61 protein-coding genes and 2 pseudogenes (2 of these 63 only partly in view) are annotated in these 57,671 nt (G+C 39.1%); 27 read left to right on the top strand and 36 right to left on the bottom strand.

Features of this window, described 5'->3' with window-relative positions:
* The 18 genes and pseudogenes from ACM44_RS05615 to mobA all read right to left on the bottom strand — a co-directional run.
* Positions 1-347: the beginning of a DUF1259 domain-containing protein gene (locus ACM44_RS05615; protein ID WP_053215438.1), read on the bottom strand. The gene continues 622 nt to the left of window position 1, outside the view; 347 of the gene's 969 nt are visible here — the first part of the coding sequence; the start codon lies at positions 345-347; its stop codon lies beyond the left edge, outside the window.
* 28 nt (positions 348-375) lie between these two features.
* Positions 376-1,494 (bottom strand): efflux RND transporter periplasmic adaptor subunit, encoded by a 1,119-nt coding sequence (locus ACM44_RS05610; RefSeq protein ID WP_048499051.1) that lies wholly within the window; start codon positions 1,492-1,494, stop codon positions 376-378.
* Entirely contained in the window at positions 1,478-4,624 is a 3,147-nt protein-coding gene (locus ACM44_RS05605; protein WP_048499050.1) for an efflux RND transporter permease subunit, read from the bottom strand. Before ACM44_RS05605 ends, ACM44_RS05610 begins: the two co-directional genes overlap by 17 nt.
* A 5-nt stretch (positions 4,625-4,629) precedes the next feature.
* Positions 4,630-6,012, bottom strand: coding sequence for a TolC family protein (locus tag ACM44_RS05600; protein ID WP_048499049.1), 1,383 nt, complete (start codon positions 6,010-6,012; stop codon positions 4,630-4,632).
* Positions 6,013-6,089: 77 nt separating this feature from the next.
* On the bottom strand, positions 6,090-7,355 hold the full coding sequence (locus ACM44_RS05595; RefSeq protein WP_048499048.1) for a sensor histidine kinase: 1,266 nt from the start codon (positions 7,353-7,355) through the stop codon (positions 6,090-6,092).
* Positions 7,352-8,026, bottom strand: coding sequence for a response regulator transcription factor (locus tag ACM44_RS05590; RefSeq protein ID WP_048499047.1), 675 nt, complete (start codon positions 8,024-8,026; stop codon positions 7,352-7,354). Before ACM44_RS05590 ends, ACM44_RS05595 begins: the two co-directional genes overlap by 4 nt.
* 248 nt (positions 8,027-8,274) lie before the next feature.
* Positions 8,275-9,459: a TolC family protein gene (locus tag ACM44_RS15715; RefSeq protein ID WP_048499046.1), complete on the bottom strand. Its 1,185-nt coding sequence runs from the start codon at positions 9,457-9,459 to the stop codon at positions 8,275-8,277.
* Positions 9,456-10,289, bottom strand: a complete 834-nt coding sequence (locus tag ACM44_RS15710; protein ID WP_241477149.1) for an efflux RND transporter permease subunit — start codon at positions 10,287-10,289, stop codon at positions 9,456-9,458. Before ACM44_RS15710 ends, ACM44_RS15715 begins: the two co-directional genes overlap by 4 nt.
* A gap of 35 nt (positions 10,290-10,324) precedes the next feature.
* Positions 10,325-11,515: pseudogene (locus ACM44_RS15705) on the bottom strand (efflux RND transporter permease subunit); the annotation flags it as partial.
* A 150-nt stretch (positions 11,516-11,665) separates the two neighbouring features.
* Positions 11,666-11,992 (bottom strand): DUF6660 family protein, encoded by a 327-nt coding sequence (locus ACM44_RS15940; protein ID WP_371131589.1) that lies wholly within the window; start codon positions 11,990-11,992, stop codon positions 11,666-11,668.
* Positions 11,993-12,047: 55 nt separating this feature from the next.
* Positions 12,048-12,458, bottom strand: coding sequence for a Fur family transcriptional regulator (locus ACM44_RS05570; RefSeq protein ID WP_048499044.1), 411 nt, complete (start codon positions 12,456-12,458; stop codon positions 12,048-12,050).
* Positions 12,459-12,464: 6 nt separating this feature from the next.
* Positions 12,465-12,803 carry a hypothetical protein gene (locus ACM44_RS05565; RefSeq protein WP_024566615.1) on the bottom strand — a complete coding sequence of 113 codons (339 nt, stop codon included), beginning with the start codon at positions 12,801-12,803 and terminating at the stop codon, positions 12,465-12,467.
* Positions 12,804-12,872: 69 nt separating this feature from the next.
* Positions 12,873-13,082 (bottom strand): GDCCVxC domain-containing (seleno)protein, encoded by a 210-nt coding sequence (locus ACM44_RS15700; protein WP_078679374.1) that lies wholly within the window; start codon positions 13,080-13,082, stop codon positions 12,873-12,875.
* Positions 13,082-13,684, bottom strand: a complete 603-nt coding sequence (merTP, locus tag ACM44_RS05560; protein WP_024566614.1) for a mercuric transport protein MerTP — start codon at positions 13,682-13,684, stop codon at positions 13,082-13,084. The genes ACM44_RS15700 and merTP overlap by 1 nt, the downstream gene beginning before the upstream one ends.
* Complete coding sequence (locus ACM44_RS05555) at positions 13,678-14,055, bottom strand: ArsR/SmtB family transcription factor (protein ID WP_024566613.1); 378 nt, start codon at positions 14,053-14,055, stop codon at positions 13,678-13,680. Before ACM44_RS05555 ends, merTP begins: the two co-directional genes overlap by 7 nt.
* 149 nt (positions 14,056-14,204) lie before the next feature.
* Positions 14,205-16,205 (bottom strand): conjugal transfer protein MobC, encoded by a 2,001-nt coding sequence (gene mobC, locus ACM44_RS05550; RefSeq protein WP_048499043.1) that lies wholly within the window; start codon positions 16,203-16,205, stop codon positions 14,205-14,207.
* A 101-nt stretch (positions 16,206-16,306) separates the two neighbouring features.
* Positions 16,307-17,593, bottom strand: a complete 1,287-nt coding sequence (gene mobB / locus ACM44_RS05545; protein ID WP_048499042.1) for a conjugal transfer protein MobB — start codon at positions 17,591-17,593, stop codon at positions 16,307-16,309.
* Between the two features lie 8 nt (positions 17,594-17,601).
* Complete coding sequence (gene mobA, locus ACM44_RS05540; protein WP_048499041.1) at positions 17,602-18,033, bottom strand: conjugal transfer protein MobA; 432 nt, start codon at positions 18,031-18,033, stop codon at positions 17,602-17,604.
* A 732-nt stretch (positions 18,034-18,765) separates the two neighbouring features.
* On the opposite strand from mobA, the gene ACM44_RS05530 reads away from it, so the two are divergent.
* The 3 genes from ACM44_RS05530 to ACM44_RS05520 are packed head-to-tail and all read left to right on the top strand — an operon-like array spanning position 18,766 to position 20,625.
* A complete protein-coding gene (locus ACM44_RS05530; RefSeq protein ID WP_002978474.1) occupies positions 18,766-19,533 on the top strand; it encodes a ParA family protein in 768 nt (255 codons plus the stop codon).
* Positions 19,534-19,537: 4 nt separating this feature from the next.
* Positions 19,538-19,978, top strand: a complete 441-nt coding sequence (locus ACM44_RS05525; RefSeq protein ID WP_002978475.1) for a DUF3408 domain-containing protein — start codon at positions 19,538-19,540, stop codon at positions 19,976-19,978.
* 11 nt (positions 19,979-19,989) lie between these two features.
* Positions 19,990-20,625, top strand: coding sequence for a hypothetical protein (locus ACM44_RS05520; RefSeq protein WP_048499040.1), 636 nt, complete (start codon positions 19,990-19,992; stop codon positions 20,623-20,625).
* A 78-nt stretch (positions 20,626-20,703) separates the two neighbouring features.
* Here ACM44_RS05520 and ACM44_RS05515 read toward each other — a convergent pair whose 3' ends face one another.
* Genes ACM44_RS05515 through ACM44_RS05490 form a run of 6 tightly spaced genes read right to left on the bottom strand, consistent with a single transcriptional unit; the run spans position 20,704 to position 25,941 of the window.
* On the bottom strand, positions 20,704-21,723 hold the full coding sequence (locus ACM44_RS05515; protein WP_002978479.1) for a Kiwa anti-phage protein KwaB-like domain-containing protein: 1,020 nt from the start codon (positions 21,721-21,723) through the stop codon (positions 20,704-20,706).
* On the bottom strand, positions 21,716-22,306 hold the full coding sequence (locus ACM44_RS05510; RefSeq protein WP_002978481.1) for a hypothetical protein: 591 nt from the start codon (positions 22,304-22,306) through the stop codon (positions 21,716-21,718). Before ACM44_RS05510 ends, ACM44_RS05515 begins: the two co-directional genes overlap by 8 nt.
* Before the next feature lie 30 nt (positions 22,307-22,336).
* Positions 22,337-23,098, bottom strand: a complete 762-nt coding sequence (locus ACM44_RS05505; protein ID WP_002978482.1) for a DNA methyltransferase — start codon at positions 23,096-23,098, stop codon at positions 22,337-22,339.
* 8 nt (positions 23,099-23,106) lie between these two features.
* On the bottom strand, positions 23,107-24,555 hold the full coding sequence (locus tag ACM44_RS05500; RefSeq protein ID WP_002978484.1) for a hypothetical protein: 1,449 nt from the start codon (positions 24,553-24,555) through the stop codon (positions 23,107-23,109).
* Position 24,556: 1 nt separating this feature from the next.
* A complete protein-coding gene (gene dcm, locus ACM44_RS05495; protein WP_002978486.1) occupies positions 24,557-25,612 on the bottom strand; it encodes a DNA (cytosine-5-)-methyltransferase in 1,056 nt (351 codons plus the stop codon).
* Between the two features lie 2 nt (positions 25,613-25,614).
* Positions 25,615-25,941, bottom strand: a complete 327-nt coding sequence (locus ACM44_RS05490; RefSeq protein ID WP_002978487.1) for a helix-turn-helix domain-containing protein — start codon at positions 25,939-25,941, stop codon at positions 25,615-25,617.
* Positions 25,942-26,284: 343 nt separating this feature from the next.
* Here ACM44_RS05490 and ACM44_RS05485 point away from each other — a divergent pair, with 343 nt between their 5' ends.
* The 17 genes from ACM44_RS05485 to ACM44_RS05405 all read left to right on the top strand — a co-directional run bounded on the left by ACM44_RS05485 (position 26,285) and on the right by ACM44_RS05405 (position 40,298).
* On the top strand, positions 26,285-26,590 hold the full coding sequence (locus ACM44_RS05485; protein WP_002978490.1) for a DUF4134 domain-containing protein: 306 nt from the start codon (positions 26,285-26,287) through the stop codon (positions 26,588-26,590).
* 11 nt (positions 26,591-26,601) lie between these two features.
* Entirely contained in the window at positions 26,602-26,931 is a 330-nt protein-coding gene (locus ACM44_RS05480) for a DUF4133 domain-containing protein (RefSeq protein ID WP_048499039.1), read from the top strand.
* Positions 26,928-29,432 carry a TraG family conjugative transposon ATPase gene (locus ACM44_RS05475; protein ID WP_048499038.1) on the top strand — a complete coding sequence of 835 codons (2,505 nt, stop codon included), beginning with the start codon at positions 26,928-26,930 and terminating at the stop codon, positions 29,430-29,432. Before ACM44_RS05480 ends, ACM44_RS05475 begins: the two co-directional genes overlap by 4 nt.
* Positions 29,433-29,460: 28 nt before the next feature.
* Positions 29,461-30,093 (top strand): DUF4141 domain-containing protein, encoded by a 633-nt coding sequence (locus ACM44_RS05470; protein ID WP_048499037.1) that lies wholly within the window; start codon positions 29,461-29,463, stop codon positions 30,091-30,093.
* Positions 30,094-30,096: 3 nt separating this feature from the next.
* Positions 30,097-31,092, top strand: coding sequence for a conjugative transposon protein TraJ (gene traJ / locus ACM44_RS05465; RefSeq protein ID WP_048499036.1), 996 nt, complete (start codon positions 30,097-30,099; stop codon positions 31,090-31,092).
* Positions 31,093-31,111: 19 nt separating this feature from the next.
* Positions 31,112-31,735 (top strand): conjugative transposon protein TraK, encoded by a 624-nt coding sequence (gene traK / locus ACM44_RS05460; protein ID WP_024566594.1) that lies wholly within the window; start codon positions 31,112-31,114, stop codon positions 31,733-31,735.
* Between the two features lie 12 nt (positions 31,736-31,747).
* Complete coding sequence (locus ACM44_RS05455; RefSeq protein WP_048499035.1) at positions 31,748-32,176, top strand: hypothetical protein; 429 nt, start codon at positions 31,748-31,750, stop codon at positions 32,174-32,176.
* Positions 32,177-32,194: 18 nt separating this feature from the next.
* Positions 32,195-32,479, top strand: coding sequence for a hypothetical protein (locus ACM44_RS05450; RefSeq protein WP_024566592.1), 285 nt, complete (start codon positions 32,195-32,197; stop codon positions 32,477-32,479).
* Positions 32,466-33,806, top strand: coding sequence for a conjugative transposon protein TraM (gene traM, locus ACM44_RS05445; RefSeq protein WP_048499034.1), 1,341 nt, complete (start codon positions 32,466-32,468; stop codon positions 33,804-33,806). The genes ACM44_RS05450 and traM overlap by 14 nt, the downstream gene beginning before the upstream one ends.
* A 24-nt stretch (positions 33,807-33,830) precedes the next feature.
* Complete coding sequence (gene traN, locus ACM44_RS05440; protein ID WP_024566590.1) at positions 33,831-34,730, top strand: conjugative transposon protein TraN; 900 nt, start codon at positions 33,831-33,833, stop codon at positions 34,728-34,730.
* Between the two features lie 20 nt (positions 34,731-34,750).
* Entirely contained in the window at positions 34,751-35,311 is a 561-nt protein-coding gene (locus ACM44_RS05435) for a conjugal transfer protein TraO (protein ID WP_048499033.1), read from the top strand.
* 13 nt (positions 35,312-35,324) lie between these two features.
* The gene (locus ACM44_RS05430) at positions 35,325-35,774 is read left to right on the top strand and encodes a DUF3872 domain-containing protein (RefSeq protein WP_024566588.1); all 450 of its coding nucleotides are present in this window, start codon (positions 35,325-35,327) and stop codon (positions 35,772-35,774) included.
* 130 nt (positions 35,775-35,904) lie between these two features.
* On the top strand, positions 35,905-36,198 hold the full coding sequence (locus tag ACM44_RS05425) for a hypothetical protein (protein ID WP_024566587.1): 294 nt from the start codon (positions 35,905-35,907) through the stop codon (positions 36,196-36,198).
* A gap of 81 nt (positions 36,199-36,279) precedes the next feature.
* Complete coding sequence (locus ACM44_RS05420; protein ID WP_048499032.1) at positions 36,280-38,871, top strand: AAA family ATPase; 2,592 nt, start codon at positions 36,280-36,282, stop codon at positions 38,869-38,871.
* 173 nt (positions 38,872-39,044) lie between these two features.
* Positions 39,045-39,356, top strand: a complete 312-nt coding sequence (locus ACM44_RS05415; RefSeq protein ID WP_024566585.1) for a helix-turn-helix domain-containing protein — start codon at positions 39,045-39,047, stop codon at positions 39,354-39,356.
* Positions 39,357-39,384: 28 nt separating this feature from the next.
* Positions 39,385-39,636: a helix-turn-helix domain-containing protein gene (locus tag ACM44_RS05410; RefSeq protein ID WP_436835750.1), complete on the top strand. Its 252-nt coding sequence runs from the start codon at positions 39,385-39,387 to the stop codon at positions 39,634-39,636.
* A gap of 272 nt (positions 39,637-39,908) precedes the next feature.
* Complete coding sequence (locus ACM44_RS05405) at positions 39,909-40,298, top strand: response regulator (RefSeq protein WP_024566583.1); 390 nt, start codon at positions 39,909-39,911, stop codon at positions 40,296-40,298.
* A gap of 45 nt (positions 40,299-40,343) precedes the next feature.
* Here the strand turns inward: ACM44_RS05405 and ACM44_RS05400 are convergent, their stop codons facing one another.
* The 8 genes from ACM44_RS05400 to ACM44_RS05370 form a co-directional block, all read right to left on the bottom strand.
* The gene (locus ACM44_RS05400) at positions 40,344-41,090 is read right to left on the bottom strand and encodes a hypothetical protein (RefSeq protein WP_209390110.1); all 747 of its coding nucleotides are present in this window, start codon (positions 41,088-41,090) and stop codon (positions 40,344-40,346) included.
* Positions 41,090-41,335 carry a hypothetical protein gene (locus ACM44_RS15695; protein WP_241477145.1) on the bottom strand — a complete coding sequence of 82 codons (246 nt, stop codon included), beginning with the start codon at positions 41,333-41,335 and terminating at the stop codon, positions 41,090-41,092. Before ACM44_RS15695 ends, ACM44_RS05400 begins: the two co-directional genes overlap by 1 nt.
* Before the next feature lie 351 nt (positions 41,336-41,686).
* Positions 41,687-41,881: a hypothetical protein gene (locus ACM44_RS05395; protein ID WP_024566581.1), complete on the bottom strand. Its 195-nt coding sequence runs from the start codon at positions 41,879-41,881 to the stop codon at positions 41,687-41,689.
* Between the two features lie 18 nt (positions 41,882-41,899).
* Positions 41,900-42,337 (bottom strand): hypothetical protein, encoded by a 438-nt coding sequence (locus ACM44_RS05390; protein ID WP_024566580.1) that lies wholly within the window; start codon positions 42,335-42,337, stop codon positions 41,900-41,902.
* 4 nt (positions 42,338-42,341) lie between these two features.
* Complete coding sequence (locus ACM44_RS05385; RefSeq protein WP_048499031.1) at positions 42,342-42,836, bottom strand: DUF1281 family ferredoxin-like fold protein; 495 nt, start codon at positions 42,834-42,836, stop codon at positions 42,342-42,344.
* 2 nt (positions 42,837-42,838) lie between these two features.
* Positions 42,839-43,246 carry a hypothetical protein gene (locus ACM44_RS05380; RefSeq protein ID WP_048499030.1) on the bottom strand — a complete coding sequence of 136 codons (408 nt, stop codon included), beginning with the start codon at positions 43,244-43,246 and terminating at the stop codon, positions 42,839-42,841.
* A gap of 51 nt (positions 43,247-43,297) precedes the next feature.
* On the bottom strand, positions 43,298-44,371 hold the full coding sequence (locus tag ACM44_RS05375) for a DUF932 domain-containing protein (protein ID WP_048499029.1): 1,074 nt from the start codon (positions 44,369-44,371) through the stop codon (positions 43,298-43,300).
* A 544-nt stretch (positions 44,372-44,915) separates the two neighbouring features.
* Positions 44,916-46,166: a site-specific integrase gene (locus ACM44_RS05370; RefSeq protein ID WP_048499028.1), complete on the bottom strand. Its 1,251-nt coding sequence runs from the start codon at positions 46,164-46,166 to the stop codon at positions 44,916-44,918.
* Between the two features lie 533 nt (positions 46,167-46,699).
* Here ACM44_RS05370 and ACM44_RS05365 point away from each other — a divergent pair.
* From ACM44_RS05365 to ACM44_RS05345, 5 genes are all read left to right on the top strand, one after another.
* A complete protein-coding gene (locus ACM44_RS05365; RefSeq protein WP_048499027.1) occupies positions 46,700-48,910 on the top strand; it encodes a TonB-dependent receptor domain-containing protein in 2,211 nt (736 codons plus the stop codon).
* Positions 48,911-49,055: 145 nt separating this feature from the next.
* Positions 49,056-49,610 carry a crossover junction endodeoxyribonuclease RuvC gene (gene ruvC / locus ACM44_RS05360; protein ID WP_048499026.1) on the top strand — a complete coding sequence of 185 codons (555 nt, stop codon included), beginning with the start codon at positions 49,056-49,058 and terminating at the stop codon, positions 49,608-49,610.
* Positions 49,611-49,752: 142 nt separating this feature from the next.
* Positions 49,753-50,823: a DUF4407 domain-containing protein gene (locus ACM44_RS05355; protein WP_048499180.1), complete on the top strand. Its 1,071-nt coding sequence runs from the start codon at positions 49,753-49,755 to the stop codon at positions 50,821-50,823.
* A 272-nt stretch (positions 50,824-51,095) separates the two neighbouring features.
* Positions 51,096-51,686: a phage tail protein gene (locus ACM44_RS05350; protein ID WP_083993651.1), complete on the top strand. Its 591-nt coding sequence runs from the start codon at positions 51,096-51,098 to the stop codon at positions 51,684-51,686.
* 4 nt (positions 51,687-51,690) lie between these two features.
* A complete protein-coding gene (locus ACM44_RS05345; protein WP_048499025.1) occupies positions 51,691-52,377 on the top strand; it encodes a T9SS type A sorting domain-containing protein in 687 nt (228 codons plus the stop codon).
* A gap of 63 nt (positions 52,378-52,440) precedes the next feature.
* Here the strand turns inward: ACM44_RS05345 and ACM44_RS05340 are convergent, their stop codons facing one another.
* From ACM44_RS05340 to nirK, 3 genes and pseudogenes are all read right to left on the bottom strand, one after another.
* A complete protein-coding gene (locus tag ACM44_RS05340; RefSeq protein ID WP_048499178.1) occupies positions 52,441-53,013 on the bottom strand; it encodes an SCO family protein in 573 nt (190 codons plus the stop codon).
* A 106-nt stretch (positions 53,014-53,119) separates the two neighbouring features.
* Entirely contained in the window at positions 53,120-53,956 is an 837-nt protein-coding gene (locus tag ACM44_RS05335; protein ID WP_053215437.1) for a formylglycine-generating enzyme family protein, read from the bottom strand.
* Between the two features lie 53 nt (positions 53,957-54,009).
* Positions 54,010-55,023, bottom strand: a pseudogene (gene nirK / locus ACM44_RS05330) (copper-containing nitrite reductase); the annotation flags it as partial.
* Between the two features lie 343 nt (positions 55,024-55,366).
* On the opposite strand from nirK, the gene ACM44_RS05325 reads away from it, so the two are divergent.
* Positions 55,367-56,596, top strand: a complete 1,230-nt coding sequence (locus tag ACM44_RS05325) for an MFS transporter (protein ID WP_048499023.1) — start codon at positions 55,367-55,369, stop codon at positions 56,594-56,596.
* A 2-nt stretch (positions 56,597-56,598) separates the two neighbouring features.
* Here ACM44_RS05325 and ACM44_RS05320 read toward each other — a convergent pair whose 3' ends face one another.
* Positions 56,599-57,045, bottom strand: coding sequence for a DUF6759 domain-containing protein (locus tag ACM44_RS05320; RefSeq protein ID WP_048499022.1), 447 nt, complete (start codon positions 57,043-57,045; stop codon positions 56,599-56,601).
* A 200-nt stretch (positions 57,046-57,245) separates the two neighbouring features.
* On the opposite strand from ACM44_RS05320, the gene ACM44_RS05315 reads away from it, so the two are divergent.
* A protein-coding gene (locus ACM44_RS05315) for a T9SS type A sorting domain-containing protein (protein ID WP_048499021.1) crosses the window boundary here: on the top strand, positions 57,246-57,671 show its 5' portion. It continues 474 nt past the right edge of the window; 426 of the gene's 900 nt are visible here — the first part of the coding sequence; it begins with the start codon at positions 57,246-57,248; the stop codon falls past the right edge of the window.

Below are 57,671 nucleotides of genomic sequence, written 5' to 3'. Positions count from 1 at the left end.
TGTTTCAGATCAGTTTCTGTAATTACGATATCACCCATGATCATTGCACCATCGGTACTTGGCGTAAATGCTATCCACGTACCCAAACCCATTGGCGGTATGATTTTAAATCCGTCAACCTCTATATCCAAATCATTCTGAGGCACCGTTATTTTAAACTCTCCATTGTTTTCGACGCCTTTCATTTCCAAAATAGCCTCTATTTTTGCTATATCTAATTTTTTTACTGAGGCGTTATGCATCATTTTAACTTGCCCCTTCTTCTGTGCATAAATAGAATTGCTACAAGCAAGCGTAATAATTGTTGAAAATGCGACCAACTTAATAATACTAATTGTCTTTTTCATAACTTTAATTTATTTAAAATTTATACTACTATTTTTTAATTAACGGGATTATCCGTGTATCTGTTTTCAGTTCTTCCGATCCTTTTAACACCAAAGTATCTCCTTTTTGGACATCACCAAAAATTTCAGTTCTATCTCCCATATTAAATCCAGGGCGAACATCGATCCAATGCGTTACTCCATTTGACACTTTAATTACAAACTTTTTCTCCAAGGTAGTAACCACCGCTGATGCCGGAACTACAATTCCTTCCTGTTGTCTTAAAAATGATAATTTTGCATCCGCATAACTGCCTGGCTTTAATTTATTATCCGTATTACCAATTTCAAATTCCCAAATCTCGCTTCGACTATCATGATCTATTCGTCCTGCTTTCCGTACCAGTTTTGCCTCAAATTTCTTATCAGGCAATGACCTTGTAGACACTTCAGCAACACCATTAGATAAAACAGCATCCGTGTATATTTCTGGAACTGAAACCTGCAAACGCAGAACACTATTATCTGATATTTCAAATAACGGCTTATCATTGGGAGACCCCACAAAAGAACCTGTTACAATATTTCTTTTTGTAATAACTCCACTATACGGAGCAACAATAGCAAGATAGTTGCCAATTTGTTTAGCCGATGCAACAGATGACTGATTAGCCTTATACTCAAGGCTATCGGCCATCATTTGATTTTTCACACGCTGCAATTCGCCAGTAGCAATCACACCGTCAGTTCGAGAAGCAGAATAAATCCGTTCAAAATAATCTTTACTGGATAAGTAACGTGCCCGTGAAGCATTAGCTTTATCGTTCAGCTCTTGGATACGTGTATTTAATTCCGGCGCCTCAATCAAAGCCAAAACCTGTCCTTTGCTAACCTTAGAACCAATATCCACCAGCATTTTACGTACATAGCCCGGCACCTTTGCCCTTATTTGGGCATCTTCTAGTGGAAGCAGCTCCGCAGGAAGAGCAAGTATTTTTTTAACCGTATCGGTTTCAATTGTAAATACATTGACCGAGTCAATTTTATTTTCATTAACATCACTATTTTTTTCCTGACCATTTTGAGTGCAGGCAGCAACGAATAGCAGAAGTGATACACTCGCAACTGCATTAATTATCGGTAATTTATGTTTAAATATTCTTGTCATAATATAGAGAATTTGTATCGTTTGGATCAAGAGATACGGATATTTGCTTCTTTTTTCTTAACATTTCATAAACTAATGGAACCAGCCAAAGACTAATTACTGTACTAAATAACAATCCCCCTATCACGGCAATGCCCAAAGGTGCAGTTTGCTGTCCGCTTTCACCCAAACCAAGAGACATCGGTATCATTCCGGCAATCATTGCTGTACTTGTCATAATAATAGGGCGGAAACGGCTAAGTGCCGCCTGCACACCAATCAAGTTATTATCTTCTTGATTCTTTCGGATACTTTCAGCACTTGCTACAATCAAAATAGAATTAGATACCGCGACTCCGACAGCCATTATACAACCCATAAATGACTGAATGTTTATAGTATTACCAGTAAGCCACAGCAGCAGCATAGAACCTGCCAACACACCAGGAAGCACAGATAACACTGAAAGACTTAATTGTAGAGATTGAAAATAAGCAGTCAACATCAGACCAATTACGACAATCGCCAGTAAAAGTCCGTTAGACAGTTCACCAGTTGTTTGATTCAGCATTTCCGATTGTCCTCGCAAATACACCTTAACACCCTGAGGCTGCTCACCCAATCTCTGTATTGCCTCATTGATATCCTTCACTGCACTACCAAGGTCTTTTTTGTGAATATTAGCCGTAAGCGTGATAAACCGCTGTTGATTAATCCGATCATATTCACCTATAGTATTCCCTGTTTTCCAATCAGCTACATCTCTTAGATAAACTGTGTTATCTCCAGATTTTCCCACCGGTATCTGATTCACCTGTTCCGGATTATTCATTACAAACTGCGGGTATTCTACCTGCACCTGATAAGCATTTCCAGAAGCTTTATCCAACCAATACACCGGCTGCGTATAACGGCTCGAAGAAGTACCTTCTGCGACAGACCTTCCCGCCTCATCAACGGTCAGACCCATTTGACCTAGTCGAATACGATCATAATTGATATGCATAGTCGGGTAATCCAATGGCTGCGCCAACTGCAAATCACGCAGATAAGAAATAGAGCCAAGAGATTTTTTTAACCGATCAGCCAATTCTCTACTCTGTGTCAGATTTTTTCCCTGAACCACAATCTCAACAGGGTTACTGGCGCCCATACTCATGACCTGATCCACCAAGTCAGCAGGTTCAAACGACAATTGAGCACCAGGTAGACTTTTTGTAACCGACCCACGTAATCGTTCTTTCAAATCTTCGATTTCCACACCAGAACCCTTTTTCAAATTCACTTTTATAACAGCTTCATGAGGACCACTCGTGTATAAAAAGATAGGGTTAATCGCAAATGTAGGTGGTTGTAAACCCACAAATGACGAAGTAATAGCTACATTATCTTTTCCTGCCTCATCAGCTAATAATTGCAAAGTCTTTTTAGTTGCTTCCTCCGTACGTTCTATCCGTGTACCCGTAGGCATTCGCAACCTCAACTGAAGCTGTCCTGCATCCACCTTAGGGAAGATTTCCGACCCCGCCTGCCTATACCCAACGAAAGCTGCCAGCAGTAGAAGCACAAGAACAATGGGAACAGCCAATTTTCGCATTGGAAATGTTCTCTGAATTGTCTTGGATAGACTTTCTTTAAGTTTATCCAATCGTGGCTCCGGATGTTGTTTATAAGTATCTTTTAACATCCAGTTAGATAACACAGGAACCAACGTTTGTGACAATAGGAAAGATGCAATCATCGCAAATCCCACAGCCAATGAAAGTGGAAGAAACATCGAACGCGGTACGCCAGTCATCAGCACAGAAGGTACGAAAACAGCTAAAATGCTCAATAAAATCAATATTTTGGGAGTAGCGATTTCTTTACAAGCATCCCATATTGCTCTCGATTTTGATTTCCCTAATTCAAGATGATGATGTATATTTTCAATGGTCACCGTCGATTCATCCACCAATATACCGACCGCCAAAGCAAGTCCCCCTAAAGTCATGATATTAATAGTCTGTCCCGTGAGGTAAAGACACATAACCGACACTAACAACGCCAGAGGAATAGTAACAATCACAATGATGGCACTACGCAGATCCCGTAAAAAAAGCAACACCATCAGTCCCGTTAGTAAAGCACCAAGAGCACCTTCAACAAGCAAGCTTTTTAAAGAGTTTACAACATATCCAGACTGATCAAATTCATAAGATACCTTTATATCATCAGGGATAGCCGATTGCATATCAGGTAGCGCTTTCTTGATAGCTTGTACCACATCCCACGTAGAAGCATCCGCTCGCTTAGTGACTGGAATATATACTGAACGCTTACCATTGATCAACGCATAACCAGTTCCTACGTCAGCGCCATTATCCACAGAAGCCACATCTCTTACCAGTACGGAAGTACCATCAACATTTTTGACCGCAACATTTTCAAGCTCTTTAAAATTATCAACTACACTATTGGTTGCCGTAATTACAGCTTTATCTGCCGTACGCATTGTTCCAGCTGGCAGTATAGAATTATTTTTCGCAATTGCAACGGCTATTTCGTCCGGTGTCAAGTTATAACTTCTTACTCTTTCCGGATCCGCTTTGATAACGATTGTTCGTTGATTTCCCCCAAATGGAGGCGGAGCCGATACTCCTTGTAAAGCCGCAAACATAGGTCGCACCTTAAATAAAGCCAAATCCTGAATTTCATTGAGCGATTTTGTCTCACTCCTGAATACCAGTTGACCTACAGGAACAGACCCAGCATCATACCGCATGACGAATGGAGGCAATGTACCAGGAGGCATAAAGGACCGAGATCTATTCACATAAGAAATAACCTCCGCCATCGCATTGGCCATATTCGTACCATCATAAAACTGAAGCTTAATTAAACTCAATCCCTGAATAGATTTACTCTCGACAGCTTTAATTCCCGTGACGTACAGAAAGTGATACTCATAGTAAGAAGTAACATACCCTTCCATTTGCTGAGGTGATAATCCGCCATAAGTTTGAGCAACATAAATAGTAGGCGCATTTACCGCTGGAAAGATGTCAACTGGTGTCTTCTTGATGGAAAGTATAGAAAAAATCACGATCCCAACGACCAACACCATAATCGCAATAGGCTTGCGAAGTGCCAGTTGAATTAATTTTATCATATCCCTTATTTCATTTCATTTAAAAAAATATTCACATCACCTTTTACAGCAGCTTCCAGCAACTGAGCCTTCCAAGTATCCCAATAAGCTTGCTTAACATCAAGTTCAGATTTCAATAAGGTATACTGAGCCTGTATCAGGTCCGAAAAATTAACCAAACCAGTATTATACCTAATCTGCATAGCTTGGAAAGCTGCTTGTGCAGACCTTAACTGCTCCTTGGTTTCAGACACCACCTGAAGACTATGATCAAGTGTAGTATTGGCAATCTGTTGCTGAGAGAAGAGTTGAGAACGTTCATTCTGCAAAAGTTCTTCAGCACCCTTTGATAAAGAGGATTGATGTGCTAATAGCCGTTTAGCTTCACCATACTTCATAATCGGAAAAGTAAGTTGTAACCCTACACTGTAATTATATCGAGTAAGGTTCAACCCCTCCCAAGCATGTAAACTGCCATCAGCCAGAAAACCAGAACCCCTAGCAAAACCTGCTCCCCATACATTTATTTTAGGTAGATATGATTTTTTAATCTGCTGTTCCTTTGACTGGCTTAATTCAAATTGGCTTTGCGAATATTTGATAATTGGATGTAAATCAAGATTACTATCCGTCAATATTCTACTTGAAGGTAATGTCGACAAAAAAGCAGAATCCCGAGGAACAGGTAGATTCTCGATTACAATTAAACGAGCCAGATTCCATTGCAAAATCTCCAACTGTTTATGCGAATTGATGTATTCCACTTTCGCTTTTGATAATTCAGACTGAAACAATTCAGTATCGACACCAGCTTTTATCCCGCTGCTAGTCAATACACGACTTTGCTTTAGATTTGCTTCCACACGCTTAATATTCTGTTGATGTATATGCAGATTAGCATTCGCCAACAGGATATCCAGATAACTACTGATGATATTGATAGCGTGCTGAAACTGTTCTTTTTGTAATAAAGATTTCTGAACAGTAGCCTCAGCGACAGCGGTATTTATACGGGCATCTCTTTCACCAAAAGTAACCGCCTGCCAATTCAACAATATTCCTGCTGCACTTCCTGTGCCCGGTTCAAATTTATTCTCGGTAGACGGAGGACCTGAGATGGGCAATATCCCGTTTGGATTAAAAACACCTATCAGGTTATTAGCCGTAGAAATCCCTGCCTGATAACTAGCATCAAGAGTCGGCAACCTGCTATATTTTACCACATCTACATGCTTTTCTGCCGCTATTGCGTCAAACGTTCTGGCTCGGAGAAGATGATAATTCTGATTGCCCAAAACGATAACATCGTTCAGACTTAGTAACGTATCTTGCTGCGCCGAAGCCTGGGTTACAGAAATCGCCATTATAAAAATGGGCAGACATTTCTTTTTAAAAATACTTTGCAACATAATATTTATCAGCTATTGATAATTTTGATTATGTAGCAAAGCTATAATGTGATTTTGGAGAGATTTTGGAGAAACAATCAGCTAAAGCAAATTTCTACATTATGCCAACCATTTATATAATTGTATTTTACAGTGTAACCATATAATTGACAGATTTGCTTTACCAGCGCCAATCCTAAACCTGTAGTATTCTTTTGATAAGTGTTCTTCCGGAAGCGTTCAAATAAGGCTTCTGGATCTATGAGCAAAGGATTCCCTGTATTTTCTATTTTTACCTTACTGTCTTCTATACTAATTCTTATTTCTTTTTTTTCATTATTATGTACGATAGCATTATTGATAATATTTGAAACAAGGATTTCAATCAATGTTCGATTAGCGGTAACCGTAATATGGTCAACAACTGTACTTGTCATACGAGGACAATCATCTATGTATGCTTCACAGTTTCCTGATATTTCCTGAACAACCTCATTTACATTTATACGTTCAGTCTCAGGAAATTGATTATTCTCAATTTTGGCAAGTAATAACAAAGTCTTGTTCATCTCACTCAAGCGATTTGTTGCATTTGTTATATCACCTAGCAATAGCGCTTCCTTCTCATCAATATTTGGATAATTAATAAGTAATTCAAGCTTGGCCCGGATAATAGCAAGTGGTGTCTGGCTTTCGTGCGAAGCATTTTCAACAAACTGCTTTTGATTATGATAGGCTCTATTTACATTTTCAACCAGTTTATTGAGTGATTCATTAAGCCTGTCAAATTCAGTAGTTCCAGTTAACGCAGGAAGTCGCAACTCATTGTTCCTGTTAAGATCAAACTTTTCAGCAGCATCTATACTTGAAAAGAAAGGTTGCCAAAGCCTAACAGAGCTTTTTCGGCTTACCAGGACAATCGTAATCAATAAAACCAAAAGGATAATCGCTTCCGAAAAAAATACCTTGGCAATAAGATGAGCTGTCTCCGTTGAAGAAATATAGGTCGAGACAAGATAAGAAGCATTCTTCCATTGATATTCTTTTGTTAATACCTTAAAAGGAAGTTTCTTTCCTTCCATTTCATAGAATAGGGCGGTATCTCTAGGGATATTTAATACCACCTCACTTGATGTATTTTTCTCTTCAATACTATATTCACCGGTTATGTGTCGTTCTAGATTTCCCGATGTAGCCATAAAGCTGTTCCATACATTTTGTTGTTTTAGCAAAAGATACTTCTCCTCAGCGTGGTGAGCATGTCCTTTCAACACAAAATAAAAGATAGCCGAACTGATAACTAGGATAAGTGGAAGCCAAATCAACAATGATTTGGTATGACGTTGTAAAAGTGGGCTACTCATAATGAAATCTTATATCCTAATCCATAAACTGTCTGTATCAACTCATCACAATCTCTTTCTTTCAATTTACGTTTTAGGTTTTTTATTTGAGAGTAAACAAAATCAAACGACGGCATATTATCGGTGCGGTCTCCATACAAATGCTCTGCTATAGCCTGCCTGCTAACCACCCGGTTAGCATTATTGAGCAGATAAGCCAGTAGATCAAATTCGCTTCTGGTAAACTGAAGTTCTTCCCCATGACAGGTAATTTGTCTATTTAAAAGATTAAGCTGTAAACTACCCACTTCAAGTACCGCGCTACCTTGATTATACTTTCTACGGATCAAAGCTTTTACCCTGGCATTTAGTTCAGACAAATGAAAAGGTTTGGTAACATAGTCGTCTGCTCCCAACAATAACCCATCAATTTTGTCATCCAGGGAATCACGAGCGGAGATGATAATGACACCATCTTGCTTTTTATCCTCTCTAATATGTTGTAATAGTTTTAATCCGTTTCCATCAGGAAGATTGATATCAAGGATAATACAATCATAATCGAAAGATTCCACTCGTTCGATCCCTTCATAAAACGTTGTGACTCCCTCGCAACGGAAATATTCCTGCTTGAAATATTCCAAAATGCTTTGTAACAAATCGGATTCGTCTTCGATTACCAATAGCCTCATTTGATTCGATTTGTACAAATTTAAACAATAATTTTGGAGAGAATTTGGATACTAACGTTAGACATACTTAAAATATCAATAACGCTCCCCATAATTATAGCAATTTAATGTAGCTTTGAGGAGTATTAAAAGATATTATAAAACTTAACTAAATACATTCGTAGCTAAAAACGTCTGTTTTTTTGAGTAAAACAAAGCCTTGCAAAATTTATTTTTTACAAGGCTTTATGTGTTTTTCTTCAATATTATTACAATTGATATTTCAGTAATTCTGCAATTACATCTTGATACTCTTTTTCGGTAAGTAAATAATTATTACTAGCTTGGTAGTAGTAACTGGCTTCTAAGAAATATTGAATGGTTGTAATTTCTCCGAATCGCAAAGCTTTATCTAGTAACTGAATGCTGTTGATACTTTCTAAAACCGTTTGGTATTCGTCGAGTGTTTTTTGTAAGTTGGTGTATTTTTCATAAAGGCTTTTTATGTTGTAATAATGCTCCACTTTATGTTCATTCAACTGTACTTCGTTCATTTCCAACTCAGCCATACTTTGTTTTACACGGTTTTTATTTTCCCATAGAGGGATAGACATCCCAATACGAGCTCCGTGAAAATTTTGTCCCAAAATACCTTGATAGTGATAACCTGCTTCAAATTTTGGTAAAGCCATTGCCTTGGTAACCTGAATTTGTTGTTGGGCAATTGTTGTTTGTTGTTGCAATAGTTTTCTTGTTGGATCTTGAGCTTCGATGATTTCTTCTAGCTCTTCAAAAGAAGGTATTGCAATAACTTCAGGATATTCCGATTCATTAAAAATAACATCAATACCACCATTGAGTTCTGTTAATTTTTGCTGAAGCTGATTAATTGAAGATGTATTCAACTTCAAATCTTTATTAATTTCAATTAACTGTAATTTTGCTTTGTTGACATCTAAAATATTTCCTTCACCTCTATTTAATTTGGTTTGAAAATCCGAAAGAAACTTTTCAGTTTTGGTTTTTCTTTCTTTGATTTTTTCTTGCAATTTATTCCGGTAAATAAGTTCTATAGCCGATTTTTTCGCTTCTAACAAAATATCTTGTTTAGTAGCAAGTAATGCGAAATCTCCTTGTTTACTCTTTTCGTTGGCTAAATTTTTCTTTTTACCGTACACTGTAGGAAAATCAAATCTTTGTATCACACTAATATCGGTTTGATTTCCAGCCACTGCACTGGGGGTACCACGCATATAATCGTAACTTATTGTAGGATCATACAAGGTATTTCCTGTTTTGAATTGCAATTTTTGAGCTTCCCAATATTTGGATTGACTTTGTAAAGTTTTGTTATTCTTACTAATATCAGTCAGGATTGTTTCCAACCCTGACTGTGCTTCTGCGTTGGCTACCCAAAGACAGGCAACCAACAAAGCGATGCTATTTATTTTCATTTTGTAGCTTCTTTTTTGTTCGATAAATAATAGACTGCTGGTACAATGAAGATATTCAGAATGGTAGAAGTAAGTAAACCACCTAAAATAACTTTTGCCATTGGACTTTGAATCTCGTTACCTGGTAAATCTCCAGCAATAGCTAGCGGAATAAGTGCTAAACCTGCGGTTAAAGCAGTCATTAAAATAGGGCTTAACCTATCTTTAGAACCTTGTATTACGGTATCAAAAAGCGTATATCCTTCTTCACGAAGTGTATTGTAATGCGATATTAATAAAATCCCATTACGTGTTGCCACCCCAAATAAAGTGATAAAACCAATGATTGCAGGAATACTTAAAATTCCGCTGGTGAAATAAATACTGAACACCCCGCCAATTAAAGCTAATGGTAAGTTTATCAGAATGATAGCCGCTAATTTTACGGTTTTAAATTCTCTGAATAAGATTAAGAAAATGATTAAAATAGACAGCAATGAAGTAGCTATAAGCGTTTTCGATGCTTCGGCTTCAGCTTCAAATTGACCACCATATTCGATATGATAATCTTCTGGAAGTTTTACTTTTTCATTGATAATTTTCTGAATTTCCTCTACCACACTTTTTTGATCTCTACCCGAAACATTGGCAGACACTACCGTTTTACGTTGTACATTTTCACGGTTAATGGTATTAGGACCAGTAGTACTTACGACATCAGCTACATAGTACAAAGGAATTTTTTGACCATTAGTCCCATCAATCATTGCATTTTTAATCTTGTCAATATTTCCTCTATTGGCATCATCTAAACGAAGCATCAAATCAAAGGTCTTGTTTCCCTCATATATTTCAGATACTTTTTCACCTGCAAAAGAAACATCTACAAACTCATTAAATTGGCGCTTACACCAAACACATTCATCATCGCTAAGGCAAACAGCATTGCTAATGGAATAGCGGAAGCTACTATTAATCCGGCTCTAAAATTTCCTAAAAAAAGTACTAATACAAAGATAACAATCAACGCACCTTCTATCAGGTTTTTTTCTACGGTACTCATTGCCTTGTCAACTAAAACTGAACGGTCTATATAGGGTTCAATAATAATATCATCAGGTAATGACTTTTGTATAGTAGGAAGTTTTTCTTTTATTTTTTCAATTACATTATTGGCATTTTCGCCTTTTAGCATCATTACCACACCGCCTACTGCATCAACTTCTCCATTATATGTCATAGCCCCATATCTTACAGCATTACCAAATCGTACATCTGCCACATCTTTTATAAAAATTGGAACACTGCCAGGATTATTTTTTACACTGATGTTTTTTATATCTTCTAATGATGTAACCAAACCAATACCTCTAACAAAATAAGCACTTGGTTTCTTATCAATATATGCTCCCCCTGTATTTTGGTTATTTTTTTCAAGAGCGTTGAAAATATCGGTAATACTTATATCCATAGCCTTTAAGCGATTAGGATTAACAGCAACTTCATATTGCTTTAGCTCGCCACCAAAACTATTTACTTCTGCAATTCCGGGTGTACCATACAGTTGCCTTGCAACAATCCAGTCCTGCATTGTACGAAGGTCTTTGGCATTGTATTTATTTTCACTTCCCTTTTTGGGATGTATTATATATTCGTATATCTGACCAAGCCCTGTACTGACCGGAGCCAGTTCAGGTGTCCCTATTCCGTTCGGAATTTTTTCTTCTGCTTCTTTCAGTTTTTCATTAATGAGCTGTCGGGCAAAATAAATGTCTACTTTTTCCTTAAATACAACTGTAATTACGGACAAACCAAACCTAGAAATACTTCTGGTTTCTTCTAAATCGGGAATATTAGCAATGCTTTGCTCTATCGGAAAAGTTACTAATTGTTCTACTTCCTGAGCCGCCAATGTGGGGCAAACCGTAATTATTTGCACCTGATTATTTGTAATATCGGGTACGGCATCAATGGGTAATTTTGTGGCACTCCACACTCCCCAAATAATGAGCAACAATGTCATTATTCCAATGACGAGCTTGTTCTTAATGCTAAATTTTATGATACTGTCTAACACAATTCATTTGATTAATAATTAATAATAATGGATATAAATACTTTCTGTCCGTTACAGAAAGGACAGCTAAATGTGCAATTTAGATAATACACCTATCTAATAGTAAATGAATATATCATCCATTACCAATAAATACATTTGCTGAAAATATTAAGTATTAATCTTTGGCGGCTGCCAAATGTTTCCGTGATAATTGGAAATGAAATTGAAATTTTGAAGTGGGAATTTTTGTATCTTGCTAAGACTTGGCTTTGCCTCGTTTATTTTGAACGTTTGAAACGTAAAATTCACAACGGTATGACAAGTAGCACAAGAACAAAAAGGACTGCATAAATCGCCGTTTTTCGTTTGACCATTGCTTGTATTAGAAAGCTCTGATTTTGAAGTATTACTGGTATCCATACCACACGCATCAGTACACGGCATTAAGGATAATGCCAGAAAATATATACTGAATATGAATATAAATAGTTTCATCAGCTACAAATATAAATAAATAGATTGTGCAATAGAATTGCAAAGTTGAAAAAATCTATTTGTTACATTTGTCGCATTTCCCCTTAAGAACTAAATTAGCTCCATCTAATTTAAAGTTTTGAGGAACTTCGATGTTCGGAATTTCTGTTTCAGTAAGGCAAAAAGTATGTTTGCAGTCGGTACAATAAAAATGTGTGTGCAGTTCTGATAAATTACAATTGCATCCTGATTGGCAAAGTGCGTATTTAATCACTCCGCTTCCATCATCAATGGTATGGACAAGTTTGTGTTCCAGGAATACTTTAAGTGTTCTGAAGAGAGTAATATTATCTGCTTTTTCAAACTGTTCTGCCAGCTCTTTATGACTTACTGCATATTGTTGTTTCAATAACTTTTCAACCACCAACAAACGCATAGCGGTGGGTTTTATAGCTTTTTGCTGTAAAATTTTTTCTAATTCAGTCATTGTGATTTAATTTTCTATCGTCCAATCATCATTATCGTCCTCGTCAACTGATATTTGCTCAATGATGCTGTTTGCTGCACTGTCAGAGTATGTACCATAACCATTTACGAAAACACCTTTTGCTCCATCTTTTTGGTTTCTCATCGCATATAAGATAGCCTCATCTTCCAAGTCATTAAGCCCAGTAAAACGATAAATTTTATCAATAACAATGTCCCTTAAATTAACTTTCTCTCCGTCTATTTTGTACGAAATGTTTTCTTCCAATAGATTAAAGTCTTCCGTATAACCCCTTTGTCTTAGTACTTCAATTACTTCTGATAATGTTTTTTCTGTTGATAGCATAAGTATTCTTCTTAAATTTTTGAAAATATTTTTTGAAAAAACTGAACATTTTTTTCTCTTAATTGGTTTCTAATAGCAACATTTTTTATCCTGTTGTATTGATGGACAAGGAACACTGGCATAACTACAATACACACAACAATCGCCTTGTAATGGTTTTAATCTTGTCTTGCAATTTTCACATTCATAAAAATATTGGCAAGCATCTGTTGGCATTGTTTCCTCTTTTTTGTATCCGCAATTTGGGCAAGTTATAATTGATTGTAATTTAATTTCCATTATGATATAATTTTACTTTTTAGTGATTTATAACCTGTCGAATTGATAGCTTTTTCAATTTCTATAATACTTGTTTGTTTGTTGTCAAACTTAACAATGGCATTGCCTTTCTCATAAGAAACCACAACTTCCACAATTCCTTTTAGTTTACTAACTTCCGTTTTAACGTGGTGTTCACAACCTGAACAAGTCATCCCTTTGATTGTAAACTCAACTTTCTGAATTTTGGAAGTTTGGGTAATAATTGCTTTACTTTCGGTCTTTGGAAAAAAAATGTGAGCATAAAGCGGAAATGATAAAAGTAAAGCCGCCATAACGGTAATAATTCCTAAAAATGATTTTGTTTTCATAAAGTTTGATTTTTCAGTTGTTTCACAGTTGCAGTCAATTTTCTTTTGCGGTTTCAATTTTTGATACCAAGCAAAAGCAAGCACTAAAATAGTTAACCCGATAAAATATGGACGAAAAGGTTCGAGCCAAGAGAAAGTTGAAGCAAGTCCACTTGTTCCTGCTATGAGAGCCAAAACAGGTGTAATGCAACATAATGAAGCTGCTATTGCTGTCAAAAGTCCAGTCCCAATTAGTTTTCCGTCCGTTACCATATTGTTTCTAAATTTTTTTTATCGTCAAGTATTTTAAAAAATGGGTCCAACATTTTCTCATACTCTTTTGTCAATGAGTAAAAAATGGTTTGCGCCTCTCTTTCGGTTTCAATAAGCTTTCGGTCTTTAAGTTTTCTCAAGTGCTGAGAAATCGCTGAAATTGTCATTCCAAGAATTTCACTCACATCACAAACACAAAGTCGTTTTTCTTCATAAAGAAGAAACAGAATTTTCAGTCTTACATTGTTTCCAGTCAATTCAAGTGCGTTCGACAAATAGTCAAACGAACTGTGGAGTTCCGAAACTCTTTCTTTACAGCGATTGATTTGTTTAATGTCTGCCTGTTGTCGTGTACAAGAAGTATTATCCATAATGCAAATGTAACTAATTTGTTTATTTAAGCAAATGCTAAATTATGAGTATTAAAATTTGGCATTTTATATGTTGACGTAATGGTGCTGTTACTTTTAATTCTTCTAACAATATATTAATAGAAAAATCACAAAAATATTTAGTATAATCATTCTTTCTGCACCAAATGCTGTAAGTTAGGGTCATTCTTGATACGCTCCATTTCACTAACAACAATATTCAGAATGTCTGATTTTATCTGCTTGTAATTGTTTTCTATTTCCTGCTTCATCTTATCCTCGCCCTGCTCATTTACAAAAGATAAGATTTGCGGTATTTGCTGATAGGCTTTGCTTTCTGCCGCTACCTTTTCATTGTCCACTACAATTTCGGCGTGAAATATCTTCTGCTCGATACGTTCATCAAAGTTATCTGATACAGAACCAACAAACAAACCTTGTGTAAGTGTTGAGATTTTGGAAGCCGGAATAAGGCTGTCTAACTGTGTCGAAATAGAGGTAGATTTATCATTGCGGTTAATCGTCATACTCTGGCGTTTCTGTAATACTTTACCGAAACGTTCCGAAAGGCTTTTTGCTGTTTCGCCAACCACCTGACCACTGAATATATTGCCAACGGTATTCTGAATTACCTTGCTTTCCTTATCGCCGTAATCCCTCGTCAACTGCGAAAAATCCTGAAAACCCAAACATACCGCAACCTTATTACTTCTCGCCGTTGCGATAAGATTGTCCAGTCCCCTGAAATAAATTGTGGGCAACTCATCTATGATAACGGAACTCTTTAGCTGTCCCTTTTTGTTTATCAGCTTTACAATCCTCGAATTGTATAAACCCAAAGCTGCGGAATAAATATTTTGACGGTCGGGATTGTTACCCACGCACAAAATTTTAGGTTCTTTCGGGTTGTTGATGTCAAGCGTAAAATCATCGCCCGTCATTACCCAGTAAAGTTGTGGGCTAATCATCCTTGATAGCGGAATTTTTGCCGATGCGATTTGTCCTTGTAACTGGTCTTGCGCTCCACCTTGCCACGCATCCATAAAGGGCGACAAATAATTTTCCAAATCCGGGTATGAAGTTAAAATCGTGAATACATCCGAATACTTTTTATTCAGTAATTCAATGGCGTGAGGGAACGTACAATACTTACCATCTTCGTAGATTTTCAGATACCAAATAATCGCAGCCAAAAGAATAATTGGGCTTTCCACGAAAAAATCCCCTTGCTTCTGTATCCACGACCTGTTAAGGTTTAGCATTATAGTATATGCCGCTTCGTAAGCATCAGAAATGTCCGTCATAAAATCGGGATTGAGTGGGTTGCAACGGTGGCTCTTGCGTGGGTCGTCGAAATTTATCACGTAAAATTTCGGCTGAACTTTGTATTTATCCCGATGCTTCAGTAAGTGATTATAGGCAATAGTAGAAAGGTCGTCAAACTTGAAATCGTAGATATACATACTAAAGCCTTTTTCAATCTGCTGCTTGATGTAGTTGTTTACGATGGCATAAGATTTACCGGAACCGGGAGTACCCAACACTATTGATGCCCTGAATGGATTTACAATGTTTATCCAACCGTTGTTCCATTTGCCTTTGTAGTAAAATTTGGTGGGCAGGTTAACGGAATACTCGTTTTCCATCAGTTTGGTTTCCTGCTGAAAGCTCTCATTCTCATTATTAAATACGTCGTCCATCAGGTTGGTACGAAGCAGGCGGCTCATCCATACGCCCGCCATCAGCAAGGCGATATAACCTAATGAGATAGTAAGCATATACAGGAATGTGCCTGTTGCCGGAGATAGCTTTAACAAAGGTGTGTTCAGGAAGAACAGCACAAAGCCAACGCCCAACGCCACGTAAATTTTAGTCCAGGTTATCTTTTCGTTCTTTACGCCCTTTGTCCCTAAACAGCTTAAAGCCAGTAAGACCAAAGCGAATACTTTGGTGTAAAGAGTGTGTGAAAACAAACCCGCCGTTCGGTCGAAATTGCCTAATATCTTGTTGATTACTTCCAACGTCCAACCACGTTCTAAAAAGAAACCGTAGCAGAACCAATAAAGGTGCATCAGCACCAAAAGAATACTGACTGCCCGCATAAAAGCCATTATCTTGGCAAGCCCTCTTAAATCGTCTTCTCCCTGCATTATCTAAAGTTTTAATGTTCGGGCGTGAATTTAAAGGCTCTATGGAGTGGCTCTAAGAATGTGGCAGCCAGTGGCGTTCTGTGGCAGTGTTTGGCTGAATATTACTTCTGACCTCTTTGGCGTTTTCTTTTCTTCTTCATTTTATTGGCAAAGTCCTGTTCTTCGTAATCTTCGCCCTGGGCTTCGGGAAGCAAGCCGCCCAGTGCTTCAATCAAACCGTCTTCGTGTTTTTCAGTATGTAAGAAGTCGAACAAATGATGTGGTTCTTCCGCAGGAAGATCCGCATCATTTGATGTGGATAATTTGGGTTGTAAAACGGCAGGTTCTTTAATATCGGGTTTGATGTTATTGTTCCAATAATCATTAAAGGTGTTGGCAGAAAGTTCTGTTGCCAAACGTGAACCGTTCCAAACCGCTTTGGAATTATGGTCAATAAATGTGATGCCATAAATACGCCCTGTATCATTCCGGCGCACGACTACGTTAATGCCCTGTTCCGCTAACTGCTTTTTAAATGCCTGTTCATCGCTTGTGGTTTTCAGGGCAATGGTAACGGCAGATTTTAGGGTCTGTTTGGTCGGGTTGTCTTTCAAAGCAGTTTTGCATTTCGCAAAATGCAGTTCCAAAGCCGGAAGCCCTGCGCTCTTCCCGAACAGCGAAGCCTTGAACGGATGCCCGGCTCTTTCGCCTTGCTCGTTTAAAGGAATATACAATAAACCCTGCCGTAGCTGCCCCTGCAATTCGCCCTCGATTTTCTCGGTGGTAATATTGAACAGGGAAAGCAGGGCATTGTATTCGCCCAATGTTTGGTATTGGTAGTAGTTCGGGAGGTGGCGAACGACCGAAGCAATTTGACTTTTCACATCTCCGGCTTTGTATTTTACCGGACGGAAAACCTTATCAGTTTGATTGCGCTCCTTATCCGTTGCGGGTATCAGCCCGTGTTTTCTTTCCAGTTCACGGCATACATTCATAGACCGCATTTTCTCGAATTTATCCGAAATCTTTTTGCCCTGCTCGTCCACGCAAACCGATACAATGTGTATATGGCTGCGGTCAATATCGGTATGTTTGAATACCACAAAAGGCTGTTCTCCGTAACCCATTTCCCGCATATACTGTTCTGCCATTTCCCTAAACTTATCATCGCTTACTTTATCATTCGGGTCGGGATTGAGCGAAATATGCAGCGTATGTTTCTCGGTATTTCGGTTGGCTATCAGGTAAGGCGCAAAAGATTGTGCTAATTGTGCAACGGAATAATGACCGCTTGCGGTTTCAATCATCTTGTTGGCAAACAAAATCTGCCCGTTTTCATTCTCCACTTTAAGCTGATTGTACGCCAATGCACCGTATAAATTTGCGCTTCTTCCAATTTTTGCTATCATTTCTACCGCTATTTTTTCAGGTGTTTGGCTTCAAATTCCTCACTTATTTGGATGATTTTCTGACACAGCATTGCCATTTCAGCCGTCTGTTTTTCCAGTTTGTACAGGAACGCTGCGGCTTTTTTCTCGGTGAAATTCTTGTACAACAGCTTTACAATTTGGTTATAGTTTACACCTATGGAACGGAACTGGCTATGAAAAGAGGTCAGCCGCATATAAAAATCAACCGTTCCCTTGTCAATCTGAATGGTCTTTATGGTCTTGTCAAAGATGCAGGACGTTATAAAATGTGCTTTTACCTGCATACCTGATTTATCAAAAAGGGCAAGAAAGCGGACGTGTTCCTGCTCGTTAAAAGAAATCGTATAGCGGATGGTCGCCGGGTCTTCTTTGGGGCGGCGTCCGGTCTTTTTCAATTGCTTTTTGTTGTTATCGTTCATCACTAATCCATTTTAAAATCCATACAAAACCCTGACTTCGGAAGGTGTTTTCTGCCCCCTGCAAAGGGCAAGTTGTTTTGAGCATCGGAAATCATTCCGAGATGCTCAAAACACAACTTGCCGTGTTCCGGTGAACACAAAAATCCGCCCTGCGGGACGGATTGAATGTAACAGGGAAAAACGGCTCGATGCCGTTCCCGTTACCTCCTGATATGTCAAAAGACTTTTGCATAAATCCGTTAATAAAAATCACAATACAAAGTAAAGCCCTGTTTACGATAGCGTTGCACTGTGCCACAGTGCCAAATGCTGCCTCTGAACGCCAAACACTGCCACCGCTATACAACTGAATGAATTTGATGAGTTCTTTGCCCCTGAATGTTGGCAGGCAGGCAGACAGCCCGTGCTTCAGGACAAGCAGACGGCACACATTCAAGATGGCAGGTTATCCTGCCTGCAAGATTGCAGGAATGCAAGAAAGCAAGAGCGCAGGAATGACGGAAAGCGTGACGGATGGAATGACGAACGGAACGAATGCAAGAACGCAATCTCCCCTGATAAGATGCCTGAATGAAAGCAGGGCTGCTATACAGCAAGGAAGCAGGCAATCAGCAATTCCCGCAGGCAAGCCTGATAGCTATCCTGCAAGAAAGACAGCACGAAATCAGGACTGCACGGGTGCAAGCCTGCAAGACTGAAAACAGCAAGATGTAAACTTTAAATTTTAAAAATATGGACACAAAAAAGAAACCTCTGTTCGTTGCCTTTTCTTCTCAAAAAGGCGGTGTTGGCAAAAGCACATTTACCACGCTTGTTGCAAGCACGATGCACTATCGGTTGGGCTACAACGTAGCCGTATTTGATGCGGATTTTCCGCAGCACAGCCTGATGAAAATGAAAACCCGTGATTTGGCAATGGTAATGGAAAATGAGGCTTTGAAAAAACTGGCTTATAAGCAGTTTACCACCATCAACAAAAAAGCCTATCCCATTATGCAGCACAAAGCGGATAGCGTACTCGATGCGGCGCACGAATTTGTAAACACTTCTCCCGTTCCGCTTGATGTGCTGTTCTTCGACCTGCCCGGAACTGTAAACACGCCCGGCATCCTGAAAGCATTGGCAGGTATGCACCACATTTTCACGCCCATCACGGCAGACCGTGTGGTAATGGAAAGTACGCTCATCTTCACACAGCTTTTACAGGACGTGATTATGAAAAAAGGCGAGACATCTATAGAAACCATTAATCTTTTCTGGAACCAGGTGGACGGCAGGGAAAGCACACCCTTATATGACGTGTACAATCAGCTAATCGGGCAATTGGGATTAAGCCTGATGCAAAGCCAAATCAAGAACAGCACCCGTTTTCGCAAGGAAAGCGAAGCGGACAGCAAAACGGTTTTCCGTTCTACGGTAATGCCACCCGATGAGCGTTTGATGAAAGCCTGCCAGTTAGACCTGTTCATCAGCGAATTTTTAAACATCATTCAATTGTAGTGCTATGGAGAAAGACAATAAAAGAAAAGTAACGCCGGACATTAACGAGGAAATGATGATGAACCTGATGGTAGACGGCGTTAAAAAGGACGGTTTACAGCTACCTGCCGAAGAGCAGGAAAAGGAAGCGGAACAAGATGTGGTAAAGCAGGTTGAGTTACCACAAAGTAAGCCTGTACAACGGGAAAGGAACCGCATCAAAAAAAGCCTTGACGGAAGCTACGGCGAACACTTTTTGAAAACCCATTCGATGACAAAGCGGGGCGATAAAAGCATATATATACGGCAGGAATACCACGAACGGCTATCCCGTATTGTACAGGTTATTGGTAAAGATGCCATACCCCTGTATGCTTATCTCGATAACATACTGGAGCATCATTTTGAGATGTTTGAAAAAGCCATTACCGATGATTTCAACGAAAAGTTTAAACCCATTTTTTAAAGCATCTGATTATGGAAATAGTAATTGTGATTTGCCTGCTGATAGTCATTGTCCTGCTTTTGCAGGATAAGATTGTCATTCATAAAAGGTCGGAGCAAAAGTCCAAACAGGAAAAAGTTAACCCGAACCTGCCCGATATTATGGGGCAACCCAAGCCAGTAAGAAGCCTTTCCCTGCCAAACACTGCCAATGAAAGCCAAATAACGGAACAGGAGATAAACCCTGATAATTTAGACATTGAATACGACGAAAACGAAAACGTCAGCATTCAAATTCCGCAGGAAGAACTGGACGAAGTTTTCAGCAATATGCCTGATTTGGAGGAAGAGGAAGAAGAATGGAACAGGTACGGAATATCCGGTGGCGATAACGGTTTTGCCCAAGGGGTTACCTACGACGAACTAAGCTCCGTAGGGGCATTGCTCCAAAAAGAGAATTTGGAACAGGCTCAAAAGGAAACAGCGGTAGCCATAGTTCAGAAATTACAGGGAACCGAATTATTCAGCTTACTGGAAAATTCCATTGAGGGTGCTTCCCGAAAAATTGCCGAGCTTTTGGATAGCACACTTTCATCTGAAAGCGACGACGGTTCTTCCACCTTGCGGAAAAGTGATTTGGGTGATTTTGACATTGGGGAGTTTGTATAGACTTCCCTTTTTTTTAGGAGTATAACTGCGTATTAGTGTGACATTATCTTATTATGCCTCTTGTGAGAAATGACAACATTATTCCGTCACTTGTAACTTACCTGCGTATGTTCCGTAGGGCTTACCTGAATAATCTCCAGTTTTGAAATAGTCACATAATAGTTTGACCACATTATCTATATCTTCTTCCGTTTCAAATTGGATTTTACCATCTTTTAAGTTTATCGGTGCTTTTTTCTTTTTACCCAATGTTTCCAACTTTTTTATGTTTTTAGAAGTTAAAGAATTTAGATTTCCTAATTTTTCCAACTTCATCAACTTTTTATGAATAGAAGCTTTTGTTTCTATTTTATCAGTTAGAAGCTTAATATCTCCAAAACACTGATGTTTAGATATTGATGTTGCTACGTCTTCCGCTCTCTTCTTATATTCTTCTTGTAATCCGACAAGTTGCTCAAAGTAAAATTTCTTCAATACGTAAAAAGTTTCTTCATAAAAGATACAATCTATTTGTTTGTCTAAATAAACAGTATCGCTTTTTAGCAATGAAAGTGTATTGGTATTGGTGTCAAAAAAAGTCCTTATCTGACTGCCTAAGCTTTTCTTTTCTCCGTCTTTTTCCTTTTCCACTCCTACTTTTCCGGGGGATATTTTTCTAAATGTATAAAAAGATTTATTACTGTCAATTTCAAACTCGACACAATATGCCCAAAGAGTTTCATCTTGGAGTATATCGTTTAAATCTGTGATTTTCGGTGGGCTTTGGTTTAATTGGTTATAAACAACGTCTGAAAAAGAGCCAACTTTATTCTGCATTTGATAAGTAAACAGATGTTCTGTTTCGTCAGCTATGACATCATAATCGAAAAAGTTTAAATCTTCATTATCCTGAATTTTTTTGAACTGTTTCAATGAAAGTTCATAAAGATAGTTTCTTACTTCATCCGTAATCTCTATCTGATAAACTTTAAAGTCAAACTTTTCCAAAACACGTGCGTTAGCTTTCATTCCTTCTTTGAGAATACGAGTGACAAAATACATCTTTAAGTTTTCCGCACTTGCCTGACCAATTATATCGACCAAAATGGATTTATCCATAATAAATATTTTTCGTAATTAAGTTTATTTTTATTTCTTGCCCGCTTTCCAAATCTTCATCTTTTGTTATCAAAAGAGCTTTTTTTGTTTGGCTCTTCTTGTTGTAATCAATTTGGTAAAGGGTATGAGTAATACTCAATATTGGATTTATTACAATCATATTTGATTTTGTATAAATGAAAAATATGATTATCAAGACAATGAAAATCGACGTAATGTCAAATAAGTTATTTGTGTCTTGGAAGATGAAGGGAACAATGTAAGTTGAGATGTAACTGATGCTTTCACTATTCTTGTTTTCTACTTCAACGACTTTTACAAGCTCTCCATTTGATTTTTTTATATCTAAATTTATCAATAAAAATTTCAGCCCTATATAACCGAATATTGCAGTAAGAAAAAGAAAAACGCTTAACCCAAATTTTGCTAAAGCCAGAAATACACTTTCTTGACTAAAACCTCCAAAATTCAAATAATCAATATTTTGCTTGACTTGTCGCAAAATCAATAATCCAAACAACGGAATATATGATGTAATGAACAACACAAAAATTGCGATATTATTTAGTTTTACTTTTTTCATTACATTATTTTGGAGATGGCTATATGGGAACTATCTCACACCTGCATAGTACTTTGCTCGTTCTTCTTTAAATAATCTCAATTGTTCTACCTGTTCTTGATATTGTTTATATAATCCGTTTTTCGATTTTGTTTGCTCGGGAAATGTCAGAGAAAAAGCATCTAAATCATTCGTATGGATTGCACTTTCGGGAATGACTTCCTTTATCTTATCTAATGCTTTTAAATAGTAGGTTTCGCTAATTTCGCAAGCTGTCAAACTCAATCCTGCATTATAACACGCAATTGCAATTGTTCCACTTCCCAAATGAGTATCTAAGATTTTATCTCCTTGATTAGCATACATTTTCAAAAGCCATTCGTAAAGCTCTACTGGTTTTTGTGTTGGGTGGATTTTATTTCTATTTTTTCTTACACTAAATCTGAAAATTTTTGAAGGCTTGTCTAATGATGACCAAGCCATTTCTGCCATTGAAAAATTATTCAATGTTTCGGGTTGGTTTTTATCCCAAATAATAAACCCTTTGTTGTATTCGCTTTTTAGCCAAAGTTGTCCGAAATAGTTTCCTCCCCAAATAATCTGATTTTTTGAAACCCGAAGTAACTCATTAAAGTAATCATCATTGGGTTTTACATCCCATTGACTGTACTCATCCATATTAAATTTGTAGTCGCCACCTCTTTTTGTTTTGTTTAAAATCCCATAAGGTGGGTCGACTATGGCAAGGTCAAAATAGTTGTCTGGATATCTTGCCATTAATTCCATATTATTTTCTCTCGTAATTGTAATCATCGTAAGTTTTAATTTTTTGCTGCAAACCTTGAAATAGTCAGGTCCGAAATGTTTTTACTGATGTCTTTTCCAAGATTATTGACGATGATATTATCAAAATCTTCGTAGTCAATTTCTCTCACGTCATTATCAATACAGTTGTATAAATATTCCGAAAAAGTGTTTGCCCGAATAATTACAATCGGACTTGTGCGAATATCTTGAAGTACCGCTGGAACATATCTTGGCGTAACTACAATTGTGTAAGCTCCCCCAATTTTTTCTCGGTGCCCTTCTAATCTTCCAGCATTTACACCCGAAAGTTTGTTTTTGGTCGACTTGGCATCAACGGCGAATTTTTTCTTTTTAGGAATATACAGGCATTCCAAATCAGTGTTTCCTGCTCCGCCTACTTTTTCGGCTTCTATATTGTAGAACATATTGAAACCATCTGTCAAAGCATCTTCAAAAAGATATGCTTCCGCTCCTTCGTTATTGTTTGCGTATTGTTCTATAATTTTCGGAAGATTAAGCAATTCAAATTTTATATCATCAGCTACTTCGCCAATTTCAACTAAAAGTGTCTTAGGGTAAAAACTGTAAATTTCCTTAATAACATCAATTTTCAAACGTTCAGGGTCGTTAAGCAACAGAGGCTTTGCTAAAAAAGAATATTCATTTTCTAATTGCTGAACTAACTGTTTTAAATTTTCAGGAATTGCAACCTCGTTTCTTGTTATTTTCCTAAAAGTATTGGTTGTTCCGTGTTGTAGTTTGGTTATAACAATTCCCTCTCGTTTGTTCAATACACCTGCACTTTCAAACAGACTTGAAACGTAATAATCCCATTCATAAGCAGAGTTCACATAAGCGTGTCTGTCTTCTTGAAATTTTTGAGCAATTTCTTCATCTGAAAACTTTCTTAATGCTAATAATTCATTTATTAAGACATCATATGTTTTTTGAGTAGCTTCTTTGAGAAACACAACAACGTACGCAACCTCAAAAGCATAAAGTTTGTTAGATAGTTTTGGTTCTGAAAGCAATTTATAAATCAAACGAAATGGATAAAGCTGAAATTCGCTATCCGTTCCGCTATGTGGATGGGGATATTGTACAGCCCAAAGCATTGTAAGAAATATTTTGGCTATTTTCTCTTTATCCCCAACGTTTTTCAAAAATAAGTTTCCAAGCGGACTAAATAAAAAACGGTCTTGCCCATCAACCTTGGCTTGGTAGCCAAACATATAATATGAAAGCTGATTGATTTTATGGTTTATCGCATCAAGCGGTAATTCAGGATTTCTTTCGCTATACAAACCTAACTCACGTAACTTTGAATTTAATTGCGCTTTCTCATCTTTTGAAATTCCTGTCTTGGTGTATGACTTCAAAAATTCAGCAACAACACAAAGTTTTTCAAAATCTCTTGTATGTCTGTATAAAATCCATTTCTTACTATCAATTCGTAAAGTCATATTATTGATTTATTTGAGCAACAATATTTTTAATTAACAAAGGCGGAATACATTCTCCAATACATTTTCTAATAAGTAATTCAGGTGTATTATCCGGGATATTCCAATTTTGTGGAAGAGAGGACAACAACATTAACTCCAAAGGTGTTAAAACTCTTGCATCAGAATAAGTTCCGTTTTTTAATTTTCTTCCTGGATGCACATTCAATTGTGAACTGATTGCATCATTTCGCATTGTAATGGTGGGAGCGGGTTCATCCCATTTAATTCGTCGGTATGTGGTATTGTAACTTTTTATTTTTTCTCCATTAGATTTTATAGGAAAGTATTCTTCATTTTCAAAAGCAGTTTTTCCTGTTGGGGTATGCTTCATCCACAGTACGTGATTATCCGAATGTTTTCGGGCAAAATGCCATTTTATTTTTGACTGTTCTCCTGCCTCAATACTTGGTAAAAAACCAATCTTTTCTTCGACTGTTATTTGCTTTTCAGACTTTATAGGTTGTCCCCATTTTTTGTCTTTTCGGTACAATTTTATGATTGCTCTTGTCCGTCTTTGAGCAACACCATATTCAGAAGCATCATACACATTAGCTTCAATTTTGTATTCTTTGCCGAATAATAGATTTAAAATCTCTATTACTTTTAAATGTTGATTTTGGTATGGCAAAACCATCTTAAAAAATGTTGGTACATTTTCTATCAGTACAAAATCGGGAGATTTTAATTTAATGAAATCAATTATTTTAAAAACAAGATAATTCCTTTCATCTTTAAGCATTTGCTCAATATTCCGATTTTTTCCTGCAACACTCATTCCTTGACAAGGTGGTGAAGCAATTAGAAAGTCTAATTTTTCAGGGGTACTTTCTACGAGTGTTTTAAAAATCTTATCGTCTAAAATGCTACCTGCAATCATTTTAGAATTTGGATACAATGCCTGATATAGGTCAGCTCTTTCCTGAACCAATTCGTTAGCAGCGATAATATTAATTCCTACTTCTTCAAAGTAAGTTTCTGCTATGCCTGCACTTGAAAATAATGATGCTCCTACCATAATTAAAACTTGAGTGTACTTTGATGTTGGTTTTTAATTCTCATATATTTTGCTTTCTCCTCAGCAGCTAAAAATAGCTTTTGAGTTTCCTCCTCCGGATAAATTAATTCTGCAATTCTTTCGCTTAGATACTCGTGTTCTAATTTTTTTAAGTCAAGACTGAAAAATGCTGAAAGTTTCGGTATTATTTCAGCAGGTACATTTCTTTTACCGTTTTCAATTTTTGATAAGGTAGATTGGTCTATGTCTAATGCAGCCGCAAGTTTAGTTAATGTTAAACCATTATCTAATCTTAGCTTGTGAATATATTCGCCAAATGTTTCTTTCATAATCTTGAAATTTATTTCTTGACACTTTTGGCAAATCTACTAATTTGGTTTCGTTTGCGAAAGCTTTCAGCTATAAACTTTGGATTTTGGCTCGTTTTGAGTGACAGATAACCGCTTCTATAGAATAAAAGTGCAAAATCCATAATAGTTATTATTGAAACGTAACCTCAAACCGTAAAAAGTTTGGCTTTTTTTTATGCTCAAATGCTTGTTGCAAAGCCACTCACAGCCAAACACTTCCTTTGACTGCCACTTTCTCATAACGCCTCTTTTTCCACAAGACATTTGTCCCGAAAGCTCGCAAGGTGCGGGATAAACAGTAACAAATTAATGTGTTTCAATTATGGAAAAACAGAGAAAAAAAGTTTGGCTGGCAGCCTTGGCAATGCTGTCAGCAATTGGTGCGTTCGCACAGGGAAACGGCTCGGCAGGTATCAACGAGGCTACCCAAATGGTAACCTCTTATTTCGACCCCGCTACCCAATTAATTTACGCCATCGGTGCGGTAGTTGGGTTAATCGGGGGCGTTAAGGTGTACAACAAATTCAGTTCGGGCGACCCCGACACGAGCAAGACTGCGGCAAGCTGGTTTGGTGCGTGTATCTTCTTAATTGTTGCGGCTACCATCCTGCGCTCATTCTTCCTTTAATCCTTTGCCTTATGAATTACAATATCAATAAAGGCATCGGAAGAACGGTGGAATTTAAAGGGTTGAAAGCACAATACCTGTTCATTTTCGCAGGCGGACTACTCGGTACGCTTATCCTCGTGATGATAATGTATATGGCTGGCGTAAACTCTTACGTCTGCCTGTTCCTGGGCGCAGGCGGGGCTTCGCTCATTGTGTGGCAGACCTTTTCACTGAACAGGAAGTACGGCGAACACGGGCTGATGAAAATTGCAGCCAATAAACGGCATCCCCGCTACATCATCTGCCGCAAGCCTGTACACCGCTATTTAAAATTCACGCCTAAACAGAATGCCGTATGAGAAATGTAGCAAAGACCACCACACTGGAAAACAAATTTCCATTGTTGGCAGTAGAGAACAACTGCATCTTATCCAAAGATGCGGATATTACCGCCTGTTTTGAAGTGCGGTTGCCGGAACTGTTTACGGTAGCTTCTGCGGAATACGAAGCCATACACTCCGCCTGGCACAAAGCGATTAAAACCTTGCCTGATTTTACGGTCATTCACAAACAGGACTGGTACATTAAGGAAAGTTATGCACCTGATTTGGCAATCGAAGACCAGAGCTTTTTATCGAAGTCTTATCAACGCCATTTCAATGAGCGACCTTTCCTGAACCACTATTGTTACCTATTCCTCACGAAGACCACTAAGGAAAGAATGCGGATGCAAAGCAATTTCAGTTCGCTTTGCAAAGGTATGCTGATACCAAAGGAAATCAGAAACAAGGAAATGATACACCGCTTTATGGAGGCGGTTGCCCAGTTTGAGCGTATCGTGAACGATAGCGGTTTTGTAACCCTGAAACGACTGACGGAAGATGAAATCATCGGCACGGAAGATACACAGGGATTACTGGAACAGTATCTCACGCTTTCGAGGGAAGCCGGAACACCGATGCAGGACATCGCACTCGGAACAGAAGAAGTGCGCATCGGCAACAAAAGGTTAAGCCTGCACACGCTTTCCGATACGGACGACCTGCCAGGAACGGTATCGGCAGATACCCGTTTTGAAAAGCTATCTACCGACCGGAGCGACTGCCGCCTGTCATTCGCCGCACCTGTGGGATTGTTACTTAGCTGCAACCACATCTACAACCAGTATTTGTTTATCGACAACAGCGAAGACAACCTGCAAAAGTTTGAGAAGTCCGCACGGAATATGCACTCACTGGCAAGGTACAGCCGTGCCAACCAAATCAACAAAGAGTGGATAGAAAAGTATTTGAACGAAGCCCACAGCTTCGGGCTGTCTTCTATCCGTGCGCACTTCAATATTATGGCGTGGTCGGAAGACCCTGCGGAACTGAAGCAGCTAAAGAACGATTGCGGTAGTGCATTGGCACTGATGGAGTGTAAGCCACGCCACAACACAACGGACGTGGCTACCTTGTATTGGGCAGGGATGCCGGGCAATGCGGGCGACTTTCCGAGTGAGGAAAGTTTTTACACGTTCATTGAGCCTGCGCTGTGCTTCTTCACGGAAGAAACCAACTACCACAATTCGCCCTCGCCGTTTGGTATCAAGATGGCTGACAGGCTTACAGGAAAACCTATCCATTTGGATATTTCCGACCTGCCTATGAAACGGGGTATCATCACGAACCGGAACAAGTTTATACTTGGTCCATCGGGTTCGGGTAAATCGTTCTTCACAAACCATATGGTACGGCAGTATTACGAACAGGGCGCACACGTACTGTTGGTAGATACGGGTAACTCTTATCAGGGCTTATGCGAACTCATCAAAGGAAAGACCAAAGGCGAAGACGGTGTTTACTTCACTTATACCGAAGATAACCCGATTGCCTTTAACCCTTTCTATACCGATGATGGCGTGTTCGACATTGAGAAGCGGGAAAGTATCAAGACTTTGATACTGACCTTATGGAAACGTGATGATGAACCGCCAACCCGTTCGGAAGAAGTTGCTCTTTCCAATGCTGTGTCGGGCTATATCGAGCGTATCAAGACGGAAGATGTGTACCCGTCATTCAACGGTTTCTATGAGTATGTAAAAGGCGACTACCGCAAGGTTCTGGAAGAAAAGCAGGTCAGGGAAAAAGACTTTGACATTGCCAATTTCCTGAACGTACTCGAACCCTATTACAAAGGTGGCGAATACGATTACCTGCTGAACTCCAACAAGCAGTTAGACCTGCTTTCCAAACGCTTTATCGTGTTTGAGATTGATGCCATTAAAGACCACAAAATCCTCTTTCCCATTGTGACCATCATCATTATGGAGGTGTTTATCAACAAAATGCGCCGACTGAAAGGTATTCGCAAACTTATCCTCATAGAAGAGGCTTGGAAAGCCATTGCGAAGGAAGGAATGGCAGAATACATCAAGTATTTGTTTAAGACCGTCCGCAAATTTTTCGGAGAAGCGATTGTCGTAACGCAAGAGGTCGATGATATTATCCAGTCGCCCATTGTCAAGGAAAGTATCATCAATAACTCCGACTGTAAAATCCTGCTTGACCAACGCAAGTATATGAACAAGTTTGATGATATACAGGCGATGTTGGGGCTTACGGACAAAGAGAAAGGGCAGGTACTTTCCATCAATATGAACAACGATGCAAGCCGACTTTACAAAGAGGTTTGGATTGGCTTAGGTGGTACGCACTCGGCAGTCTATGCCACCGAAGTTAGTTTGGAGGAATACCTCGCCTACACGACAGAAGAAACCGAAAAAATGGAAGTAATGCAGCTTGCTTCCGAACTGGATGGTAATGTAGAACTCGCCATTAAGCATATCGCAATGCAAAGGCGGGACAATTCAAATCAATAGTCATTAACAATTTAAAAATTCAGAAACAATGAAAAAAGTATTGTATCTGGTGTGTACGGCACTGATGCTCGCCGTAGCACCGTCAGCAAAAGCCCAGTGGGTTGTAACCGACCCGGCTAATTTGGCTTCGGGCATTATCAACTCTGCAAACGAAATCGTGCAGACTTCTTCCACCGTAAGCAACGTGATAAAGAACTTCAACGAAGTGAAAAAAGTTTACGACCAGGGCAAGGAATATTACGACAAGCTGAAAGCTATCAACAACCTTGTGAAAGATGCCCGTAAAGTGCAACAAACGGTATTGTTGGTAGGCGATGTTTCCGAAATGTACGTGAACAACTTCGGCAAGATGATGAACGACCCAAATTTCACACCGCAGGAACTGACCGCTATCGGCAACGGTTATTCGGCACTGCTCAATGAAAGTACCGAACTGCTGAAAGAACTGAAGCAGATTATAACCTCATCAAGCCTTTCGCTCAATGACAAAGAGCGTATGGATGTGATTGACCGTGTGTACAAAGAGGTAAAGGATTACCACAGCCTTGTACGCTACTACACCAACAAGAACATTTCTGTAAGCTACCTAAGAGCGAAAAAGAAAAACGATGCCCAAAGAGTGCTTGAACTCTACGGAACTGCTAACCAAAAATACTGGTAAACTATGGAATGGGATAATCTTCACGAACTCCTGCGGTCGCTTTATGATGATATGATGCCGCTTGCAGGCGATATGGCGGCAATCGCTAAAGGTTTGGCGGGATTGGGAGCATTGTTCTATGTGGCATTAAAGGTTTGGCAGGCTTTAAGCCGTGCCGAACCTATTGATATGTTCCCTTTGCTGCGCCCGTTCGCTTTGGGGCTTTGCATAATGTTCTTTCCGACCATCGTTTTGGGAACCATCAATGCGGTATTAAGCCCGGTGGTAGTAGGAACCCACCAAATACTCGAAGACCAGGTGCTTGACCTGAACAAGCTGCAACAGCAGAAAGACCAGTTGGAATACGAGGCAATGGTAAGGAACCCCGAAACCGCCTATATGGTATCAGACGAAGAGTTTGACAAAAAACTGGACGAACTGGGATGGTCGCCCTCCGACATTGGTACAATGGCGGGTATGTATATGGACAGGCAAGCCTACAAGATAGAGAAAGCCATAAAGGATTGGTTTCGCAATCTATTGGAAATACTCTTTCAGGCGGCGGCTTTGGTCATTGATACCATACGAACGTTTTTCCTGATAGTCCTCTCCATACTCGGACCAATAGCCTTTGCTATTTCCGTATGGGACGGATTTCAGTCTACGCTCACGCAATGGCTCACGAGGTACGTCAGCGTTTACCTGTGGCTTCCCGTTTCGGATTTGTTCAGCTCAATGTTGGCAAGAATACAATCCCTCATTTTAGAACGGGATATAGCAATGCTTGCCGACCCCACCTATATACCTGATACGAGCAATACCGTGTACATCATTTTTATGATTATCGGCATCATCGGGTACTTTACTATCCCGACAGTAACAGGTTGGTTAATCCAAGCCGGAGGCGCAGGAAACTTTACCCGCAATGTAAACTCCACAGCAATGAAAGCCGGAAACATCGCCGGAGCAGGCGCAGGCTCAACAGTTGGAAACATCGGCGGTAAACTGATGAATAAATAATCATTAATCATTCTAAAAAATGGAATTTAAAACGCTAAGAAATATCGAAAACAGCTTTAGGCAGATAAGATTATATGCCATTGTGTTTGCGGTTCTCTGCATTAGCGTGGTAGGTTACGCCGTATGGCGTTCCTACCGCTTTGCAGAAGAACAACGCCAAAAAATCTATGTACTGGATAACGGCAAATCCCTGATGCTTGCCTTGTCGCAGGATGCGAGCATCAACCGCCCGGTTGAAGCAAGGGAACACGTCAGGAGATTTCACGAACTGTTCTTTACGCTTGCACCCGACAAGAACGCTATTGAAAGCAATATGAAACGTGCGTTCAACCTTGCCGATAAAAGTGCTTTTGATTACTACAAAGACTTGTCGGAAAAGGGTTATTACAGCCGTATCATTTCGGGGAACGTACAGCAACGCATAGAGGTGGATAGTGTCGTGTGCAACTTCGACAACTACCCGTATGCAGTGCGTACCTATGCCAAACAGTTCATTATCCGGTCAAGCAACGTAACCAGGCGCAACTTGATTACTTCCTGCTATCTCGTCAACTCCGTTCGTTCCGACAACAATCCGCAGGGCTTCAATATTGAAAAATTTGCAGTCGTGGAAAATAAGGATATAGAGGTTATCGAACGCTAAAAAAACAATCTTATGGAAGCATTATCAGATTTAAGCACGTTCGCAAAAATCCTTACCGATAAAGGATATAATGGGTATTTCCATACGCAGGGTTCGTATGCCGGAAAGCTGAAAGACAGTATCAGCGAACACCTCGAAAGCTGCCAAAAAGGGGCAGATACTTTGCCTAAGCAGGACTTACTGCTGACAGGCTACCTGCAATGGTCTGGCGATGACAAGCCCCGTGTAGAATGCAGTATGTGGGTAAAGTACCTGAATGGCAAATTCTCATTGAGCCGTATGGAGGTAGCGAAGAAAGACGGCTTTGGGCAATTACTCAAAAAATCGGAACTGGCAAACCTGTCCGTAATGTCCGCACCCAAATTAACGGAAGCGGTCGCACTGGTTAACGATGCGCCGAAGCAACAGGCGGGTAAAAGTCCTAAGCGTTTCAAGCTGTAACACAGAAATAGTAAGGCTATGAAAAAATTAAGAGCAAATATGGACAGGTACTTTGACAAGCTGGACGAACGTTGGCGGGCGTTGCCCTTGCGCAAACAGCACCAATATACGCTGTACTTCTTTGTGGGTTATCTGCTGCTTACCGTAGCGGTCATTGGCAAAGTGATGTACGATACCTCAAAGTCCGGTAACGGTATGGTCATAGAGCATATCGAAAACCCTGTCCTTAAAAGTAAAAACCCTGCAAGGTTGCAGGATAGTGTATCAACAATTTTAAAAAATCAGATTTATGAAAGAAAATGAAAAAAGGGTCAGCTTTCTCGTTGAGGGAGAAGACCAAAACGGAGCATCAAATCTGCCGGATAATAAAAAGAGCAATAAGGATAAGCTCAAAAAGCCAATCATTTTCCTTTTGATGGGCGTGGTATTTCTCGGCTGTATGTACCTCATATTTAAACCGTCTAAAGATAAAAAGGCAGTTGAAAATATCGGGCTGAATGATGCTGTACCGCAGGCTACCGGAGCAGGGATGCCCGATGATAAAAGCAAGGCGTATGAGCAGGAAATGCTCGAACGCAAAGAGCAGGAAAAGCGCAATGCACTGACCACGCTTTCTGATTATTGGAATACTGAAGATACTGCATCTGCTGACAATGAAGAAAGTTTACCTGAAGAAGATGAAGAAAGCAACGGCTTTGGGGGTGGTGGCAGAAAATCGGGACGAAACGGAAATTCTGTATTGAACAGTTACCGTAATGCACAAAGCACGTTGGGTTCATTTTATCAGGACAACAATTCGGAAACAATGGAATTGCGTAAGCAAGTGGACGAACTAAAAGCAAAGTTGTCGGAAAAAGATGTGCCACCTGTGGCCACCGTTGACGACCAACTCAAATTAATGGAGAAATCCTATGAAATGGCAGCAAAGTATCTTCCGCAAAATGCCAATACCGGAAATGCTGCTCCTGCCAATGGTGCAACTACTGGGACTGCGGGTGCTAAACAAAAAGAGCAATTTGTATCGTTCACACCAACAAGAAAGAACATTGTATCAGCCTTGTACCGTGAACCGTCGGACAGTGCCTTTGCAGCCGATTGGAGCCAAACAAAAAACCGTGGGTTTTATACCGCAGGTTCAATTGAACAGGCGGTACAGCCTAAAAACAGCATCAAAGCCTGTGTACACGAAGCCCAAACGGTAGTTGGCGAAACAGGTGTGCGTTTACGCCTGTTAGAGCCTGCTAAAACTCCGCAGCGTACCATCCCCAAAGGAACGATTGTAACGGCTAATGCAAAATTTCAGAATGGCAGGTTGCAATTAAAAGTTACCTCCGTAGAACTGGAGGGCAACATCATCCCGGTAGATATTACCATTTACGATTTGGACGGGCAACAAGGTTTGTACGTTCCGTATTCGCCGGAAATGAATGCCCTTACTGAAATGGCGGGCAATATGAGCCAGACCGGAGGAACAAGCGTAATGCTCACGCAGAATGCCGGACAGCAGGTGGCGGCTGACCTTAGCCGTGGCGTGGTACAGGGTATTTCGGGCTATTTCGCCAAGAAAGTAAGAACGCCAAAGGTTACGCTGAAAGCAGGCTATCAGGTCTTCCTTGTATCTAAAAAATAATGTTGAACTCAAATAAATAAAACAATGAAAAATCATTTAAAAACCTTTTGGGCTATTGCTCTGATACTCGGCTTTGCCGTAACAACTTATGCACAGGATAGTGCAACTGCAAAAACACCGCTTGCATTGGGCAAGATAGAACCGTACCGTATGGAAGTTACCTACGATAAAACGTCGCACCTAATTTTCCCGACCGCCATTCGTTACGTGGATTTGGGCAGCGAATACCTGATTGCGGGGAAAGCCGAAGATGCCGAAAACGTTTTGCGTGTAAAAGCATCAGTAAGGGACTTTGAGCCTGAAACGAATTTCTCCGTTATCACGAATGACGGGCGTTTTTACAGCTTCAACGTGTATTACAGCTCCTACCCGGAGGCATTGAGCTACGACCTGCTCACAATGCAAAAAGCGGTGGATAAAGCCAACGGTAACGACGTGCTTTTCGAGGAACTGGGCAACAATTCGCCCTCACTGGCAGGCTTGTTACTGGAAACCATTTACAAGAAAGACAAGCGCATTGTAAAGCATATCGGGGCTAAAAGTTTCGGCATTCAGTTTATCCTGAAAGGGATTTACATACACAACGGCAAATACTATTTCCATACGGAATTGAGAAACCGTACCAATGTGCCTTTCGAGATTGATTTTATCAATTTCAAAGTGGTGGATAAGAAAGTAGCCAAACGCACCGTAGTCCAGGAACGCCCTTTAACTCCGTTGAGAACTTACAAGCCATTGGACGGCATTGCCGGAAAATCGACCGAACAAAACGTGTTCCTGTTAGACCAGTTTACCATTGCCGATGACAAGGTGTTGCTGATTGAGATTTTCGAGAAGAACGGCGGCAGGCATCAAACATTGCAGGTCGAAAATTCCGATTTAATCAAAGCCCGTTTGATTGACGATATGCACCTGAAATTTTAATAACCCTTTAAAGCAAGAATATGAAAAAGTATATCTATACCGTGCTGCTTGTCCTGATAGGCATCACGGCTGCACAGGCACAAAGGATGCTGCCGAAGCAGAAGGGATTGGAAATAAGTGCAGGTGTATTGTCCGATGATAAGATTGGCAATGATTACTACATCAGCGCAGCAATGACGGTAAACGGCAAGAACGGTAACTATCAGCTTTGGGCGTTGGAATATACCCACCAGTACCACGAGTATAAAGACCTCCACATACCGCAGGAAACCTATTCCGCAGAGGGCGGTTACAGCTTCTTTTTGTTGGGCGATGCCCGTAAGAACATCACGCTGAATTTCGCTATAACGGGTGTGGTCGGTTACGAAAGCATCAACCGGGGCGAAGCGATGTTGTACGACGGTGCGAAGATATTAAGCGAAGATAATTTTATCTATGGAGCTGGCGGACGGCTCACATTTGAAACGTACCTGTCCGACCGATTTGTGTTAGTCCTGCAAGGGCGCACAAAGGTTTTATGGGGGACAGACTTAGAACAATTCCGACCGTCGGCAGGTGTGGGATTAAGGTTTAACTTTTAAAACGTAAAAAACAATGATAGCAATATTCAATAAATTCAGAATAGGATTACTGCCGATATACGTATTGCTGGCAATCCTCACAGCTTCGGTTTCTTTGGTATCTTGTAGCAAAGATGATGAACTTGAAATACAGAACGATTTTCCTTTCGAGGTAAACGTGATGCCAGTACCCAAAGATGTTGCCAACGGACAGACCGTAGAAATACGTATTACCATACAGCGTACAGGCAATTACAGCAACACGCAATATTTTCTCCGTTACTTCCAGTTTGATGGACAGGGAACATTGCAATACTACAATGAACCGCCGTATCAGCCCAATGACCTGTATCAATTACCAACGGAGCAGTTCAGGTTGTATTACACTTCAACATCTGCCGTATCACAGTCCTTTGATGTTTGGATTTCGGACAGTTTCGGGAATGAAAAGCAGATAACTTTTCAATTTAACAGTAGCGATTAAAAGTAGTATGTCGTTTCATAAAAACGGCTTATCTGATTGGTAAGCCGTTTTCGCATTATGTACACGTCGTTTACAGGGTGAAACAAATATTTTTCGTAAATTCAAACAGTGGAAATAAAGTGTTTTTGTTATGGTCGCATCATTGGTTATAGGTATCATATTTTTGGTTGCAGGCTTGGGACTTCGTTACTGGATTAACCGGAGAAAGTTTTACAGGCGCAGCCCTATGGGAGCAGAGGGTTTCTCATCTTATGAAAGTTCGGTTTTCATTAAATTGATTGAAAGGGTTGGTAAATGGATAGCTTACGCACTGATTATTTTCGGGCTGTTATCGCTGTGGGTTTACTCCCGTGAGAAAAAGGAAAAACAACAACAAGAGGAAGTAAAAAATGAACAGCCAAGCCCAATAACAAAGCATAATTAAATTTGTGATTTAACTATTTTTGCAGGTTAATAAATGTACTATCTGTAATATGGGACGCAACATAAATTAAATATATAAATAATGTCTATATATCAGGATATTTTAAACTGGTCACAAGGTGGCAGACAAGCGTTTGTCCAAGATGCTTTACGAAGACTTGTTACATCAACAACACTTACACAAAACGATATTGATGAACTTGTTCAATTAGTGAAAAAAGAATGCGGCGACAATACAATAGCTTTAAACCCTATTCCGCTTGACAGCACTCACATTCCAACAACAACTGCGACAATTGGAAGTTATCCCAAACTACTTAGCCTAAACAACCCGATTAATATTTGTGCCTTACACAATCAAGGAGGTTTACAATTTTCCAATACGGGTTTGACAGTAGTTTATGGCGGAAATGGTTCGGGGAAATCAAGCTACTCACGTATTTTGAGAAAGCTTTGTTGGAGCCGAAATCCAAGCGTTACACTAAAAAAGAATGTTTTCAATCCATCCTCTAATCAACAACAAGTTGATTTTGTTGTAGAAAACAATGGTTCAAACATTAGTTTTTCTTGGACAGAAAATAGTCCGAGTAACCCTATCCTTAATTCAATTTTTCTTTTTGACAATGATTGTGGAGATATTTACATCAATAATGAAAATCCTACAGAATATAAACCTGTTGGAATTGATGTTTTAGAAAAGCTGGTTTCAACTTTTGGAAGTATTTCGCAAGCATTTAGTTTGTCTGTTGCCTCATACATTACACAAAAACCAGAGTTGCCACAAAATTTACTTCAATCCTCCACAGGACAATGGTATGGAACGATAGAAAATTTACAGCGAGCTAACGTTGATTCATATATCCAATTTACTCAAACAAACATTGATAGAAAGCAAGAACTTACAAACTTAATAACAGCACAAAACCCCCAGCAAAATATTACGAATTTAAACAGTCAAAAAGGTCGAATCAGTAACTATATTCAACAATTACAACAAATAGAATCGTTATTCAACGAACAAAAAATAAACGAAGTAAGGGCAAACAGAACCACTTTTGAAAGCGTAAACGAAGCGTATCAAATTGCTACTACAGAACTACAAAATATAAACTCGTTGGAAGGGTTTGGTACAAATCCTTGGCGAACATTGTGGGAAGCAGCAAAAAATTATGCTCAAAGTTCAAATCTGTCAGACGGTCAAACTTTTCCCTCTTTAATTTCATTGGAAAAATGCGTGTTGTGCCAACAGGAACTTGATGAAGCAGCGCAACAAAGATTGACGACATTCAATCAATTCGTTTTGAATGACGTTTCAACGCAATTAAACGCAATTAACCTTACAATCCAACAAAAACATAACTTATACAATTCATTAGTTATCCCGCCTATTGAAAACCTGACAGAATTAGAACAGTTTATACCAGATTTCAGAACGAACTATACTCAATTTTCTGATTCTGTTTCCACATTCAGAAATTCAATCATCTCATTTTTACAAAATGGTGGTGAATTGAACATCAATTTACAATCTCTGACCCCAGAGATAACAAATATAATTCCGAACATTGATTCTCAAATTGCACAAAACACTCAACTTGTACAAAATAGAAATGCTTTAGTTGCTGAACTTAGTGAGCTAACTGCTAAAGAATTTTTGTTTAACAACAAGACGACAATTCTTCGATATTTCGATGAATACAAATACAAATCTTGGATAAGTCATTGTCAATCGCAACTTACGACTACTGCAATCTCACGAAAAATTGGCGAGTTAATGGAAAATCAAGCTGTGAGTTTGCAACACCAAGAGTTTATTTCACATCTTAATTTCTTTAATCGTGATTTGGCAAGTAAAGTTTTGATTTCAAAAACGAGAACCAGTCAAGGAAATACATTTCAAAAATGCGGTTTGAACGGTATCAATGATTCAATCAATTCAATTCTAAGTGAAGGTGAGCAAAAACTTATTGCCTTGTCTAATTTTTTAGCTGAATGCACGATAGACAATCGTCTGAACACAATCATATTTGATGACCCTGTTACGTCATTAGATATGGATTATAGAGATAAAATTTCAGATAAAATTGTTCAACTTTCCCAAAACCGACAGATAGTTGTATTTACTCACGATTTATCATTTTTACGCCTGCTTATAGATACACATAAAGCAATCACGTCAGTGGATTGCGCGATAATAGGAATTGACAAATACAATGGGGTAAGTGGTATTGTTACAGATGAAATTCCATATTTAGCTAAAAATGTACAAGAAAGAGTTGATTCTATCCGAAGAATATTATCCGAGCACGATGCTCTTGCATTAACTGATGCACACGGACGAGAAACCAAACTTGATTCTGCAAGAAAAAGATTTAGGATGTTGTTGGAACGCTCTGTTGAGGAAGTTTTATCCAATAAAACTTACGAGCGGTTTTCTAAAAACATTCATTTAAAAAAGGGTAATTTATCAAGCTATATCGTCACAGAGCAAACAGACGTTGACTTTCTTTTAAATTTATTCGGAAAATATTCCGTGACGGAACACGATGGAGGGACTTCAACAATTCCGCTATTACCAACTAAAACAGAAATTGACCAGGATGTTACAGATTATTCTAATTGGAAAAATGGCTTTAAAACTAAATTACGGACATTCCAAGCGACATACAATTAAATAAGTATTTCCAAATAGTAGTAAAATCGGATAACCCAAAAGGTTATCCGATTTTTTGTTTATGGCAAAAGTAAACCGCCAAACACTACCTCTCAAAGCCAAACCCTGCAACATTCCCTATCACTACTACAAGCCTTTATAAATTCGACTTCCACAGAAAAAATGAGCAGATTATGGAAGTTATCGCAATACAAAAGTCCGCATTGGACGGAATGAATAATGGGCTACGGGAACTTTTGGAACTGACCGAAAATGCCACGAGAAAATACACGCCTATTTTCAAAGAAGAGAAGTGGCTCGATAACCAAGAAGTATGTTTGATGATGAACATAACCAAACGGACTTTGCAGACCTACAAGGACAAAGGCTTATTGCCCTATTCCCGACTAAACCGTAAGAATTATTATAAACGCTCGGACGTGCAGGCTTTGCTCGAAGCCGGACAGCCGTACAATACTACCGAAAATGGATTTATTCACGAATGACAATGAAGAAATCATTGTCCATCAGGAAATGATAACGCAACTAAGAAACCGTATCGAAAGCATATTGAAAAACTACCGCCCTGTAATGAACGGCGAAATATACCTTTCGGGCGAAGATGTGTGTAAGTTGCTCCATATCAGCAAACGGACTTTACAGCAATATCGTGATGATAATATCCTGCCGTATATACAAATAGGCGGTAAGATTATTTACAAGGAAAGCGATATTCTGACAATACTGGAACAGAATTATATTTCACATAAAGCAGTTTTACCGTAACCTTTTTGTATTATATGCTATCAAAAAGGAAAGAGTTCAGTATCTTTGTTATCGAAAATATAGAAAATACTTAAAGTGTTTTTGCTTTAAGTCCCACATTGAAAACTGGTAATTTTTAAGACAACGGGACAGATAAGTAGGAACGCTCACGTCATAGGCGTGGGCGCTCGCTTATTCGTTGTCGGGTATACCAGTGCCTCAATGTCGGTAAGTGTAGTTTGCCTGCGCCTTCTTTTTTGTGCGGGGCTACATCAACACAAAAAAGGTATGATATGGAAACTGGTACAGCACAACAAAGAATTACTCTTGCCTTTATCAATGATAACAGTCCGATTTTGGATTTGACCTGTGATAACCTCGTTGCTTCAGGGCTTGAAGTATTATTTCGTTCGGAAAACATTGAAGACGGATTATCTCAATTATCAGCATTAAAAGAGCTTCCCAAAGTTTGTATTATAGACCTTGATTTTTACAACAAGAATGTGCTTGAGCAGCTTCAAAAATTAAGAACGCAATATCCAACCATTAAGCTGATTGCCCATAGCGATATTGATACAGAAAAAACAGTAAAATCTCTTTTAGAGATTGGTTTTGCAGGTTATCTGCTTATTGGCAGCGATGCAGATGATTTTAGAAAAGCCATTGAAGTAGCGACCAAGTAACTATTAGCAATCATTTTCGTATCCGAATTTCAATGATAAATTTTATTAAATTTCATATATAATACCGACAATCTTATTATTATCTAATGTAATTGTCATTTGTTCATATTTAAGATTGAACTTACTTCCTTTGTCAACTGAAGAAGGAAAATATTTTACACCAATAGTGACATTGGGCAAATTAAAATTCCAAGATGACCTAATTTTAAAATCCTTGCCGCATAATTCTTGTTCGGAAGAACTAAGGTATTCTTTGAATTTTGAAATTCCTTCGACTTCAAAAATGGTTTTCCAATTCTTACGTTTCTCAAAAATTATTTGTTCGTCAAGATGTTTCAGAATATTACTTTCATCGGAGCTATTACAAGCATTTATAAAATCACGGATGATTTTTCGAGGTAGCTTTTGAATTTCTCTGATTTCTTTCTTTTTGTTTTCAAGATATATGTTAAAATCGTTTTCTACAACATCAGATATTTTGTAAAATCCCCATTGGAAAGCCTCTTGAGGAGATTTGTAAAGTTTATCTTTTAAAATTTCAGCATTGCCATCCTCATTTTTTGTTTTGAAGTCATCTAACAACAAAAAACCTTTTTCATCGGTGGTTTTGTTAATGCCATCCACAATATTAATAAAGTAATATTCCTCTTTGTCTTCAAATAAAACTTTGATTTTAGGGCTGAATTTTTCAGGTTTGCTTGCTGAGGTTTTTACAAGATATTTCGTTTCATTTAATGGATTTTCAATCTGTCTTCCCCAACCATCAGTCGATAATTCAGACTGGTATCTCATTATTTGAATTCTATTTCTTTTCGCCCTTTTTCAAGGTTTTTAGTAAATTCATATCCTGGGAAACTATTGAGAATTGCTGTATCCAATTCCCATTCTTCATAATCGCTCGTGAAATTTATTTGATAACTAAATTCATATTCTCGTATGTAAATTGGAAATTGAAATTTGTTTTCGATAATTTTTTGTTCTATTAAATTAATATCAGGCTTTCTGTTTACTGTTATTGAAATTTCAGTTTCTATCATTACTTTGATTTAGCGATTTGTAATTGTTGACAAATTTCAAATTTAATCAATTAGAAATTGTTTGATAGCTTACAAAAAAAACAAAAGACAAAATTAACCAAGCGACGTTCTTTTGCTTCTTTTCTTTGGTTGCTGTGTGGAAAGAAAAGAAGTCATTACAAAACAAATAATGGGATACTGAATATCCCACACAATAATATCGTAACCTATTTTGATAAAATGTAAAATGGGGAAAGTGCAGAGCGGTTGCATTTTGACAAAGGGGTTACACCTATTCAATGCAAAAAGACTGTTCCGACCATCGGAAGGATCTGTCTTTTTGCCGCCCGACTTTTCGGGTCAGGCGGTTTGTTAATTTTTCGGGTTATTTAACCCTACTTTTAAAGCTAATAATTTCTCGTGTATATCTGCCCAATATGCCTGTCTTTCCTTATCGCTTTCAACGGGTGGGTTATGCTGATATTCTTTGTACCACCCAGTTTGCCAAATACCTTTTTTAAGGTCAGTAACTTCAATCCAATTTCCGTTTTTATCTCTGATTTTCATTGTGCTGAATTTTTCTGATTAAGCAATTAACTTGATTAATGAAAACTCTTCCGTCCAAAATTCTTCGCTCGTATGCTTTCCGTATGCTGTATAGTAGCCTGTACCGTTTGCCCGCAATACAAGCCTGAAACAATCCAGTCGGTTTTCAGGAACGGTAAACGTTTCCTGCTCTTGCTCGTCAAGCTCCACGAATACCCATTCCTTACCGTTTAGCATTTCTTCAATGTTCGGGTTATCGTCTTCGCCTGTACTGTAAAAATCTACTGCCGTATCATAGTAGTTCATTGAGCAGAAATAAGAATTGCCCTCTAACGGCTTAACCAGTGCAAGCCGTTTTTCCTGTTCTTTTTTCCATTCTTCGGATAGGTGGATAATTGCAAACCCGCAATTATCCCATTCGCTGTTAGTATTGGCTTTAACCAAAATATGTGCTGTCGCTTTATCTGATAGTTTCATCGTTCTAAATTTTAGTGGTGTTTAACTGATTTTCGATTTTACGTTCTAATAGGGTGTCGAGTATTTCCCATTCGCTGTCGTACTCCTTGCCCTCAAAATGGTAGGTGTCTGTGTCCTCGTCTAATTCATAGCTGCAAAAGTCCTGACTATCTAAGCAGGTGTTTGTTAGTATGCCGTCTTCAAATATTGCCTGACCATATACTAAGCATCCTAATTCCTCATACTCGTGTGTAAAGTCCACTTTTAAATGTTCGGCTATCTGCTTCACGGCTTCCGTATTTGGCGACCATTTTGTTTCATACTGGAATACGCCCGCACTTTCATTGTCCTGACTGATATTGTAGAAATAATCTCCGTGAGTGTCCTGTACGAAATCGGGTAATTGCCCGCAGTCGTCTTTCTGTTCCTGTTCAGCCATTGATTTGAATAGCTGTGTTATCTGTTCTATTGCTTCGGCTGTTCCCTCAAAAACAACCCAGTTGTTGCACCAATTAGCCATAATTATTTATCGTTTAAGGTTATCTGTAAAAATTTGTCACTCCCGAAAAGCAGGTGTATCGCCTGTTTTAATTGCGGGTCGCATTGTGCATCCTCTGTATATTCAATCAGGCATTGAATGGCGAAAATTGAATGGTGTCCGTCAAAAAAATGGTCTGTAAACCAGTTCGGGCGTTTCCAAAGTGGTTCATTTTTGTCTATCCCTTTTTGTGCATTCTGCACAAGCCTGTACCAAAATTCAGCAGTGAAAAATCCCTTTTGATACCAACCCTCACGAAAGGCGGTTTCATTTTGCAGAAAGTAGTCGCATTGCATTTTTATTGCGTTTTGCAAGTTCTCCAGTTCTTCGGGAAACATTTTGCTTAATAAACCCGCTTTATCGAGGTTATTCATTTTATTTAATGCTTTCATATCTTTTGTTTTTAGTAGGCGACCACCTTTGCAGGCAGTCGCCTTTAATGATTAATTGAAGTTGAAAATCTCTGCTCCTGAATAGACAAAGTCTGTACACAGTTCAAAGGCTTTTTGTGTCTTTAGCTGTGCTGTACCACCCATCACAATGGATTGTAGTTTGGCTTCGCCATTCCTGTAATTGCGTACATTTTGAAAATAGCCTGTAACGGCATTGTAAGCCCCGAATAATGTGCCTTTGGTAGTTGCCATTTGTTGGGTGTCGCTTATCATAGCGTATTCAAAGGCTTCATCTACGGTGTTTTTGAACACGGTGGAAACTTCATCTTCCGCACCTTTTTTGAGTAGGTTAAGCGTTTCTTTGTTCGGGCAAAGTGCCAACTGGATTAGCTTTCTTACTTCTCGGTCTGTTACCCTTACTTTAGCCCAGTCGTTAAAAATGTTCTCTAACTGGGTGCTTAGGGTGTTGGCAAGCCCCATAACCTTGTGAGCGTTTTCAAGGCGTTGTTTTGCTCCTGACGTGTGTTTGATACGCACCACGTTGGTCATACTCCGCAATGAAGCGTTAAGGGTGTTTTGGCATACGATACGGATAGGGGTAAACGCTGCGGTAATACTTCCGCTACCGTCGTGGCTTGTGGTTAAGAAGATGTACTTTTCTGTAACATCGTCGCCGTTACCTACACGGATATAGTCGGGCAGCTTGGCAGTGATAAAAATGCGTTCCCCGTTGCCCAATGCTCCTGCGGTTTCGTACAATATTCCCTCGCCTCCGCCTACAATAGCATCAAAGAAATTAAATGCCTCACGGTTTTGTACGATATGGTAGTCTTTGCCTACTACGCCTAGTGGTGTATTGGTGTCGGTGCGGAGTGTAGCGAAACTGTTAGGTACTAAGATGTCGTTGGCTTCAATCAGCCCTCCGCTGTCGCCTATGCTCATTGTTCTGCCCTGTGTGAACAGTGGGGATTTGATAACCTCGTAATCTAAGCCTGCGTGTACAATTGCTTCCTCGCTTGTTGGGTAATGCTCCACGATTTGCCCCAAACCGTGCCACGCTTTTTGTTGAACGCTGAAAAATGAATGACGTCCTGTTTGCTCGTTGAAATTGATGTTGTGTGCCATAATGCTAAAATTTTGATGTTTGAAAAAATGTTATTTACTCACTCGCTTTTCTCGTTTCCCGCTTCCCGTTGTGGTTTGCTCTGCTTCGCTTCGCATAAATTTTTCCAAAAGAAAAACCGGAAAAAAGAAAGCAGATAATCCAAGCGGGCAACAGCGATGACCAAGAAAAAAAATGATTTAATGGGGGTTCCTTTAGGGGGAAACCGTTCATTCGTTTTTTTTATTGGTGTGTGTGTGCGGTGGCTGCCCGCTATAACTTAGCTGCCTTTTTACCGGTTGATTGTGGAAATTTTCTGTTCTAAATTTTTATGGCATTAATGACCAGGCTATGATAGCCTGCAATAGAAATTTGAAAAATGGAATAGCAGGGAGCGTTAGATAAAGGTTTCGTTTTTCAATTTTCTATTTCTGAAGTAGGTAATAAGCTCTTTTACAGCGTTGGATTGCATAGAGGAAAGTAAATGTGCTTTACCTACACAAAAAGCATAGGCATAAAAAAAGCAGAACCGTTAAGTTCTGCTCATTGTGATTAGATAAAAGCCGATTATATTGCCATCATAAACGCTTCTTCCATTGCTTTGAATTTAGGGGTAACTAAATCCATATCCTTACTGATTTTTTGGCTTGTGATTTTAGCATAAATCTGTGTGGTGGAAATGTTTTTATGCCCCATCATTTTGCTAAGGCTTTCAAGCGGTACGCCCTCGGTCAAAAACATTGTTCCGAAAGTATGCCTTGCCGTGTGAAAGGTTACTTTTTGCTCGGTAATAATTTCTGCCTTTTCAACCAATTTACCTATGTGAGTATTGCAGGTGGCGTTGGTCGGAACCGGAAAGATAAATTCATTCCTTGTCGTACCCTGATATTTCTCAATGATACGTTTAGGGATTTCCATTAACCGAACATTGGAAGCAATATCTGATTTCTTTCTCCTGCTGATAATCCACTGATGACCGTCAAAGAATGATTGAATGTTGTTTCTTGTCAATTTCTTAATATCCGCATAAGCAAGTCCGGTAAAGCAACTGAAAATAAACAAGTCTTTTACCAGTTCATACCGTGGGTGCGACGGAACGCACATCATCAGCTTTTCTACATCTTCTTTAAGGATATAACCCCGGTCGGTTTCTTCCATATTGATTTCATAATCCTGAAAAGGATTATCACGTATCAAGCCCTTTTTAATAGCCAGTTCCACAAGACTTAATACAGGCATCGTATAAACCCAAACCGTATTATGCGAAGATTGTAAATCGTACCGGAGGTAAAAATCAAACTCCCGGATAAAATCGGCAGTCAATTCACGAAAAGCCATATCATCACGATGATAGCGTTCTTTTATAAACGTGGTAAGATGATTGTAAACTGTGATATATTTGTTGTAGGTGCTTTTTGAGCGTTCTTCCTTTTCGACCAGTTTTTTAAAGTTCTCATTTTGGTCGTTGAAAACTTTAAGGATAGCATCATCCATTACCCCAACACCTAAAAACGATAGCTTTACTTTTTGGGCGGTCGCAAAGCCCTCGTGCTTCAGCATATCTTCATAAATCTTGTCGATACGCCCACGTATGTTATCCAGTTTTTTATTGATGCTTAATGCCTGCGCACTTTTGCCCTGAACTCTTCCGTGTTTTAAATCCCAATTATTGGGGTCAATTTCTAACTTTGTTCCGAAAGTTTTCGGGGTTCCGTCAATGGTAATACGTGCCATAATCGGGGCATTACCGTTCTTTTTCAGTTCGTTCTTTTTCAAATAGAAAAGCAGTTTGAACGTCGATTTTTTTGTCTGTTCCATAACTCAAATGTTTAATGTTTAAAATTAAATTACATTGAGTTACAAGGGAATGTAGAAAAGGGCGCAAAAGACTGAAATATAATCAGTTAAGCCATATCATTACCTTTGTCAATCGGTAACGAATTAGTAACCTAACCTTGTCAATTTAAGCCCCAAACCTATCAGACACCGACTTCCGAACTAAGACTACTCTTTTTATAAAGCCTTGTATAGCAAAGGTTTTAACCGTTTTGCTTATTTTTGCTTTTTACTAATCTTTTTTCTGAAAAATAATCTGGAAAGATGTAATGTTTTGCATCTTAAGATTGTCATATACCTGAAGTCCTAAAATTTCATCAAAATTTTTTAAGCTGATTATCAATGCGTTGAATGAAAGAATATGTTTTTATTAGTACTTTGTATTGCATGATACTAAAATAAAAACATATCTTTGCAAAAGAAATTAGTAAATGAAATAAAGAACTGATGAGATTAAGTTTTTTAGGCAATGAACTTTTTCGAGTAAATATTAAACATTAAATCAAAATTAAATTATGAAAACACTTATCCTACCCATCTTTTTGCTTGCAGCAACATTTTCGTTTGCACAAATGCAAGATTCCGCCAAAGCTAAAACGATCGATGAAGTAGTCATGACGAAAAAAGTCTTCCAAAAAAAGGCGGACCGGTTGGTTTTTGATGTTGCTTCTTCGCCGATCGCCAAAGGTTCAAACGCTTTTGACCTGCTGAAGGAAACACCGATGATTTCTGCATCAGACGATAAAACCCTGCAGATTCTTGGAAAAAATGCGGTCCTGATTTATTTGAATGGAAGAAAAAGCAATATGTCGCCAGATGCGGTGATCGAACTTTTGAAATCGATGCCATCTGAAAACATCCAGAAAATTGAGGTCATCACCATGCCGTCTTCTGAATTTGCTGTGGAAGGAAATCAGGGAATCGTGAACATCGTGCTGAAGAAAAAGCCTACAGACGGATTGAACGGGAACCTGAAAATGGAAAACAACCAGTCTTATTTTAACAGTCAAAAAGCTTCGGTTACTTTGAATTACCGAAAAGATAAGTTGGGTATTTCAACTAATTTTAATGCGGGACAAAACAACAATCGCCAGTTTCTTTCGCTGGCAAACGGGAACAAGGACTTCAGTCAAACTTCAGCCGGTAATATTGATAATTTTGGAACAAATCTGAGCGGCTACCTGAATCTGGATTTTGAGATCAACGAAAAGCAGAATCTTGGTTTTTCTTACAACAATTACACTTACCGCTCCAAAGAGCTTCACACGGATTTATTTAATGTACTGACCAATTTGAAAACGGGTGAAATCTTCCGAAACAGGACTGAAAACTTTGGCAATACAAAGTCCGATGACCACTCGTTCAACTTGAATTACGAACTGAAAACCGATGACAAAGGCAGCAAACTGAGCATCAGTTCTTCTTATCTGAAACATATCAAAAAAGAAGAAATTACAGGTTCCACCATCGAACAGGATGCGCAACAGAATAACGGTGAGCTGCTGAAACAGTTCCAGCAAAATATTCCGCTGGGAATAGACAATATTGGGATTTTGGCGGATTATGTAAAGAAAATGAACAACGATTACACTTTAAGTTTTGGTGCTAGTTTTAACCACACAAAAACCGATAGCGACACGAAATTCACCAATATCCTTCCACCGACGGGAATTGATTTGAACCAATCCAATCACTTTCTCTATACTGAGAAAATTCCGAGCGCATATATCACTTTAGAGAAAAATTTTGGTGAAAAATGGACCAGCAAAGCCGGGTTCCGATTTGAAAAAACGATGTCTGACGGAATTGTGCTGGATAAAAATATCACCATTAACCGCGACAATAATAGTTTTCTTCCTTACTTGAGTTTGAGTTACAATCCGAATCAGAAGCATAATTTTTCTTACAGTTTTTCCAGCAGGATCCAGCGTCCACCGTTTTGGGCAATTGCGCCGAACAAAATCTATTTGACAGAAACGAATTATATTCAGAACAATCCATTTGCAAAACCTGAAACTTACTACAACCAGGAATTGATGTATATGTATAAAAATGCGTATTTCTTGAACTTCAGCCATTCTTATGTGAAAGATGCATCAGAGCAGATTCCACTTCAGGGAATTAATTCGAAAGATCAGCGGGTTTTGGCGTACATCAGAACGAATTATGGTGACAAACAGGAGATGACCGCTTCACTGGGAATGCAGAAAACTTTCTTCAAAGGAATCTGGGTGGCCAATAACAGTGCATTTTTAGGACATCATCTTTACAAAGGTGAAGTAGCTGAGGACCCAACTGATACGCAGCACGAAGTTACTTTCAATAAGAATGTGATTGACTACAATACTACCTTTTACGGAGTTAATCTTCAGAATACCATTAGGTTAAGTAGTAAAAAGGATTGGTTTCTTGGCGTGAATTATTTCTATACTTCAAGTTTGATGATTGAATTGGGAAAACTGGAACCTGTACATGGATTGAATTTGTCTCTAAAGAAAACAATGGATAACTGGACGTTTAATTTGCAGGTAAGAGACGTGTTCCACACCTCAGAAATTAAGATTACCGGATATCAGAACAACGGCGACTATAATATTGTGGATCAAAGTCAATATAGAAGAAGGTTTAACTTCACCGCAACCTATACTTTTGGAAACCAGAAATTGCAGAAAATCAGAAATATCGGTGGCGCGAATGATGATGTGAAAAATAGGACGGGGAACTAACCGAAGAAAAGGACTGAAATTTCAAAACTCATATCAAATTTAAATTTTATTGTTCTCCTTAGAATCAGCATTCTTTTTAGAAATGCTGATTCTTCCTTTTAAAATTTCAAGTTGCGCTCAATTCCTAATTCCTTAATTTTGCCAAATGCAAACCGAAAAAATTATTTTAGGAATCGATCCGGGAACTGCGGTGATGGGATTTGGGATTATTTCTGTAAAAGGAAACAACATGGAACTGGTTTCCATCCACGAACTGATTCTGAAAAAATATCCCAACCACGAAACCAAACTTAAATATATTTTTGAACGAACCTTATCTTTGATCGATGAGTTTCATCCCGATGAAGTGGCGCTGGAAGCTCCCTTCTTTGGAAAAAACGTGCAGTCTATGTTGAAGTTAGGCAGGGCACAAGGTGTTGCAATGGCCGCAAGTTTGCACCGAAATATCCCAATTACAGAATATTCCCCGAAAAAAGTGAAAATGGCAATCACAGGAAACGGAAATGCCAGTAAAGAGCAAGTCGCAGGAATGTTAAAAAATCTTTTAAGATTAGCTGAGTTTCCCACGAAATATCTCGATGCTTCCGATGGTTTGGCGGTAGCGGTGTGCCACCATTTCAATATGGGAAGTATTGCCACAGATAAAAATTACACGGGATGGGAAAGTTTCCTGAAAGAAAATCCCGATCGACTGAAATAAGATAATCGCCACAATTGCAGGGCTTTGAATTGTAAATTGATTTTACAGAAATCTTACAACCAATTTACTTTGCATAACCCAATACTATCTGTAACATTGTTGCGTTTTAATGGACGAATTGTTTAATTCAATTTTTCAGAAAATGAGACCTCAAAAAATCAATCCAATTAACGCCAATCAAAAAATGAACTGGTTTCAGAAATTTCTGATGATCTGTTCAGGCGGAAATATTCATATTTTAAGAAAAACTCCAAGTGAATGGAACAAGTTTGCAGGCATTGGTGGAATCGTTTTGTTCACCGCAGTCTTTGCCACGCTTTCGGCAGGATATGCGATGTTTACCGTTTTCGATGATGCATGGATTTCTGTGGGATTTGCAATGCTGTGGGGTTTGATGATCTTCAACCTGGACCGCTATATTGTTTCCTCCATAAAAAAGACCGGAACTTGGTGGAATCAGATTTTAATGGCAATTCCGAGATTGATTTTGGCGGCGTTTTTAGGAATCATTATTTCGAAACCGTTGGAATTAAAGATTTTCGAGAAGGAAGTGAATAAGCAGCTGAACACCATTATCCAAAGAAACAAAACCCAGCTTCAGGCGGAAATGAACAGCAGGATCCTGCAGCAATCCGGTCCTTTTGAGACGGAAAAGAAACAGATCCAGACCAAAATTGGTGATTACCAAAAAGCATATGATTCGGCAGCGGTGGAACTGGAAAAAGAAATTCTAGGGAAACAGTCGGGTTTGACTTCAGGGAAAGTCGGATTTGGAACCAATGCCAAAAGAAAATCCGAACTGAAGGAACAGCGCCGCCACGATTTGGAAGACTATCAGAAGTCGATGGCTCCAAGATTGAAATATTTGGACCAAGAAATTTCAAAAGTGTACACCAATATCGAAACGGAAAGGAACAAAACCGAGACCTTCGAAGACCGATTCAATGGATTTGCTGCGAGGCTTCAGGCGTTGGATGAACTCGGAAAAAGCTCCGCGATCATCGGACTTGCCGCATCATTTATCTTAGGATTATTTATCTGTCTGGAGATTTCGCCGGTTTTGGTGAAATTGATTTCATCAGTGGGACCTTATGATTACCTTTTAGACAAAACCGAAAACGATTTCAGGCTTTATGCCAAAGAGAAAATGGAAAAAGGAAATGCTGGAACCGATTGGCGGATTGATGATTTTAAGGAAAATCTCCCAAAATAGTTGATTGGATCCTGCCATCGTATTTTCAATGGATTACGTTTAATACCGCTTCTTCATTATGGATTCGCCATTTCGCTGTTTTCCTTACAATTCCGGTGTTTAATTGCTTTTACTTAAGCATAAACATGGTAAGTTTGATAAATTAACAAAAAATTAACTTTAATATTTAGAGTTTTATATTCATAGCTTTGTAACTTTGAATTTATAGATAGGCTCTTTTACCGAGGGGTACGTGTCTGATTCAATATTTTTAACATTAAAAACTAAAGACTATGAGAAAATTTTTCTTTGCGGCCTTGTTGATGGCCGCTTTTTCATCACCACTATCGATGAAAGCGCAAGCTACTGAACCGTTTATCGGACAAATTGCTTTCGTGGCGTTTAACTTTGCTCCGGTTGGATGGGCCGAATGTAACGGACAGATTATGTCGATTGCACAAAATACCGCGTTATTTTCTCTTTTGGGAACAACTTACGGGGGTAATGGAACCACCACTTTTGCATTACCAGATATGCGGGGAAGAGTTTTGGTGCATAACGGACAAGGTCCCGGTTTATCAAATTATATTCAAGGACAAGTTGGTGGAGTAGAGAGTGTTACACTGACGCAAAATGAAATGCCTGCTCATAGTCATACCGTTAATGCGGTAACTTCGGAAGGAAATCAGAATGTCCCGACCAATGCATTGCCTGCAAACACCAAACTGCTCGATAAAGAATATTCCGACGCCACAGCAAATACCACCATGAAAGCCACCATGGTGAATCCGGCAGGTGCAGGTCAGCCGCACACGAATATCCAACCCTATTTAGCGCTGAAATGTATCATCGCTCTTCAGGGAGTTTATCCTTCTCATCCATAAGGTCATGAATACAAAATTTATCCCCTTATTTTTGTTGATGAGCAGTTTCGTGTTTTCCCAAATAACCTTTAACGGTTGTCACGGATTGCTCGATGACCAAAATTTTGTTTTCAACAACACGGGAACAGACGCGCAGAACAAGAAAATTTACATTACAACTCCGGTTGATGGCGCACAAGATTGTGGAGGAATAGGAACCTGCGAATTAAAAATCCAGTGGAATAATATGCTTACCCGGTGGGAGATCATAGCCGATAGCGGAAATGGAGATTTCGCAAGTACTTTTTTGCTTTACTATAATTCAACGGGAAATAATTTGGCAACAAACCCGCCAAGTAATAGTTTTGGAACCTGGGTTGAAAATACCGCGGTGACCAACGGGGAGTGCGGAGGAAATCTCTCCACCGGAAATTCTGTGCTTACAGGTGATGTGCATTCTTCGGGATTGTCAGTGGATCATTCCACCATCACTAAAATCCAAATTTTTCCAAATCCAGTGGCAGATGTGATTACTATCTCCGGTGTGGAGCAGGTGAATAGCGTAAATGTTTTCAACAGCAACGGACAATTGGTTAAGTCCCAGAATTTTGGAAAAAAAGTGATTGTAAAAGATTTACCTCCAGGAGTTTATGTGCTGAAGGTAATGAGTTCGAATTCCGAAATGAAAGAGTTTAAATTTATCAAAAAATAAACTTTCTGAACAAATTGAAACGGCTGCATTTGATTGCAGCCGTTTTTCTTTTAAGGGGAGTGGTCAGTTCAGTTCATTGAGTTTTTTCGCAATGGCATCTGAGTTCACGCCGGCTCCTTCTTGCTGGTCCACCATTTCTCCGTTTCGGTCAAAAATGGTAATCAGATTAGAATGGGAGAATTCAATAGGGGAAATCTGTTTGTATTTTACAGCAAGAACATTGGCAAACTCGCGAATCGATTCATCATCGCTTACCAGGAAAGTCCACGGGTCGCCGTAAATATTTCTATCTTGTGCGAATTTTTTCAGAACTTCCGGAGTGTCGTTTATGGGGTCAATGGAGATGAGGACAAGGTTGGTATTCTTGATTTTGCTTTTGTCCAATTGATTATAAACCTTCTTCATGTCGGCTACCAAAAGCGGGCAAGAAGTTTTACAGCTCGTGAAAATCATCACGATTGCCAGGTTTTTTCCCTTTAAATCTTTCAGGTGGATGGTTTTTCCATCCTGGTTTTTCCATTGGGAATCGAGGTAGAAAATGGAATCGGTAGTTTTTTTGGCCACCGGAGTTTGCTCTTCTTTTTGGCAGGAAAGAATGGCGAAGAAAGCCAACAGAATTAAAAGGAAGTTTTTCATTTTTTGACTTAAAGTTTTTACCATTAAGGAACTCAAGTTGTTAAGAACAGTTGCAACACTGATTTTTATGTCTTTCAAGGCCTTGATGTTTAACGAAATAGCGTTGTCATTTTATCGTCAGGTCTTTTGCACACCTGAAGCCGAGATTCGCAACGGTGTAATTGGCATTCAAACTTTGCCGGAAAGCGTATCTCATAAAAGAGGCATAATTCAAAATATCGGTGGAAGTGGTTGCTGCACTTGCACAAAACAGGCCTTTGTCATCATATTCCGCTGTTCTCGAATCGTTTGTGGTAAGCACCGAATTGAAATCGCCGGTCCATTCCCAAACCAGATCAAACATATTGTAAACGCCGTAATAATTAGGTTTCGACTGTTTTACCGGGTTTTTTTCCTTGAATTTCACTTCATACTGCTTGATGATGTCTGAAGAGTAGGATGGTTTTTTTCTGGCGTTCGGCGAGGTTTCATCGGCCATTGCCACAAATTCCCATTCGTCAATGGTAGGCAATCTTTTCCCGGCGCTTTTTGCGTAAGCTTTTGCGGCGAACCAGGAAACGAAAGTGACCGGAGCATCTGGGTTCATATCAGCGCCTAAAGTCTCGTCGTCTTTCCAATTCTTCAGATAGGTGGAATCTGCGAAAACCGTTTTCACATGACTTCGTTTCCATTTTGGGTTTTTCTTCACAAAATCCAGAAATTCTGCATTGGTGACAGGTCTTTCATCGATCTGGAAATCCTTTACCAAAATCAAGCTGTCCTGTTTTCCATAAAAAGGTTGGTATTTTCCTCCTTTAATGGAAATCATTTTTACGTCGGGATGGATCGCTTCTTCCTTTTGGTTTTGAAAAGTGAAGTCTTCAGAGGATGCCTGCGGTTTTTCTTTGCATGAAATAAAAAAGATTCCACTGATAATCAATAATATATGTAATATCTTAATCATAATGGAATCTTTTTATAAACAAAAACTAACTAAATAAATTATTGAATCTTATTATAGACTTTCGGATTTTTTTCTCCGGTCACTTTTAATTTTCCTATCGCACCTTTGTTGAATGCTCGGAAAATGGAGTGGTCTACCAAAATGTATTCTCCTGGTTCTTCCACTTTGAATTCCACCATCACAGCACCTCCTGCTGGAATCAAAGTAGTTTGCACATTTTCATTGATTTTGCTTCCGCCTTCTATCCTAACTCTGTCGAAGATTTCGCCGATCACGTGGAAAGAAGAAGCCAGGTTGGGTCCGCCGTTTCCTACGAACAGACGCACGGTTTCGCCCACTTTTGCCTGAAGTTCATTAGCGCCCATCAAAGCATTTTTCTTACCGTTGAAGACTACATAGGTTGGCTTTTCGTCAATTCCTTTGTCTTGGTCAAATTCCTGAAGTCCTTTTTCATCTGTTTTTCCTTTGGTATAAAACTCACCCTGCATGATATAGTATTCTCTATCCACTTTTGGCAGTCCGCCTTCTGGTTCCACCAAAATCATCCCGTACATTCCGTTTGCGATGTGCATTGGAACTGGAGCTGCCGCACAGTGGTACACATAAAGTCCCGGATTCAATGCTTTGAAATTGAAAATAGCTGTTTTTCCCGGAGCCACGTTGGTTGCTTCAGCACCTCCACCCGGACCATTTACAGCATGAAGGTCTATATTGTGTGGCATTACGCTGTTTGAATTGTTTTTAAGGTGAAGTTCCACTTCGTCACCCACTCTTACTCTGATGAAAGTTCCCGGAACAGTGTGGTTAAAAGTCCAGAATTTGTAGGTTACACCGTCTGCAAGTTCACCTTCTTCCTCGGTTGCTTCCAGGTGCACAATTACTTTTTTCGCAGCACGGTCACCAACTGGAGCGGGTACAAACGGCGGTGCAGTTACTTTTTGGGTTTCGGTTTCGCCGCTTACTTTCATGTCAATCGCAGAATTCGCAGATGAGGATTCGCTAGGATTTTGCTTGCATGCTTGGAGCGTCAGTAAACCAACGGCCAAAATAGACACAATCTTTTTCATTTAATTTTCGGTTTAATTATTTTAATTTTCTTACTCTATTTTTAATAGGACAAAAATATCCTAATTAAAATTCAGTTTAAAATTTAATGGTATGAGATTTATCAGACCGGAGCTGTGAATTTATAAAGGCTAAATGTAGGGAAATTTCTTAATATTTTCGCGGAACGCTCTCTGGATGGTTTGATTTGAATGTTTTTAAAAAAAGTGCAGAAGTTTTTACCCGCAATTTCTGGTCTTGCCACAATGCATAATTTTCAAAAGTAAATTTTTCCTGCTATATATCAGTACCCGATTTTACTGCAAGAAAAGCACGGTTCTTATCTTCGTGCTTTAAATCCTAAAAATGTCGAAAAGTGAAAATCCGCGCAGATGGTTCGTCGCAATTGCCGCCACATTTACGCATCTTGGTTTAGGGACTGTTTATTCATGGAGTTTTTTTCAGAAACCGATCGCCGATTCTTTCGGTTGGTCCCATTCGCAGACAGCATGGGCGTTTAGTTTATCCATTCTGATGTTGGGGTTTACTGCAGCATGGGCGGGAACCCAGATCGAAAAATATGGTGCGCGCCGACTTGCTTTCACGGGAGTTGTCCTTTATGGATTGGGATATATGGTCACTTACTTTGGTTTAAGGGCGGGTTCGTTGATGTTGCTTTATTTGGGTTTTGGAATTATTGGAGGGTTTGGTTTGGGTCTGGCTTATGTGACACCGGTTGCAGCGGTCTCTCGGATTTTTCCTGAAAAGCAGGGGATTGTGACGGGAATGGTCGTGATGGGATTTGGATTGGGCGCGTTTGTAATGTCAAAAATTTTAGCTCCTTTTTTTCTGGATTTCTTTCACGGTGATTTGGCAAAAGTTTTTTTGTGGAGCGGAATTGTTTTGCTGGTTCTTCTGCCTTTTTTCGCTTTAAGTCTAGGCGATTTTAAAGCAGTGGAAATTGAGAAAAGCCACAAGCCGAATATTTTTGCTGTCCTATTAAAATCTAATTATATCCTGATTTGGTTGATTTTTATGTTCAATATTGTGGCGGGAATGATTTTCCTTTCATTTCAGTCGCCGCTACTTCAGGATTTGATGAAAGCTTCCGGAGTTTCCGATCCGCAAATTCTTGAAAAAAGTGGTGCGACTTTAATTGCCGTGAGTGCTTTATTTAATGGATTTGGAAGGTTTCTCTGGGGCGGAATTTCTGACAGATTCGGTAGGATTTCAACTTTTCGGCTGATCTTTTTTATTCAAATTGTTGTTTTCGTGATGCTCATTTTCACTCAAAACACCTTGATTTTTTCTGCAGGAGTTTGCATTGTTTTGCTTTGCTATGGTGGCGGTTTCGGGGTTTTGCCATCGTTGATCAGGGAGCGTTTTGGAGCAGGGTTAATGGCACCTGTTTATGGAGCCACTTTAACAGCTTGGGGAATTGGCGGAATTTTGGGGCCACAGATCACGGCTCTGTTGAAAGATGCATTTCCAAAAGGCGCCTCGGTTTATTCTTTTGCCGTTGGATTAGCCTTGATTACCATTGGATTCGGATTATCGTTCGTATTAAAATCAAAAATGAAACCTGCCAATCAGTAGAATCAGTTTGAAAGCGTAATAATCAGCGGTTCCACGATGATTTTTTGCGAATAGTATTTTGCCCCGCAAACATTGGAATTCAGGGTATATCCTCCTTTTTCAATGACGAACTGGTTCTTGCTGTTTTTTGAAACGGGGAGATTGTAAAACTTGTTGTTTTGGGTTCCCACCAGTCGCACAATGATATCACAATTCGATTCATTGGTAATCACGGCGGCGGTTTTGGTGTCTTTTGGGTCCGTGTCGTTCAGCAAATAAGTCAATACTTGCGCGGTTACTTTCTTTTTGTCAATTTTGTCCGACGCCATCAAATCTGCAAATTCTTTACTTTCATTGGAGGTATTGTTGGTCGACTGTTTGGGATAATTTCCCGAAGCCGGGGAATTCAGCGGCAGCACTTCACAACTGGTGACAATAAGAAAAATAAGTAGGGCGGAAATTGATTTCATTAAAACTTTTTTGGAAATTCTGTATCACACAAAACTACGTGATTTTTAGCGAAAAGTGAAACGGAGCACCTGTCATTTGCAATTTTTTACCTTGCTTCACACCAGTCAAATAAATATGAATATGCTGAAAACTGTTGTGAGTAGGCACTTTCTCGTAAAAAATCTTATATTTGCGCCTTTATTAACCAATTTTTGATACTATGAAAAGAATTTTATCTTTTGTTTTCGCTGCTACATTGGCAGTGAGTGCGTATTCGCAAACTTTGTGGACAGACAACTTTGAATCCTACACCATCGGTAATCTTGGAACCCAAGGAGGGTGGGCTAGAGATGCAGAATTTGGTTCGGCTTCAGATGTGAAAATTGCAACGATTGATGGTGCGCATGGAAAATCAATGCGGATAAACACGACGTCAACCAGTGGTTCTCAATGGACTTATAAGGAGATCAATTTGGGTTTAGCGAATCCGGACAACGAGGTTTTCAGAACTGAGATCGAAATGTACACAGGAACTACCTCGGCTGAAATGCAGGTTTATGAGTCAGACGGAACTAATTTTTATACAGTTTTTGATATTTATTTGAGTCCAACCAATGGAGCTTGGCTTGCTGATCAGGCAGATTTT

This window comes from Chryseobacterium koreense CCUG 49689 (assembly GCF_001045435.1).
In the GTDB taxonomy this organism is placed as follows: Bacteria; Bacteroidota; Bacteroidia; order Flavobacteriales; family Weeksellaceae; genus Kaistella; species Kaistella koreensis.
The sequence above is the reverse complement of the archived record's forward strand: the minus strand, read 5'-3'. Positions and strand labels throughout refer to the sequence as shown.

Bases quoted from the DNA above. Each gene is read 5' to 3' on its own strand.
- ACM44_RS05610 (WP_048499051.1), bottom strand. From the start codon at position 1,494: ATGACAAGAATATTTAAACATAAATTACCGATAATTAATGCAGTTGCG.
- ACM44_RS05605 (WP_048499050.1), bottom strand. From the start codon at position 4,624: ATGATAAAATTAATTCAACTGGCACTTCGCAAGCCTATTGCGATTATG.
- ACM44_RS05600 (WP_048499049.1), bottom strand. From the start codon at position 6,012: ATGTTGCAAAGTATTTTTAAAAAGAAATGTCTGCCCATTTTTATAATG.
- ACM44_RS05595 (WP_048499048.1), bottom strand. From the start codon at position 7,355: ATGAGTAGCCCACTTTTACAACGTCATACCAAATCATTGTTGATTTGG.
- ACM44_RS05590 (WP_048499047.1), bottom strand. From the start codon at position 8,026: ATGAGGCTATTGGTAATCGAAGACGAATCCGATTTGTTACAAAGCATT.
- ACM44_RS15715 (WP_048499046.1), bottom strand. From the start codon at position 9,459: ATGAAAATAAATAGCATCGCTTTGTTGGTTGCCTGTCTTTGGGTAGCC.
- ACM44_RS15940 (WP_371131589.1), bottom strand. From the start codon at position 11,992: ATGAAACTATTTATATTCATATTCAGTATATATTTTCTGGCATTATCC.
- ACM44_RS05570 (WP_048499044.1), bottom strand. From the start codon at position 12,458: ATGACTGAATTAGAAAAAATTTTACAGCAAAAAGCTATAAAACCCACC.
- ACM44_RS05565 (WP_024566615.1), bottom strand. From the start codon at position 12,803: ATGCTATCAACAGAAAAAACATTATCAGAAGTAATTGAAGTACTAAGA.
- ACM44_RS15700 (WP_078679374.1), bottom strand. From the start codon at position 13,082: ATGGAAATTAAATTACAATCAATTATAACTTGCCCAAATTGCGGATAC.
- merTP (WP_024566614.1), bottom strand. From the start codon at position 13,684: ATGGTAACGGACGGAAAACTAATTGGGACTGGACTTTTGACAGCAATA.
- ACM44_RS05555 (WP_024566613.1), bottom strand. From the start codon at position 14,055: ATGGATAATACTTCTTGTACACGACAACAGGCAGACATTAAACAAATC.
- mobC (WP_048499043.1), bottom strand. From the start codon at position 16,205: ATGCAGGGAGAAGACGATTTAAGAGGGCTTGCCAAGATAATGGCTTTT.
- mobB (WP_048499042.1), bottom strand. From the start codon at position 17,593: ATGATAGCAAAAATTGGAAGAAGCGCAAATTTATACGGTGCATTGGCG.
- mobA (WP_048499041.1), bottom strand. From the start codon at position 18,033: ATGAACGATAACAACAAAAAGCAATTGAAAAAGACCGGACGCCGCCCC.
- ACM44_RS05530 (WP_002978474.1), top strand. From the start codon at position 18,766: ATGGACACAAAAAAGAAACCTCTGTTCGTTGCCTTTTCTTCTCAAAAA.
- ACM44_RS05525 (WP_002978475.1), top strand. From the start codon at position 19,538: ATGGAGAAAGACAATAAAAGAAAAGTAACGCCGGACATTAACGAGGAA.
- ACM44_RS05520 (WP_048499040.1), top strand. From the start codon at position 19,990: ATGGAAATAGTAATTGTGATTTGCCTGCTGATAGTCATTGTCCTGCTT.
- ACM44_RS05515 (WP_002978479.1), bottom strand. From the start codon at position 21,723: ATGGATAAATCCATTTTGGTCGATATAATTGGTCAGGCAAGTGCGGAA.
- ACM44_RS05510 (WP_002978481.1), bottom strand. From the start codon at position 22,306: ATGAAAAAAGTAAAACTAAATAATATCGCAATTTTTGTGTTGTTCATT.
- ACM44_RS05505 (WP_002978482.1), bottom strand. From the start codon at position 23,098: ATGATTACAATTACGAGAGAAAATAATATGGAATTAATGGCAAGATAT.
- ACM44_RS05500 (WP_002978484.1), bottom strand. From the start codon at position 24,555: ATGACTTTACGAATTGATAGTAAGAAATGGATTTTATACAGACATACA.
- dcm (WP_002978486.1), bottom strand. From the start codon at position 25,612: ATGGTAGGAGCATCATTATTTTCAAGTGCAGGCATAGCAGAAACTTAC.
- ACM44_RS05490 (WP_002978487.1), bottom strand. From the start codon at position 25,941: ATGAAAGAAACATTTGGCGAATATATTCACAAGCTAAGATTAGATAAT.
- ACM44_RS05485 (WP_002978490.1), top strand. From the start codon at position 26,285: ATGGAAAAACAGAGAAAAAAAGTTTGGCTGGCAGCCTTGGCAATGCTG.
- ACM44_RS05480 (WP_048499039.1), top strand. From the start codon at position 26,602: ATGAATTACAATATCAATAAAGGCATCGGAAGAACGGTGGAATTTAAA.
- ACM44_RS05475 (WP_048499038.1), top strand. From the start codon at position 26,928: ATGAGAAATGTAGCAAAGACCACCACACTGGAAAACAAATTTCCATTG.
- ACM44_RS05470 (WP_048499037.1), top strand. From the start codon at position 29,461: ATGAAAAAAGTATTGTATCTGGTGTGTACGGCACTGATGCTCGCCGTA.
- traJ (WP_048499036.1), top strand. From the start codon at position 30,097: ATGGAATGGGATAATCTTCACGAACTCCTGCGGTCGCTTTATGATGAT.
- traK (WP_024566594.1), top strand. From the start codon at position 31,112: ATGGAATTTAAAACGCTAAGAAATATCGAAAACAGCTTTAGGCAGATA.
- ACM44_RS05455 (WP_048499035.1), top strand. From the start codon at position 31,748: ATGGAAGCATTATCAGATTTAAGCACGTTCGCAAAAATCCTTACCGAT.
- ACM44_RS05450 (WP_024566592.1), top strand. From the start codon at position 32,195: ATGAAAAAATTAAGAGCAAATATGGACAGGTACTTTGACAAGCTGGAC.
- traM (WP_048499034.1), top strand. From the start codon at position 32,466: ATGAAAGAAAATGAAAAAAGGGTCAGCTTTCTCGTTGAGGGAGAAGAC.
- traN (WP_024566590.1), top strand. From the start codon at position 33,831: ATGAAAAATCATTTAAAAACCTTTTGGGCTATTGCTCTGATACTCGGC.
- ACM44_RS05435 (WP_048499033.1), top strand. From the start codon at position 34,751: ATGAAAAAGTATATCTATACCGTGCTGCTTGTCCTGATAGGCATCACG.
- ACM44_RS05430 (WP_024566588.1), top strand. From the start codon at position 35,325: ATGATAGCAATATTCAATAAATTCAGAATAGGATTACTGCCGATATAC.
- ACM44_RS05425 (WP_024566587.1), top strand. From the start codon at position 35,905: ATGGTCGCATCATTGGTTATAGGTATCATATTTTTGGTTGCAGGCTTG.
- ACM44_RS05420 (WP_048499032.1), top strand. From the start codon at position 36,280: ATGTCTATATATCAGGATATTTTAAACTGGTCACAAGGTGGCAGACAA.
- ACM44_RS05415 (WP_024566585.1), top strand. From the start codon at position 39,045: ATGGAAGTTATCGCAATACAAAAGTCCGCATTGGACGGAATGAATAAT.
- ACM44_RS05410 (WP_436835750.1), top strand. From the start codon at position 39,385: ATGATAACGCAACTAAGAAACCGTATCGAAAGCATATTGAAAAACTAC.
- ACM44_RS05405 (WP_024566583.1), top strand. From the start codon at position 39,909: ATGGAAACTGGTACAGCACAACAAAGAATTACTCTTGCCTTTATCAAT.
- ACM44_RS05400 (WP_209390110.1), bottom strand. From the start codon at position 41,090: ATGAGATACCAGTCTGAATTATCGACTGATGGTTGGGGAAGACAGATT.
- ACM44_RS15695 (WP_241477145.1), bottom strand. From the start codon at position 41,335: ATGATAGAAACTGAAATTTCAATAACAGTAAACAGAAAGCCTGATATT.
- ACM44_RS05395 (WP_024566581.1), bottom strand. From the start codon at position 41,881: ATGAAAATCAGAGATAAAAACGGAAATTGGATTGAAGTTACTGACCTT.
- ACM44_RS05390 (WP_024566580.1), bottom strand. From the start codon at position 42,337: ATGAAACTATCAGATAAAGCGACAGCACATATTTTGGTTAAAGCCAAT.
- ACM44_RS05385 (WP_048499031.1), bottom strand. From the start codon at position 42,836: ATGGCTAATTGGTGCAACAACTGGGTTGTTTTTGAGGGAACAGCCGAA.
- ACM44_RS05380 (WP_048499030.1), bottom strand. From the start codon at position 43,246: ATGAAAGCATTAAATAAAATGAATAACCTCGATAAAGCGGGTTTATTA.
- ACM44_RS05375 (WP_048499029.1), bottom strand. From the start codon at position 44,371: ATGGCACACAACATCAATTTCAACGAGCAAACAGGACGTCATTCATTT.
- ACM44_RS05370 (WP_048499028.1), bottom strand. From the start codon at position 46,166: ATGGAACAGACAAAAAAATCGACGTTCAAACTGCTTTTCTATTTGAAA.
- ACM44_RS05365 (WP_048499027.1), top strand. From the start codon at position 46,700: ATGAAAACACTTATCCTACCCATCTTTTTGCTTGCAGCAACATTTTCG.
- ruvC (WP_048499026.1), top strand. From the start codon at position 49,056: ATGCAAACCGAAAAAATTATTTTAGGAATCGATCCGGGAACTGCGGTG.
- ACM44_RS05355 (WP_048499180.1), top strand. From the start codon at position 49,753: ATGAGACCTCAAAAAATCAATCCAATTAACGCCAATCAAAAAATGAAC.
- ACM44_RS05350 (WP_083993651.1), top strand. From the start codon at position 51,096: ATGAGAAAATTTTTCTTTGCGGCCTTGTTGATGGCCGCTTTTTCATCA.
- ACM44_RS05345 (WP_048499025.1), top strand. From the start codon at position 51,691: ATGAATACAAAATTTATCCCCTTATTTTTGTTGATGAGCAGTTTCGTG.
- ACM44_RS05340 (WP_048499178.1), bottom strand. From the start codon at position 53,013: ATGAAAAACTTCCTTTTAATTCTGTTGGCTTTCTTCGCCATTCTTTCC.
- ACM44_RS05335 (WP_053215437.1), bottom strand. From the start codon at position 53,956: ATGATTAAGATATTACATATATTATTGATTATCAGTGGAATCTTTTTT.
- ACM44_RS05325 (WP_048499023.1), top strand. From the start codon at position 55,367: ATGTCGAAAAGTGAAAATCCGCGCAGATGGTTCGTCGCAATTGCCGCC.
- ACM44_RS05320 (WP_048499022.1), bottom strand. From the start codon at position 57,045: ATGAAATCAATTTCCGCCCTACTTATTTTTCTTATTGTCACCAGTTGT.